This window comes from Chryseobacterium sp. CS2K3 (assembly GCF_059515185.1).
Genome location: NZ_JCAKRW010000001.1, coordinates 229,188 through 286,858 on the forward strand (window position 1 = coordinate 229,188; position 57,671 = coordinate 286,858).

The following is a 57,671-nucleotide window of genomic DNA, read 5'->3' on the forward strand; positions in this document are numbered from 1 at the left end:
AATGGAAGATCTTCTGGGTGGAAAAGTAGATATTATCCAGACATTTCCGGCTTCTGAAGGTTTTTTTGCCTTTCAGGATGATTATACGAAAGAGGGATTATTACTTTTGACCAATCATGGAATTTTCTATGAGTTTATTCCATTAGAAGAATATGGAAAGCCCAATGCAAGAAGATTAACGTTAAAAGATATTGAACTCAATAAAGATTATGCTTTGATTCTTACGACCAATTCAGGTTTGTGGGCATATTCCATAGGAGATGTTGTAAGATTTATTGATAAGAATCCATACAGGGTTTTGGTAAGCGGGAGAACTAAACATTTCACTTCAGCATTCGGAGAGCATGTAATTGCTTTTGAAATAGAAGAAGCAATGAAAACCACGCTTGAGAAATATCCGGCACAGATTACAGAATTCCATCTTGCACCCCAGGTGAACCCGGAGGAAGGGCTGCCTTATCATGAATGGCTGATAGAGTTTGAAAAGGAACCATCGGATATAGAATTGTTCAGAAATGAGCTGGATCAGCAGCTAAGAAAGAGAAATACTTATTATGATGATCTGATTACAGGGAATATCTTACAGAAATTACAGATTTCGAGACTTCAGAAGAATGCTTTTCATGAATATGCAAAATCTCAGGGAAAGCTGGGTGGTCAAAACAAGATACCCAGATTAGCCAATGACAGAAATATTGCCAATCTCTTAGAAATTTATAAACTTTAAAGACATTTTTTAAATTCCAAAAACGTATATTCGAAAAAAATTATAAATTTGAAAAACTAAACGAAAATAATGAAAGCATCTGTACTGTTGAAATCATCTTTATTAACGTCTTTATTTGTTATTACATCTTGTGCTACTACAAAATACAGCGAGGATATTTCAAAAAACAATTATTCTAATCTGGAAGCCGGAAAAGTATATAAGGTTACTATGAGAGACGGATCTCCAAAGCAAAAAATATTATTCAGAAACATTGTTGGTGATGATCTTGTAGGTATAGCTGGAAAAAAAGACAGTACAGAAGTGATTATCCCTAAATCCAATGTAGCTGCGGTAAAAGATACAAGAAAGGCAAGAATTGGTGTGGGGGCTACCATTATTGGAGCGGCAGGTGTTGCGGCTATTGTAATCAGTTCTTCAAGAGCCAACTAAAATAGATTTTATCTTTTGATATATATTTAATATATCTTTTAAAAAACAAGATATGAATAGTCCTAAATAAATTTTTAGGGCTATTTTTGTTCATGATTTCCTTTACCCCCTTACAAACTTTACAAAATACCGAGTTCAGGAATCTTCTTACAGGGAGATTTTTTATTGTTTTAGCTTTCAGAATGCTTGCCACATTATTGGGATGGTGGGTATATCAATTAACAAAAGATCCTTTTTCCATTGGGCTTATCGGACTTTCTGAAGTGATTCCGGCGGTAAGCTGTGCATTATATGCGGGTCATGTTATTGACATGAATGAAAAAAAGAGATTATTGCTGATCTGCAACTATGCTTATATTTTTCTGATCGGGCTGTTATTAATTCCGGCATTCTTTAATGTAAATATGCATTTTACGGGTCATCAGATCACCTATTATATTTATGGTGTTATTTTCTTTACGGGAATTGCAAGAGCTTTCATTGGTCCTATTGTTCCCTCTATGATTCCAAAGATTGTAAAAAAAGAGAATCTTCCGAATGCTGTTACTTTGAATCAGGCTACGTTTCTTATTTCATCAGTGTGCGGACATGCCATAGGAGGAATTTTGATTGGATATTTTGGGGTAAAATGGACATTGGTCGTTATATTATCACTGATATTTATAGCTTCATTATTTTTCTGGCAGCTGAAAAAACAGTTTTCTGAGTATAAAAAAGAAGAAGTAAATGTAGTGGAAAGTATGCGTGAAGGAATTTCTTATATTTTTAAAACTAAGGAAATTCTAGGAGCATTATGCCTTGACATGTTTGCAGTACTTTTCGGCGGTGCAGTAGCAATGATCCCTGTATTTGCGACAGATATTTTAGATTCAGGAGCGGAAGGTTTCGGCTTGCTGAATGCGGCGTCTGACATTGGTTCCATGTGTATTATTACCCTTTTATCCATTGTTCCTTTAAGAAAAAATCAAGGAAAAATTCTTCTTGCGGTAGTGACAGGATTTGGACTTTGCATCATCGGATTCGGTTTATCTAAACTATACTGGCTATCTTTCATGTTCCTTGTAATGAGCGGAATGCTGGATGGGATTTCTGTTGTCATCAGAGGGACCATTGTGCAATTAAAAACACCTGATCATATCAGAGGACGTGTTTTGAGTGTAAATTCAATATTCATAATGTCAAGTAATGAAATGGGACAGTTTGAAAGCGGTCTGATGGCAAAATTATTAGGAGTTGTACGATCTGTTGTTTTTGGCGGTACTATGACTGTTTTGATCGCTTTACTTGTTGGAAGTACCAATCCTAAATTAAGAAAAATGCAGTATTAATCTATACAAAGACCTAAAAAAACAAGATTTTTAAGATATTGTGTGGCAGCTTCATCATTTAAGCATTAATTAAAACAATTTTTCTTCAGTATTTTTTATCAATATTTATCAAATTACCGATAATAAATTCATTTAAATTAGTAAATATTCAAAATAAATACTTATTAAATAAGTATTTATCAATTAAATTGTATTTTTTATATATTTGGATATAAAAAATTATTTCGTTGTGAATATCATTTTAATCTTAATAATCCCAATCATTTTTGGGACAGGTTTTTTGTTCCCCTACTCGTTTTATTGTCTATACTAGGGTTCTACATTATTTTAATATTAATTAATATGAACAGCTTGGGATTTATTACAATGATATTTACCGCTTTTAAAACAATAATAACATGAAAAAAACACTACTTTTTTTTATCTTCCTTTTATCACAGACATTCTACTCACAATCTGACTGTGTGGATGCTATCGCGGTTTGTGGCAACTCAAGTATATCTTATACTCCTAATGGATTTGGAACCCAGGAATTACCGGAAGGCAATTGTGGAGATTACGAGGAAAGGTTTTCCGTATGGTATAAATTTACAGTAGCAACAGCAGGGACTTTAACGTTTGCCATTACTCCAAATACCCCTTCAGATTACGACTGGTATCTTTGGGGACCTAATGCAACGTGTGCTAACAAAGGAAATACCATCAGATGCTCTACTCCCGGAGGAAGCGGACCGACAGGTCTTAATATGACCGCAACAGATCAATATGATTATGGTTTTACTGCAGACGGTTGGGCAAAATATCTTGATGTATTACCCGGGGAAACTTATTATCTCTTAATCAATAATTACACTCCAGGCAATATTGATGGGTTTTCCATGATATGGGGAGGTACAGCCACATTGGCTTCACCATTTAATGATCCGGCACTTACACCTAATCCATTCATTACACCAGGACAACCTAATGCTGACCCTGCAGAACCTAATGAAGTCGTTGTTTGTAATGATCCAACGATTTTTGATTTCAGCAGTCTGACTTCCGGGATTGTAAACGGGAACAACAATTTTATAGTCACTTATCATAATAATCAGAATGATGCAATTTCTGGCGCCAATGAAATCGCGACACCTGTAAATGTTAACGCTACTACAAGTTACTTCTACAGAATCCGATATCAGGATCCCATCAATCCTAACAATCCCATCAACTCCTGCACACAAACTGGAAAATTTAAATTTAAAAAAGGGAATATAAAAGGAAAGAACGTTACATTGACTATGTGTAATAACAACAATGCCAATACGGCGGTCTTTGATTTAACAACTGCCAATGTATTTGACGATCCTGCATATACCGTCACCAAGAAATACTATCCCTCGATAAATGACCTGAACGCAGGCACCAATGAAATTACGAATCCTTATGCCTATTTATCATCAACTAATCTGGTCTATGTATTGATAGAAACAGCAGACGGATGCTCTGCTACAGCAGAAATAAAACTAGATCTCTATACTCCGGTACCGGTAAAAGATGCAGAAATTAAAGCTTGTTTTATTGAAACCAATCCTTCAACAGGTCTTTTCGATCTTAATCTAGCGGCTGTAACATCTCAAGGAAGCGGAACATTTACAAAGAAATATTTTCCTTCTTTAGCGGATGCTATAAGCTCTACCAACGAAATTTTAAATGCACAGAATTACATTGCTCCCAATGGAATCGTATATGCAAGGGTTTCCGACAGCCGCCAATGTTATACAATTGCCAAAATCACTTTAATAGTACTACCTCCGGTAAAATCCAATGTTCTGGTTGATAAGATTATCTGTATGGAAGACAGAACGACACTGGACGCAGGACCAGGATTCGATGGTTATGAATGGAGTACAGGTGAAACAACCCAATCTATAAGAGATGTCGGAGTTGGGGCTTATTGGGTCAAATTAAAAACCGGAAACTGTATTACGCTCCAAACGGTAAAAGTATATGCTTCTGAGCAGCCTGTCATTACAAATGTTGATATTTCAAATAACACTTTGAATATAAATGTCATCGGAGGTACACCGGAATATCAGTATTCAATAGATGCTATCAACTGGCAGGCTTCAAATACTTTCACTAACATCCCAAGAGGGACACATAAAATATATGTAAAAGATTCTTATGATTGTGAGCCTATAGCAATTTCGGTATTGGTTCCTAACCTCATCAACATTATCACGCCTAACGGGGATGGAATAAATGATGTGATAGATTATTCTGCACTGGCAGATAAACGAGATCTTGTATTCAGTATTTATGACAGATATGGTAATAAGATTCATCATGCTGATAAATTCAACGGCTATACATGGGACGGAACCATTGCGGGTAAAAAGGTTCCAACGGCTACTTATTGGTATTCTTTAACATGGAATGAAAACAATAAAAAAAATACCTCTTTCAAGTTTTCCGGATGGATTGCCGTGAAAAACAGAGAATAAAATAAATTTATCATCATACTAAAAGCTCAGGATAGAATATTCTATCCTGAGCTTTTGTTTTTTGTATTTTATCAACACTTGGAAAGATATAATATTCAATAGAAAAAAAAATCAGATAAAAATTAAATCCATTGTAAAAAAAACAGATACAATATTATACGACAATCCTTCGTTTTATTTAAATATATTTTAAAATCATTAATTTAACATTAATAATTTTCTATATTTGCTATAAAATATCCGTCTATGAATGAACCTTTACAAATTTTACTCTTTTCAACAATCCATATTTGGACAGAAAAACAGCTTATCTCAACCGGATAAAGCTCTATAAAGTATTGTTTTAAGACCTTTCTTAGAGCACTTAACGAAAATCTCCGGAGAAACCAGAGAAAGACCTGAACATTGATTCAGAGTATACTCCAAAAGGATGAAAACTTTTACCACATTTTCCGTATTAGATTGATTATCCTAAAATTAATTAGCAGAATGCTGTATGTACAGCCTTCATAGGATTTTATTAATCCTGGAGCTGATTGTTACATGAACTAGTTATAAAACAAAAAACAATTTACTAGGATTGAAAATTTTAAATTGATTAAAATGAAAAAAGCATTACTCTTTTTTATCTTATTTTTATCACAAACATTCTATTCGCAATCAGATTGTGTTGATGCTCTTTCCGTTTGTGGTAATTCTAATATATCTTATACACCTGACGGATTTGGAACTCAAGAACTACCTGAAAGTAACTGTGGTAGCTATCAGGAAAGATATTCTGTATGGTACAAATTTACCGTGGCAACGGCAGGAACTTTAACATTTGCTATTACCCCCAATTCACCTTCAGATTACGATTGGTACGTGTGGGGACCCAACATAACCTGTGCCAATAAAGGCAATACGATCCGATGCTCTACTCCTGGAGGAAGCGGACCTACAGGTCTTAATATGACTTCAACGGATCTTTATGATTATTTTGGACAGCCAGGTTCAAACGCTGACGGATGGGCAAAATACCTTGATGTACTGCCGGGAGAAACTTATTATCTATTGATTAATAATTACTCCATAAATATTGCAGGATTTTCTATGATATGGGGAGGTACAGCAACATTAGCATCTCCTTTTAATGATCCTGCACTTACTCCTAATCCATTCATTCCACCAGGAGCACCTAATGCCAATCCTGCAGATCCGAATGAAGTAGTTATCTGTACAGACCCTGCAGTTTTTGACTTCAGCAGCTTAACTTCTGGAATTGTAAACGGAAATAACAATTTTATCGTTAGTTATCATTACAGTCAAAACGAAGCTCTTTCTGGTAACAACGCTATCGTTACACCTCAAACTGTAAATACTACAACGACTTATTTCTACAGCATCCGTTATGAAGACCCTACCAATCCGAATAACCCAATGAACTCCTGTAGGGAAATCGGAAAATTTAAATTCAAACAAGGAAATATCAAAGGAAAGGATGCAACATTAACAATGTGTAATAACAATAATGCTAACACTGCATTATTTGATTTAACAACAGCTGATGTTTTTGATGACCCGGCATGGACTGTAACAAAGAAGTATTATCCTTCAATGCAGGACCTGAATGCTGGTACTAATGAAATCACGAATCCATACTCATATTTATCTTCAACAAATGTTATTTATGTATCATTAACAACACCTCAAGGATGTTCTGATATTGTAAAAATCAATTTGCAACTTTATGCTCCGGTACAGGTAAAAGATTTTGAACTTAAAGCTTGTTTCATCGAAACAAATCCATCAACAGGACTTTTTGATCTTGATAAGGCAGTGGTAACCACTCCGGGAACAGGAATCGTTACCAAAAGATACTTCCCGTCTTTAACAGATGCTATTGATGCAACAAATGAAATTTTAAATTTTACAAATTACATTGCTCCAAACGGTTTTGTATATGTAAGAGTTTCTGATAACCGCCAGTGCTACACTATTGCAAAAGTTACTCTGAAAGTATTACCTCCTGTAAAGTCTACTGTTTTGGCAGATAAAATAATCTGCATGGAAGACAAGACTACATTGGACGCAGGACCTGGGTTTAACGGCTATGAATGGAGTACCGGTGCTACCACTCAGGCAATCCGAGATGTTGGAGTAGGATCATATTGGGTAAAACTAAAAACCGGAGATTGCGTGACTCTTCAAACGGTTAAGGTATATGCTTCTGAACAGCCTGTCATTACAAACATTGACATTTCAAACAACACTTTGAGTGTAAATGTTATTGGAGGAACACCGGAATATCAATATTCTATGGATAATATTTTGTGGCAGACTTCTAATACATTCAACAATGTTGCAAGAGGAACGCACAAGGTATATGTAAAAGATTCATATGATTGTGAGCCTATCGTAGTTTCTGTTCTGGTACCTAATCTTATCAACCTTATCACTCCGAACGGAGACGGTATAAACGATGTGATAGATTATTCTGCAATGGCAGATAAACAAGATCTTGTACTAAGCATCTATGACAGATACGGCGTTAAAATTCACCAGGCTGACAAATCTAACGGATATAAGTGGGACGGAACCTTAGCAGGTAAAAAAATCCCAACAGGTACTTATTGGTATTCATTAACATGGAATGAAAACAATAAGAAAAATACAGCGTTCAAATTTTCAGGATGGATTGCCGTAAAAAACAGAGAATAATTCATCAAATATATAAAGCCGCGTAAGGCGGCTTTTTCTATTCTGCAATAATAAAACTAGTTAACCTCAGATTGTTTCATAAAAATCATTTTAAACAATGAAAAAAATACTATTTCTTTTAATTTTATTTATCACACAAGCAGTCTATTCACAATCAGACTGCGTTTCAGCGATTCCCATCTGTGGAAACTCGGATATCTCCTACACCCCTTCTGGTCCCGGGCAGATCATAGAGCTACTGAATAAAAACGGAGGATGTCTTTCAAGTAATGAACATTATTCTGTTTGGTATACTTTTACGGTTTCAACACCAGGAACTTTAGCTTTCAAAATTAAATCAAACGTTCTTACTGATGATTATGACTTTGCCGTTTATGGTCCTACTACAAACGGATGTGCATCTTTACAGAATGCGGCTCACGAATTTATTCAGCCTATAAGATGTAATTATTATGGTGAAGTAGCTTCCGGAGAAACAGGATTAAGCTTAACACTGAATCCTCCAGCGACCATGCCACCTAGTACATCTACAATGAACAACCAGGAATGGAGTCCTTATATGAACGTATTACCAGGTGAAACTTACTACTTGGTTGTGGACAACTTTGACCACACTGATGATGGTTTCTCTATGACATGGACGGGAACTGCAAGCTTAAGCTCCGCATTTAATGATCCTGTTTTAGCACCTTTCCCTTTCATCACTCCTGGAATCCCTTCAACACCAGAAACAGATCCAAGTAAGGTGATGGTATGTGGACTTCCTACTACTTTTGATTTCTCAACTCTTTCAGCAGGAATCCTTAACGGAAACAGCCAGGATTTCAAAGTAAGTTATTATAAGGATACTAACGATGTAATTACCGGAGACAATGCTCTTACAATTGAAACGGTAAATGCTACGACCACATATTATTATAAGGTTTTATATAAAGATCCAAACAACCCGAACAACCCTAGAAACGGATGTTTTATTTCCGGGAAGTTTAAATTTGTAAATGCAAGTATTACCGCAAATACAGCAACCCTACTTTCTTGTAATAATAACAATGAAGGCACTGCTAAATTTGATTTAACCACAGCAAATGTATTTACCGGAGCAGGGGCTATTAAGAAGTATTACCCTACTCTTGCGGACATGAATGCTGAGACTAATGAGATTTTGGATCCTGCAAATTATGTTTCTCCTGAAGGAACAGTACATGTAAAAGTTATCTCTGCCTTTGGATGTAAAGCTACCACTACGATCACATTAAAATTCCATCCGGTTGTAAGAGTAACTGACGCTCTTATTGAAAACTGTTACATTGAAACAGATATCACCCGTTCAACTTTTGATCTAACTAAAGCATCGATTGGAGTTCCATTCCCAATTCCGGCTGGAACACAGGTAAGCTATTATAAAACAGTGGCTGATGCTAAAACTCAGACAAACCCTATCATCAACGCTACAATATTCCTGTCTGAAAGCACAACAGTATATGCAAGAGTAAGCAACGCGACACAATGTTACACCATTGCAAACATTGTATTAAAAGTACTTCCTCCAGTAAAGTCTGATGTTTTAAAAAACAAAATCATTTGTGCTGAAGCAAAAACAACTTTAGATGCAGGAACTGGTTTTGACAGCTACGAATGGAGCACCGGAGAAAAAACTCAGGTTATCAACAATGTAGGTATCGGAACATATTGGGTAAAACTTCAGACTGGAAAATGTTTCACAGTTCAGGAAGTACGTATAGACCCTAGCACACAGCCAACTGTTACAAATATTGAAATCACAAATAACAATATCGTTGTATCAGTAGCTGGTGGAAATCCTCCGTATAAATATTCTATAGATGGTGTTACATGGCAGGATTCTAATGCTTTCACAGGACTTCCTAGAGGTCAGAACTTTGTATATGTAAAAGACACCTACAACTGTACGCCTATTCAAGTGGAAATTACAGTGCCTAATCTGATCAATGCAATTACTCCAAATGGAGATAATGTAAACGATGTTATAGACTATTCAGCATTGGCATATAAGAAGAACCTTGTCTTTACAGTATATGACAGATACGGAAACCAATTGTATAAAGCAGATAAAATAAGAAACTATACTTGGGACGGAACTGCATCAGGCAAGAAAATCTCAACAGGAACTTATTGGTACACTATTTCTTGGAACGAAAACAACAAGGATAATACCGAAACAAAATACTCAGGATGGGTATTGGTAAAAAATAAATAAGAAGCTTTCTCTTATAGAAAAAAATCACCTCGGATGAGGTGATTTTTTTTATTAACAAACTTAATCTCCTATTGACCGTATTTTCCGAAAGACTACTAATAATTTGTTGAATACTATTTTCTTAATATTTTTTAAATAAGCTATCTTTGCACCATGGCGCAGAAAGAAACATTATCATCCCTTACACACGGAAACTTTGCAAAAGAATTGTCTATTGCGGATGGAAAAATGCCTCCTAATGCAGTGGATTTTGAAAGACTTGTTATCGGAACCTTTTTGATTGACAAAAAAGGTCTTGATCACTCCATTGACCTTCTTACCCCAGAGGTATTTTACGATCCCAGACATCAAGTTATTTTTTCTACCATTTTAAAGCTTTATGAAGGCAACCATCCGGTAGACTTAATGACGATTATTCAGGATTTAAAAAAAGAAGACAAATTAAGTCAGGCAGGTGGTGATCATTACATCATTGATCTGACTATGGGAGTAAGTTCATCTGCCCATATTGAATACCATGTACGTGTTATTCTCGAAAAATATATCTTAAGAAGCCTTATTAATGTTTCTGCTAATGTAATTGATTCTTCTTACAAAGAATCAACTGATGTTTTTGAACTTCTGGACAAAGCGGAACAGTCTTTCTTCGAGATTACAAACGGAACCATTAAGAAAGGTTTTGATACAGCAAACTCATTAGTAAAGCAGGCAATCGATACCATTAAATCCTTAAAGGACAAACAAGGACTTTCCGGAGTTCCTTCAGGATTCAGAGATGTGGATAAAGAAACTGGTGGATGGCAGAATTCCGACCTTATCATCATTGCAGCTCGTCCCGCGATGGGGAAAACAGCATTTCTTCTTTCAATGGCAAGAAATATTGCAGTAGGTCATAAAATCCCGATGGCTCTATTCTCTCTCGAGATGGCATCAGTACAGCTTATCACAAGGATGATTGCTTCTGAGACCAGAATTTCTTCTGAAAAACTGAGAAAAGGAACTCTTGATGATGAAGAATGGCAAAGACTATTCTCCAATGTATCCGAATTGGAAAATGCCCCGCTATATATTGATGAAACTCCATCACTTTCCATATTCGACTTCCGTGCAAAATGTCGAAGACTTGTAATGCAACATGATGTAAGATTAATCATGGTGGATTACCTTCAGCTGATGACAGCCGGTGGTGGCGGAAAAGGAGTAGGAAACCGTGAACAGGAGATTTCCATGATCTCACGTTCATTAAAGGCTATCGCAAAAGAATTAAATGTTCCTGTAATTGCACTTTCCCAGCTTTCCCGTAGTGTGGAAACCCGCCCGGGTAAGAGACCTCAACTTTCAGATCTAAGGGAATCCGGAGCTATTGAGCAGGATGCCGATATTGTATCCTTCATCTTCAGACCGGAATATTACAAAATTACCGTTTGGGATAATGATGAGGAAGGGCAGGAAACTTCTACTGAAAATCAAGCAGAACTTATTATTGCAAAGCACAGAAATGGTGCTACAGCCGATGTAAGATTGTCTTTCTTAAAACATTTTGCAAAATTCGGAGATATTGAAGCAGCTTTCGATGGTGGTGCAGGAGGAGGATATCCTTCTAATTTCGGCGAGCCAAGTGGCTTTGATAAAATAAAAACGACTATCCAACCGGGAGCAGCATTTGATCTTCCGGACAGCTCGAAACTTTCCGGATCATCCATGAATGATTTTGATGACGATGATGATTTTCCATTCTAAGTTTTGATGATTAGGATTAATACTTACGAATAAATTACTCTTAAGACATTTATATCATTTTGTGATCAGAAATTTAGCATAATTCAATTTTATAAGGCAGGTTTGAAAATCGAAATTTATACAGATGGTGCATGCAGCGGAAACCCCGGAAAAGGAGGTTATGGAATTCTCATGCGTGTTCCTGAAAAAAATTATCAGAAAACATTTTCTAAAGGCTTCAGGAAAACAACCAACAACAGAATGGAGCTCCTTGCGGTAATCACTGCTCTGGAAAAACTGAAATCTACAGAAAATGAAATTCACGTGTATACAGACAGTAAATATGTTTCTGATGCGATTAATCAAAACTGGATAGCCGGATGGATTAAAAGAGGCTGGAAAAATGTAAAAAATCCTGATCTCTGGAAAAAATTCGTTGAATTATACAACAGGCACACTCCTAAAATGCATTGGATAAAGGGGCACGCGGGACATTTCGAAAACGAGCTCTGTGACAAGTTAGCTGTTGCAGCTGCCGCATCTCCTGATTTGGAAATTGATACTTATTTCGAAGGATTAGACAACAACACATTGTTTTAATTCGATTAATAAAATTCTACAAATACACGGATAACATTCATTATTTTATCATAAGAAATATTATTTTTTGAATAATAATTAATTTTTTTAACAAAATTAACATTAAATACATATTTATTAATTGGGATTTAATATCTTTACAAGATGCTAAATCCCAATTAAATGAATAAAAATATATCATCTTATCTTTCTATTCTTTTATTTTTAATGTCTGGAATTTTTTTCGCCCAGACTTATCAACTGACCGGCAACCCGATAAACGCAACCGGATGGACAACGGTTTCACCCGCACAGGTAAGTGGAGATTTTGTTCAACTCACCCCGGATGCTACCAGCCAATCAGGATCTATCAGACTGAATGAGCCCATTAATCTGAAATATTGTGATAAATGGAAAGTAGAATTCGACTTCAGAATGGATTCCAGCCAAAGTTTCAATGGAGACGGGCTTGCATTTTGGTATCTTGCCAATCCGCCGGTAGCAAGTGTACTAGGCTCAGGATTAGGAGTTTCGCAAAATGCAGTCGGGTTTATAGTAGGATTTGACACTTACAACAACACAACAACCGCTACAATGAGCAAGGTACACGTTGCTTACGGACAGGTTACCAATACAACAGATACTAACAATGTAGAATTCTTCAATGTTCCTGGAAGTTCTTTTCATTCTCCGGATCTGAATTCTACACAACCATTTCAGGGGACTACCTTTAAGCACGTTGAAGTAACAGCAGAAGTAGATCCAGCCAACCCAACGAACTGGATTATTAAAATCACCATTGACGGAAATCAGATTTGCAATCAATCGTTCGCCCCGTCCGGTACAGCTGCAGCAATGACAGTAGGATATTTCGGATTTTCTGCTTCTACAGGATCAGCAAGATCAAGACACTCCATTAAAAATGTAAAAATCTATACCGATAAGGTTTCTATTTTACATGATTCGGCAACCCAGTCTTTTTGCCCCAATCCTACCACGGGCTTTGGAAATGTAAATTTAACCAGTTTTAATTCTCAGTTTGTAAACAATCCTTCAAATTATACTTTTATTTATTATCCTTTAGGCAGCTCAACAGCTATAAGCAATCCTGCCAATTATCAATTCAATGCCAATACAACTGTAACGGTAGTTATAAAAGATAATGCAGGCGTTCTTTGTGATAATCCGGATGGGAAAATTCTATTAACACTCGCCCCTTTGAAGGCAGATGACAAAACGATCATCGGATGTAATAATAACAAAACCGGAACGGCTATTTTTAATCTTAATTCAGCTAACGTAACAGATATTCAAGGAGTTGTCAAAAAATATTACAGAACATTAAGCGATCTGAATGCAGGAACTAATGAAATTTTATTCCCGGAAACGTATTCATCTGCTCCAGGAAGCGTATATGTAAAAGTAACGACTCCGCAAGGGTGTGTAGGGACAGCAAAAATCACCCTTACCTTTTATCCTGAAACACCGGTAAAGGAGGCAACCCTGCAATCTTGTTTTATTGAAGGCAACGTATTTAATGCAGTCTTCGACCTTACTTCAGCTGATGTAACTACCTTAACAACGGGGTTCAGTAAAAAATACTATACATCTGTTGCCAATGCGCTCAACAATACAAATGAGATTATCAATCCTCAGCAATATCTATCCGTAAGCACAGCTGTCTATGCAAAAGTAACGGATGCAAACGGATGCTTCTCTCTCGCTAAAATCAACCTTTTTGTTATACCGCCAGTAAAATCTTCAATATTAAAGGATAAAACGATTTGTATAGAAGAGAAAACCGATCTGGATGCAGGTCCCGGCTTTAGCGAATATCTATGGAGCACCGGAGAAACTTCTTCATCCATTAAAAATATAGGTGTAGGGGAATATTGGGTAAAATTAAAAACCGGAAACTGTTTTACTACTCAAATCGTAAGAGTAATGCCATCTCCTAATCCTGTCATTTCAAGTATTGATATTCATAATAACAGCATCACAATGAATGTAGCAGGAGGAACTCCTCCTTACCAATATTCTCTGAACGGAGCGGACTGGCAGTCTTCAAATATCTTCACAGGATTATCCAGAGGCGAAGTAAAGCTTTTTGTAAAGGATTTCTACAATTGTGAACCGGTTCATATTCAGATCACAGTTCCTAATCTCATCAATGCTATTACTCCCAATGGTGACAATGTAAATGATTATATAGATTATTCAGCACTGGCTTACAAGAAAAATTTAGCATTCATAGTATATGACAGATATGGAAACAAAATCCACGAAGCCAATAAAATAAGAAATTTCACTTGGGACGGTACTGCTTCAGGAAAAAAAGTTCCTACTGGGACTTATTGGTATACTGTTTCATGGAACGAAAGCAATAAGGCGAATACAGAAACTAAATACTCAGGCTGGGTATTGGTAAAAAACAGAGAATAGACAATCAGAACAATAACTTAATAATTATCAAACATCTATAATATTTCAAATTAATACATGATTACAATTTAACCATTAAAAACAACTAACCTCTCATAACTTTTCCTCTATGAAAAAAAATATACCCTTTTTTTTATTGGCTATTTTATTATGCCTGTCCGGAAAATCATTTTCGCAAACCTATCAACTCACAGGAAACCCTGTCAACACAACTGGCTGGGATCTTGTTTCAGATGCTGTTGTGGACAATGATTTCATCAGACTTACTACTGATCAGACGAGTAGATATGGAGCGATTAAATTATCCACTCCCATTACTTTGAGCTATTGTGATAAATGGAAAGTAGAATTCGACTTTAGAATTGACGGAAACGGGACCACTCAATTTGGAAGAGGAGACGGCTTTACATTCTGGTACCTTGCTAATCCTCCTACAGGATTTGTTTCAGGAGGTGGTTTGGGAATTCCGGCGAATGCTTCCGGGCTTATGGTAGGTTTTGACATCTTCAACAATACCACTGAAGGTCAGATGAGTAAAGTACATCTTTTATATGGTACAAATAATACAGCAGGGAATAATATTGAATTTAATAATACCGCAGGAAGCACATTTCATTCGCCAGATCTCAATGCTACGATTCCATTTGTAGGAAGTACCTACAGACATGTAGAAGTAAATGGTGAAACAGATCTGAGCAATCCTGCCAACTGGATTATTAAAATCAGAATAGATGGCACCCTTATCGTTGACCAATCATTCGCTCCTTCTGGAAATGCAGCAGGAATGACACAGGGGTATTTTGGTTTTTCAGCAGCAACCGGAGGTGCCAGCGCAAGACATTCGATTAAAAATGCCAAGGTATTTGTGGACAAAGTTCCTATTTTAAACAATACCATCAGCCCTTTTGTATGTACAAATCCTGCAACAGGACATGGTACCGTAGATCTTACCTCTTATAATTCTCAATTTGTAAATAATCCTGGAAATTATATTTTCACATATTATATATTAGGTGATCCTGTTCCTATTGCTAACCCGTCAAGTTTCCAATACACAGGAAACACAACCATTAAAGTGGTCATCAAAGACCCTACTTCTACTCTTTGTGATAATGGTGATGGAGTTATACAACTCACTCCTACCGCATTTGCCGCAACGGATGCAACCCTTACCGGATGTAATAACAATAATGCAGGAACAGCAACCTTTGACCTGGATGCCGCCAATGTAACCACATTAACCGGAGTAACCAAAGAATTCTATCCTACATTATATGATCTGAATGCCGGAACCAATCAGATTACGAATCCTTTTGCCTATGCATCAGGTCCGGCGACGATATACGTAAAAGTTACAACAGCCCAAGGATGCGTAAGCACAGCAAAAATTACACTTAAACTTCATCCAGAAGTCATTGTAACTCATCCAGAAATAAAATCTTGCTTTATAGAAACCAATCCGTCTACTGCACTCTTTAACCTTTCTTCAGTAAGTGTTACTTTAATGAATGGAACTACAAAAAAATATTATCCATCTTTAACTGATGCTATTGACGGGACTAATGAAATATCAAATTTTACAACTTATATTGCACCTAGTGGTGTAGCATATGTAAAAGTAATCAGCAATTCCACAGGCTGCTACTCTATTGCCAAGCTTACTTTAACCGTAATTCCTCCAACGTATTCTCAAGTTCTAAAGGATCAAATCATCTGTATGGAAAGCAAAACCACGCTAGATGCCGGACCTGGATTTAATGCCTATGAATGGAGCACTGGCGCCACAACCCAGAAAATTACCAATGTTGGCGTGGGAACTTATTGGGTAAAATTAAAGACCAGAGAATGCTCTGTTGTACAAACCGTGACTGTTTATGCATCTGAAAACCCTGTAGTTTCAAGTATTGATATTTCCGGAAGCACTGTTACAGTATATGTAAAAGGAGGAACACCCCCTTACCGATACTCAATAGATAATGTTCTTTGGCAGGATTCCAATACCTTTACCAATGTAGTAAGAGGTGAAGCCAAAATATATGTAAAAGACAATTACAACTGTCAGCCTATTGAAGTCAATATTACAGTCCCTAATCTTGTCAATGTAATTACACCTAATGATGATGGCATCAATGATTCAGTTGATTATTCCGCATTAGCTGTCAAGAAGGGGCTTGAGGTAAATATCTATGACAGATACGGTGTTCAGATCTATCAGGCAAATAGAGACAACAAGTACAGATGGGACGGAACTGCAAATGGAAGAAGAGTTCCTACCGGAAATTACTGGTATTCCGTTTCATGGAATGAAAATAACAAAAACAGTACTCCTGTAAAATTCTCAGGCTGGATAATTGTTAAAAACAGAGATTAATTACACACTCACTTATATAATCAAGATCACTCCGTTATTCGGGGTGATTTTTTGCATTTATTGGGTGGATATATTTCATTTAAAAGACGCTTTATTCATATTCAATTCTTAAATTTGTCCTATGAACTATTTGGAGGCTTTAAGCAGAAGATACTCTGTAAAAAAATTTAACAATCAGATCATTCCTCAGGAAACACTTCACAACATTCTTGAGTCAGGAAAGTTGTCTGCAAGCTCATTAGGACTTCAACCTTATAAAATCACAGTTGTAGAAAGTGAGGAAATGAAACAGAAATTAATTCCTGCCTTTTATAATCCATCACAAATTTCCACCTGTTCTCATCTTGTTGTTATTATCTCAAAGAAAACTATTGAAGAAAGCTATATTCGTGGTTATTTTAATCATATTTCCGAGGTAAGAGAGACTCCTCTTGAGCAGCTTAACCCATTCAAAAATAGTATCAGTCAACATATTAATCAGAAAACACAGGATGAAATTTTCAACTGGGCAGAAAAGCAGTCTTATATCGTATTGGCAAATCTTATGTATGCCGCTGCTATTGAAAATATAGACTCATGCCCTATGGAAGGCTTCCGGCAGGATATTATAGAAGAGATTCTGAATATAAATCCCGAAACAGAAAAAGTAACCGTTACCCTCGCTTTAGGCTACCGTTCTGAGGAAGACCACTTCCAACACATGAAAAAAGTAAGAAAACCAAACGAAAAATTGTTTAAATTTATTTAATATTTAAATGATTGTACCTAAAGCCAGCATATGATAAAAGCGGATGTATTAGTAATTGGTTCCGGCATCTCCGGACTTTCCTATGCCATTAAAGTTTCTGAACAGCTCCCTGATGCCAAAATCATTATTGTAACCAAATCTGATGAGGATGAAAGCAACACCAAGTATGCACAAGGCGGGCTTGCTGTAGTGACAGACTTCCAGAAAGATAACTTTGAAAAGCACATTGACGACACCATGCGTGCCGGAGATGGGGAGAACAAACGCGATGTGGTGGAAATGGTAGTAAAAGAAGCCCCTGCAAGATTCAATGAAATTGTAGAATGGGGTGCTCAATTCGACATGAAGAATGGCAAATTTGCCCTAGGAAGAGAAGGAGGTCATACCGAAAACAGAATCGTTCATCATAAAGACATCACAGGTTTTGAAATCGAAAGAGCCTTACTTGAGACTGCCAACAGCAGCCCGAATATTGAAATCCTGGATCATCATTATGTAATTGACATCATTACTCAGCACCATGTTCCCGGAAAAGAACTTAATGAAGGAGACATACATTGCTACGGCGCTTATATACTGGATGAAAAATCCAAAACAATCAAAAAAATCACCTCAAAAATAACACTGGCAGCTACAGGAGGAGCCGGACATGTTTATAAAAACACCACCAACCCCACTATCGCTACAGGAGACGGAATTGCTTTCGTAGCACGGGCAAAAGGTAAGGTTTCCAATATGCAGTATTACCAGTTCCACCCTACCGCTTTATACAATAAGATTGACGGAATGCTTTTCCTTATTTCTGAAGCTGTACGAGGTGACGGAGCAAAACTGAAAACAAAAAGAGGCGAAAAATTCATGCAGAAATATGATGAGCGTGAAGAGCTTGCTTCCAGAGATATTGTAGCCAGAGCTATTGACAATGAAATGAAAATTTCGGGAGATGAATATGTAGGTCTGGATTGCCGCGAAATGAGCCAAGAAAGATTTTTAGAACATTTCCCAAATATCTATAAAAAATGCAAGGATGAAGGAATTGATCCTTTCACTCAATTAATCCCTGTAGTTCCGGCGTGCCACTACCTTATGGGCGGAATTGAAGTAGACAGAGACGGACAGTCGTCCATCAGGAATCTTTTTGCTGTAGGAGAATGTACCAATTCCGGTCTGCATGGAGCCAACAGACTTGCTTCCAACTCTCTTCTTGAAGGATTGGTATTCGGACACAATGCCGCTATGAAAACCGTAGCTCTGCTCAATGAAAATAATTTCAACTTTGATGATCTTAAAGCCGTTCCGGAATGGAATGAAGAAGGGATGAAAATCATGGACGAAATGGTAATCATCAGCTATCTTAGAAAACAGCTTCAGGAAATGATGAGTGACCTTGTCGGTATTGTAAGAAGCAACAGGCGTCTCAACATGGCATTACAGAAGCACCAGGAAATTGCAGCAGCAGTAAATGAAATTTATCACTACTCTATTCTTTCACCACAATTATCAGAATTAAGAAACTTAACCACCGTTGCTCATCTTATCATTACCCAATCCATGGAAATGACAGAAAATAAAGGAGCATTTTACAATAAAGATCTAGCCTAGGAATTTTCAACTGATGAAGATCTCAAATTTAAAAATAACAACGGTAGTAGATCTATTATCCTATTCAGGAAAGATTCTTATTGCCTTTTTTATATTAAGTTCGATATTAATCTGTTCAGCTTTCAGAAAGGATATTGATGGATCCGTATTCTTTATAGCACCTGTTTCAGCAATTATCTTAGGCTATTTAGGGAATATCGCATTGAGGAATTATATTATTTCCCGCTATAAATATCCCTTAGTTTTAAGTATAATATGCAATGTGTTAAGAATTTCGAGAAAAAAAATTTCTACTCAGCCTATTGATATAGATCTTGAGCAATTCATCAGAGACAACAATTTATCTTTAACTTATTATTATATCAACAAGCCAACCTATCCCATTTTAGTTTTTAATAAAAATAAAATCCGTTATTTTACACAGGAATATGACTGGGAAAATTTTAAATGGGATTTCTATATAAAAAAAGAAGGGAGAACCAGTATAGAAATTCTTGAGTTCCGGGGAATAAACCAAGATCATAATTCTATAAAAGAGCGTATTGAATTTGAAAAAATAGAAGCAAAAAATCACGAAATCGTTATTCTATTTATCATTCACGATTTACTATTCGGAAAAGGCTTATCCAGATACTATTAAAATATAACAAATGAAAAGACCCAACTACGTTACCGATAAAGCATTAAAAACTTTTATAAATAATGCCTTAGAAGAAGATATTCAGGATGGAGATCATTCTACACTTTCCACAATTCCAAAAGAGCTGGAGCAAAGTGCAAAACTCCTGGTAAAACATGACTGTATCCTTGCTGGAGTAGAATTGGCTGAGATTATTTTTAAAACCTTTGACAAAAATCTAAAGGTTGAAACATTTATTAAAGATGGAGAAGCAGCAAAAGTTGGAGACATCGCTTTTATCGTAACAGGAAGTGCGAGATCTATTCTCTCTACAGAAAGGCTTGTTCTTAACTGCATGCAAAGAATGAGCGGCATTGCAACTCTTACCCACGAATGGGACTCAAGATTGGTAGGAACAAAAACCAAGCTTCTCGATACAAGAAAAACAACTCCGAATTTCAGAATATGTGAAAAATGGGCAGTGGCAATAGGTGGCGGAACCAATCACAGATACGGTCTCTATGACATGATCATGCTAAAAGATAATCACATAGATTACAACGGAAGCATTACCAATGCTGTAAAAATGGCAAAGGAATATGTTAAAAAGACCAAGAAAAAGTTAAAAATAGAAGTTGAAACAAGAAATCTGGAGGAAGTACAGGAAGCAATCAATGCAAAAGTTGACAGAATTATGCTTGATAACATGGATGTTAAAACAATGAAGCAGGCAGTTGAGATGATCAACGGTTCATGTGAGTCTGAAGCATCAGGCGGAATTACCCGTGATATGATTAAAGAAATTGCGACCACAGGGGTTACATACATCTCTGTAGGAGCCCTTACACACTCGGCTGAGAATATTGATTTGAGTCTCAAAGCAGTGAAATAGCGTTGTATTTTTAACAAAAACACTCCTATTTTATTAAAAATTCAGTAACATGACTTTTTTCATACAAAAATTCAATTTTTATTTACAATACTGAGAATCAAATACTTGATATTATTAAGACTCATTAAAAATTAACATTGAGTTAATAATAGTTAAATTTAATTTTGCGAATTTTGCAGAAAATTAAATCTAATTATTACTAACGATTATGAAATTAATCAACAAATCGATGCTAACTGCAGTAATTACTTTATCTACAGCTAGTGTCTATTATGCTCAACAAGTTCAGGACTCTACAAAAATTAAGTCCAATGATATTGAACAGGTTGTATTAACTGGTGTTGCAGATATCGCTAAAGATAGAAAGACTCCGGTAGCAGTTTCAACGATTAAAGAAGCACAAATTGTTGAAAGATTAGGTAACCAGGAATTCCCTGAGATCCTAAACACAACACCATCCGTTTATGCTACTAAAAGTGGAGGTGGTTTTGGTGACTCTAAATTAAACATTAGAGGATTTAGCCAAAACAATATTGCCGTAATGGTAAACGGTATGCCTGTAAACGATATGGAAGGGGGATCAGTTTACTGGTCAAACTGGGCAGGACTATCTGATGTAACTTCTGCGTTACAAGTACAGAGAGGTCTTGGTTCTTCTAAATTAGCTATTGCTTCTGTAGGAGGAACTGTAAACGTTCTTACAAGAGCTGCAGATAAAAAGCAAGGAGGTATTGTATCTTTAGGAGTTGGTAACAATGACTATGTAAAATCTCTTTTTGCATACAATACAGGAAAATCTGAAAAAGGATGGGCATCTTCATTCTTAATGTCTAGAACTGCTGGATCTATGTATGCTGACGGAACTAAATTTGAAGGATACAACTACTATTTCGCAGTAGGATACAAAAAGCCAGGAGGTAACCATGATTTTCAGTTTACAATTACTGGAGCACCACAATGGCACAACCAAAGATCATACGCAATCGCTATTTCCGATTATATAAAATTCAATCCTGATCATGATGGAACTCCAGACAGAAAATATAACTCAGACTGGGGTTATCTGAACGGAAGACAATACTCTGCAAGAGTAAACTATTACCACAAGCCAGTAATGTCATTAAACTGGGACTGGACAATCAGTGAGAAGTCAAAACTTAACACAGTATTATATGGTTCTTTTGGTAGAGGTGGAGGAACAAACACTACCGGTTCTGCTAACGGAAAGAGCTTAAGTACTTTCAGAGATCAGACTACCGGATTATATAATTTTGATAATGTATTTGCAGCTAACCAAGCTTCTACACCAGATAAAGGAGTACTTATCAGAAATGCATCTATCAACTCACACAACTGGTTTGGTTTAATCTCAAGCTTCAACCACACTATCAATGATAAATTCAAGTTCTCTGCGGGTGTTGATGCAAGATATTACTATGGATACCACTATCAGGTAGTAACTGATTTGTTAGGAGCAAGCGGATACATTGATAAAAACAATAAAAACGTTCCACCTAACTTGGTAACAGCAGTATCTAAACCAGAAGCTAGCTGGAACCCATTTGGAGGGAAAATAGATCCTATGAACAATAGAATCGGATACAGTAATGATGGTGAAGTACTTTGGTACGGAGCTTTCGGACAGTTTGAATATACAAACGACAAAATTTCCGCATTCATTCAAGGGTCAGTATCTAACCAAGGATTCCAAAGAATTGACAACTTCATTATTGACGGAGTTTCGACTTCTAAGAGAGGTGAAATCATGAATACTAAAACTGGTTTCAAAAATCTATTCGGATACAATGTGAAAGCAGGTGTTAACTATAACATCAATGAGCAACACAATGTTTTCGGAAATGTTGGATACTATGAAAAGCAACCATTCTTCAACGCAGTATACAGAAGTAACGAGAACATCGTTTCTCCGGATCTTACGAATGAAAAAATCTTCGGTGTAGAATTAGGATATGGATTCAGATCTGCAAACTTCAATGCTAACGTTAACGTATACAGAACAACTTGGGATGATAGATACCTTAGAAAATCTAACCTAAGAGATGTTGTTGCAGGTAAGACGGCTTATGTAGAAATGAACGGATTGAATGAAGTTCACATGGGAGTAGAAGTAGATGCTAACTATACTCTTAATAAGATATTAACGATCAATGGTATGTTCTCTCTAGGAGACTGGTACTATAAAGGAAATGCGAATGCTACTCTTTTTGAAGACAGTACAAACTTACCATTAAACTTCCCAGGAAGCACAAGTAATGAAGCTACATTATACTTAGACAAAGTAAAAGTAGGTGATGCTGCACAAATGACAGCGGCTTTAGGAGTAACAGTAAAACCTGTTAAAAACCTAAGCTTCGATGCTACTTGGAGAAATACTAACAACCTATATGCTAGCTTAGATGCTTTCAACTTCAGAACTCAAGCTGCAGCTCAAAAGGGTACATTAGAATTACCAAGCTACAATCTGTTTGATCTAGGTCTTTCATATAAAATCAACCTAAACAACAAACAGTATTTCACAATCAGAGGTAACGTTTATAACTTATTTGATACAACATATATTGCTGAATCAAATACAAATACTCACGCTAACCTTTCTGCTCAGGAATATGCTGAAATCAAAGGAGGAACTGTTGCAGGTCTTGCTAAAGAATATGCAGCTTACCAAGCAGCAGGAAACTATAAAGGAGTTAGCCAGACAAACCAGGTATTCTTCGGATTCGGTAGAACTTGGACTGCTACTCTATCATTCAACTTCTAATTATCACAATATTAGATTTTATAAATATGAATCCCGGCTTTGAGCCGGGATTTTTGTTATCTTTGTCTATAAAAAAAATAGATTATGGATTTTTACAAGATTTTACTTAATGCCCACAAAGGATTCGGATATCTGGAATTACTTTTGGTTACATTATTTATCATTGCACTTTTAGCAACCATGTTTGGTTTCAGTGGAAAAGTGAACAAGTTTTTAAAGAAAACTACACTTTTCACAATGATTTTCTTTCACGTTCAATTTCTAGCAGGACTTTTCTTATTATTTGTTTCACCTGGTGTGAAGGCAGCTTTAGCTTCCGGAACATTAATGAGCGATGCCTATGCAAGATTTCAATATGTTGAACACCCATTTTCTATGCTTATTGCAGCAGTATTAATGACTATCGTTAACAAAAAGGTAAAGTCAAACGATACCATTTCCCTAGGGATTACCATTATGGGATTGATCGCAGTAGGTTTATTTGCATTTGCATTCCCTTGGACAAGGGTTTTCGGAGCTTAAAACAAACAAAGAAATTATATGCGTTATAATTTATAAATAGTTTAATCTTAAATTTTTAATTAAATCAATGAAAGTAGCTGTAGTAGGTTCAACAGGAATGGTTGGACAAGTTATGCTTAAAGTTTTGGAGGAGAGAAACTTCCCTGTAACAGAATTAATCCCGGTAGCATCCGAAAAATCTGTAGGTAAGAAGGTGAAGTATAAACAGAAGGAATTTACTATTGTAAGCATGAAGGACGCTATAGCTGCTAAACCGGATATTGCGATCTTCTCTGCCGGAGGTTCTACTTCTCTTGAATTTGCCCCTTTATTTGCAGAAGCAGGAGTAACAGTAATCGACAATTCTTCAGCATGGAGAATGGACCCTGATAAAAAATTGGTTGTTCCGGAAATCAATGCTGATGTTTTAACAAAAGAAGACAAGATTATTGCAAATCCGAACTGTTCTACCATTCAGTTGGTTATGGTTTTAGGACCGTTGAACAAAAAATTTGATTTAAAAAGAGTAATTGTTTCTACCTATCAATCTGTAACAGGAACAGGAAAAGCTGCCGTAGACCAGTTAAATGGTGAAATCAGCGGAAATGAAGACACTGCAAAAGTATACCCATATCAGATCTTCAAAAATGCATTGCCTCATTGTGATGTATTCGCTGAGGATGATTATACTAAAGAAGAAATTAAACTGATGAAAGAGCCTAAGAAAATCTTGGGTGACGACACATTCAATTTAACAGCAACAGCAGTAAGAGTTCCGGTACAGGGAGGTCACTCAGAAAGTGTAAACATTGAATTTGAAAACGAATTCGAACTGGACGAAGTAAGAAAAATCTTATCCGAAACACCGGGAGTTGTAGTAATGGATGACGTGAAAAACAACCACTACCCGATGCCGTTGTATTCTGAAGGAAAAGACGAAGTTTTCGTAGGAAGAATCAGACGAGACCTGTCGCAGCCGAAAACGCTTAATCTCTGGATTGTGGCAGACAATCTAAGGAAAGGAGCCGCAACCAACGCTGTACAAATTGCAGAATACCTTGTAGCAAACAACTTAGTATAAACTAACAAAACAAAAAAGAGTCTCAGAATTGAGATTCTTTTTTTTATCAAACATAGTATGAATACCCAGAAGAATACCCACAAAGACAAAATAGGATTCCAGAAGATCATTGCTGCTTTCGGAGTCATTCTTTTCGTTGGCAAAATCATCGCCTGGAAACTTACCAATTCTGATGCTGTATTTTCTGATGCAATGGAAAGTATTGTAAATGTTATCAGCGCATTTATGGGGCTTTATTCACTCCATCTTGCAGCTAAACCCAAAGATGAAGACCATCCGTACGGTCATGGTAAAGTAGAATTCGTTACTTCAGGTATTGAAGGAGCTCTAATTGCCATTGCAGGACTTATGATCATCTATGAAGGCGTACACAGTCTTATCGTAGGGAAAACCCTGAGCAAAATTGATCTGGGAATCTGGATCATTGCAGCAACAGCTGTTATCAATTATCTCTTAGGATATATTTCCATCAAAAAAGGTAAAAAAGAAAATTCTCTGGTACTTATTTCTTCAGGAAAACATCTTCAGTCTGATACCATTACAACACTTGGCGTAGTAGCCAGTTTAATTATTGTATACTTTACAAAAATCTATTGGCTGGATTCCGTAGTAGCATTAGTTTTTGGGCTTTATATCATCTTTGTAGGCTATAAGATCGTTCGGAAATCATTAAGCGGAATTATGGATGAACAGGACCCGGAAATTTTAAACCAGGTCATCAGAATCCTTGAAGAAAACAGACAAATAGAATGGATTGATGTGCACAACATGAAAATCCAGCAATTTGGCGCTTCACTTCATATAGATGCTCACATTACACTTCCCTGGTATTATGATCTTCGCGATGCTCACAGCGAAATGGAAAAAGTAATTATTCTTCTTGCTAAAAATATCAAACGCAGTATTGAATTCAATTTTCATATGGATGACTGTAAACCTGTCTCATGTCCTGTATGTCAGATTAAAGACTGTCCTGTTCGTGAAAAAGACTTTATAAAAAGAGTAGAATGGACTCCTGAAAATGTAACCAGTGTGGATAAACATACTATAGAATAGTCAACACCTTATTCTAACTTTTATTATTCTTAATCATCATCTGCTTTCTATAATAAAACATAGGAATGATCAACAGAATAATCAAAGGCTGAATGACAAATCTCCTCATATAAAAAGAAAAAAGGTACCCTATTCCAAATTGATCATAAATACAGTAAAAATAAATAGGCAAAGCAATAGCAAAAACGATCATCATCATCACAGCTCCCTGCATTGTCCATTCTTTATTTTTAAAAATTCCCTGAATAATCAAACAAGAAAAAAGCAGATTTAAAGCAAATCTGAAAAAATGTCCCAGGATTAATTTTCCCCATTCAAAAGATGGGAAATCAATATTCTTATTCGCTTCATGAAAATAGCCCAGAAAAGGATCATAAAAAAGACTTTCCTCCAATCCCCTTACGCCTATCAGACCACAGATTCCTAAAATAATTAAAATCCAGTTAAGCACTTTCATGTTTCAAAGCAAAAAATTTAATCCATATCAGCCAAAGTACAACAACACTTCCATAGATTACAGCAGGAAATACAAAATCATGAAACATTTTTCCGTATTCCTTGTGTTCTGCCATCACTATATTTAAACCTACAATCCGTAAAAGATTCATAATATAAAGTATAACCAAGCCTGCCCCTACAAAAACAAAGGTTTTAGCACCTTTATAAAATGCAAAAACAAAAGAAACAAACAGAATCATTACAGAAATAGCATTGCATCCTTCCACCATTCTCGTTACATATTGCTCTTTCACATAAAACCAAACCTGTTCATTCTTCACATCATCATAAAGTGCTGACGGATAATTCAACACATTCTGAACAGCATTTACCTGATTTGCTATAATCCTCGAAAAAGGGTCCAGCCCGAAATCCTTGCTTTCATTCAGATAAAATTGATAAGCAAAAAGCAACACCAAATAAATAATGATGAAACGAAGTAAAATACCTAATACCGGCTTAAAGTCCTTTAGCATACTACAAAGATAAAAATTCGATTGTAATATACTGAACACGAAGCAAGAAAGTTCAAATCCCTTTCTATCAAAGCAATTAAAGCAATAAAAAGCCACCATAAAGTGATAAATTATTGTAATTATCGCTTTACAATTGAAAAAATATATACTAAATCATCTATTTTCTTCAAATCCTTTTCACCTCTAAAACAAAATTAACTCCCTATTTACAACTCACGTTAAATTAGTATATTTGTTTTCATATTATGACTTCCGAAAACGCAAAAAGATTTTTCGAAAACAAATTGGGGGAAAAATCCACTGAATTTATCACACTGGCTCAAAGTGGTTCGGCGAGAGTAAATTTCCTGTCCGAAACAGATTCTGAAAAATACATCATCACCTACAATGAAAATATTCCGGAGAACGAAAGTTTTCTTTATTATTCTCAGGTTTTCTCAGACTTAAAACTCAATACACCTGCTATCATTGCCATTTCAGATGACAGAAAAATGTATGTACAGGAGTTTTTAGGGGCAAAAACCTTATCCGAAGTTATTACTGAAGAAAACCTATCCACTAGAGTAAAAACTTTGGTACAACAAACACTCCAAAAGCTTTTTACATTACAAACGGCAACACAAGGAAAGATTGACTTCACCAAAACCTTTGAATATGAAAGCTATGATGAACTTCCGATCATTCATGACCTTTATTATTTTAAAAATTTTGTTGCAGACGTTCTCGAGATTGAATACAACAAATCGACTCTGCTGAAAGAGTTTAAAAAAATAGCTGAGCTGGTTGAAAACATCGAACCCAAAGGAATCATGATTCGTGATTTTCAGGCAAGAAATATAATGGTAAATGAAAACAATGAAGTCTCTTTCATTGATTACCAATCTGCAATGAAAGGTCCTTTAATGTATGATGTCATCTCATTCTTATTTCAGGCAAAAGCCAATTTCCCTGAAAATTTTAAAAATGAAATGCTTAATTTCTATATACAATTATTTGAAAGCCAAGAAATCCAGACTCAACTAAGAAATTCGGTAAAACCAATTCAAATGATGAGATTCCTTCAGGTACTGGGAGCCTATGGATTCAGAGGATTGATCCAAAGAAAACAACATTTCATGGCAAGCCTGGAACAAGGGATTCAAAATATCACCCAATTTGCTTATTCCTGGGATGAAATGAAAAATTATCCGGAACTCAGAAAAGTCATAGAACAATTGACTTCTTATCAATCAGAACAGAAGATTAAAGAAATAGTAAATTTAAATCATTAAGCTGCTTAAAATACCTTAGTGGTTTAATCTCCATTAGTAAATAAAATAAATAAGAACATGCTACACATCGACATACACAGTTTTTCCTACAAGAAAGGCGGAATTCCAAAAGATGATTCAGGAAACGGAGGCGGCTTTGCTTTTGACTGCAGAGGAATTTTAAATCCGGGAAGAATTGAAGAATATAAAAGCCAGACCGGTAATGATATCGGGGTTCAGGAATATCTTGAAACAAAAACTGAAATGCCAAAGTTTTTAGAGCTGATAAAATCACTTGTATCTATAAATATTGATGATTACCTGGCAAGAGGATTTGAAAACCTTCAGATCAATTTCGGATGTACTGGCGGGCAGCACAGATCTGTATATTCTGCAATAAAAATTGCGGAATTCATCAAAGAAAAATATCCGAACGGAACAAAAATAACGATCCACCACGACGAACAACCACAACTGAACATTAGTAATCAATAATGAAACATCAGTAATACTATTATTACAATTTTCAATTATTACTCCTTACTTATCACTTATACTCATATTATATGAAGGCTCTAATTTTCGCAGCAGGAAAAGGTACCAGGCTTAAGCCATTTACAGATCATCATCCGAAAGCGCTGGCAAAAGTAAATGGTATTCCTCTTTTGGAAAGAAATATCAATTATCTTAAAAGTTTCGGTATAAAAGATTTTGTGATTAACATCCATCACTTTGGAGATCAGATTGTTGATTTTTTAAATAAAAATGATAACTTCGGATGTAACATTGAGATTTCCGATGAAACCAATGAATTGCTGGAAACCGGAGGCGGCTTAATTTTTGCTAGAAAATTTCTTGATCACGGAGAAGATTTTTTAATCATGAATGCTGATATTTTAACCAATATAAATATCAATGCATTAGTAGAATATCATAAAAAGATAAAAGATTTTGCTACTTTAGCAGTTTCGGACCGTGAAAGTTCGAGAAAACTTCTTTTCAATGATGATATGGTTTTAAGAGGTTGGCTGAACGTACAAACAGGAGAACAAAGGCTCGCGGAATTCAATAAAGGATTTAAAGCACTTGCCTTTAGCGGGGTTCACTGTATCAATCCTGTCATCTTTGAAAAAATAAAAAGAAAAGGCAAATTTTCTGTTATGGAAGAATATCTGGACTTAATGCAGACCGAGCATATTCACGGTTATGTGCATGACAGTATTCTGATAGATGTCGGAAGACCACAATCTGTAATAGAAGCCGAAAAACATTTTAAATAATTCTTGCAAATGGAAATTGATGGAACTAGGGATGAAAGTTTAGTAAATCCGGAATTTGACATTAACGAAACAAAGCTGCACAACAGCTTCAGACAAAAAACATGGGATGAAACAATCACCAAAGACAGCTGGATGGTCTTCAAGATCATGGCTGAATTTGTAGATGGGTATGAAAAACTTGCCAAGATTGGTCCATGTGTATCAATTTTCGGTTCAGCACGTCTGAAGCCGGAAAATAAGTACTACGAAATGGCTGTTGAAATTGCTGAGAAAATCACCAAATTAGGTTTCGGAATCATTACCGGAGGTGGTCCCGGAATCATGGAAGCTGGAAATAAAGGGGCTTTCAATGCTAAAGGCAAATCCATCGGACTTAATATTGATCTTCCATTTGAACAACACTTTAACCCTTATATCAATAAATCCTATTCTATGAACTTTGATTACTTTTTCGTAAGAAAAGTAATGTTTGTGAAATATTCTCAAGGTTTTGTAGTAATGCCGGGAGGTTTTGGTACTTTAGATGAATTGACTGAGGCAATGACTCTTATCCAAACCAACAAAATTGGTAAGTTTCCAATTGTATTGGTAGGAAGCGAATTTTGGGGTGGATTATTAGATTGGTTCAAGGCAACACTGTTAAAAGAGGGCATGATCGCAGAAGATGATCTTGATCTTTACAGGGTGGTAGACACTGCTGATGAGGCAGTAGCGCACATTAAGGCTTTTTATGATAAGTATTCTGTGAATGTAAATTTTTAATTGGCATATTATTTGTGACCTATAACTAACAAGTATGATTGTAAATCTATTAATTAAGATGAAAAAACTTTTATATATATCAGGAATTTTAACATTTTTTGTGTTAATGAGTTTTATGTATGTAGACTTTTTCTCTTCAATGACCAAGGTGGATTATATTGATGGAAGCAAGACATTGAAGTTTACCACAAAAATGAATACAAGCCATATCTCTGATGCAATTAAGATCAATCCGAACACAGCAGGATTTGAAGCAGAAGTGAAAAAATATGTGAATAATAACTTTGATGTATTTGTGAATGGTGCTCCCAAAACAATTACCTTCACCGGCAGTCAGATAAGCGGAGAAACTGTATGGGTATATTTTGAAACCGGAGGGGTTTCGGATATCAATACCTTAAAGATAAAAAATACGATCCTTTTAAGCGCTTTTCCGAAGCAGATCAACCTGGTTAATATTGCCTATAAAGGCAGCCAGAAAACGATGAACTTCCAAAGAGGAAAAGAAGTGAATGAAGTTTCTTTTTAATCAAATAATTTTGTAATATAAAACCACTGCTGGATGTAGTGGTTTTTTGTTTGCAATTATTTTTAACTAAGAAGTGTCTTTTGATTGCCGAAGAAACTTTATTGACCTGCATTCGTTTAGAAAAAAATCCTTACTACTACTAATAATAATAATAATAATCTCTTTATACATTCTCTAGTAAGAGATATATCAGCTAAGGATACATAAATGAAAAAACCGGTTCTACTGAACCGGTTTTGAGATTATAGAGCAATAATAATTATTGTCCTTTAATTTTGAATTCATCAATCTGCCATGTTGCAGCAGCAGATGTTGTAGAAGTATATTTAAATGCAATTCTTACGTTTTTACCCAAGAAAGCACTTAGATCAATATTTCCAGAGAACACCCAGTCTCCAAAAGCACCTGTATTAGTATCTAATGTTGCTTGTAGCGGAGTCCATGTTGTAGTATCTACATCTCCTGTATAATTATCAGTTGCAAAAATCTGAAGTGCATTTCCTGAATATCTTACATCAGAAGTAAAGGTTACAGAAGCTTTAGATTTTCCTACTAAGCTTACCGCTTTTGAAATTAGCCAGTCTTCGTTGGCAAAGTTATTATTAGCTCCACCTGCATTTCCATTCATATATGCATAGTAATTACTTCCGTTTCCTCCCTGGTTAATAGATTGCCAGAATTGGTTAGGACCTACTTTATTTACAGTAGTCCAATCTGCACCGAAACCTCCGGCACCAAAACTATCGCTGTAAATAACAGGAAGTGGTGTATAAACGCTGCCATCACATCTTGTAGGATTAGTAAAACGTACATCTGTAAGCTGAGTAATCCATAACTGGTAACTGTTATTATAAACACTTAGAATAGCATAGATATCTCCTTTTCCTCCAGAAACTTCAATTGCTCCTGCAGTTTTTATTCCGAACGTAGCTTTTCCGCTGGTCCTTAAATCTATTGTATTTCCGAAGCAGTCTTCTAATGTTCTGTTTGATGTATTTGTTCCTTCAGCATAAGTTCTTCCAAGATCGCCATTAATAAATTCAACATCTTTAATTTTGATCCATCTTCCTACATCAGCCATTGTTAATTGAGAAATAGTTTTTTCTGTAGCTACTACTGGTCTTGCTGGAGTATTGGAATCGAATAAATACTGATAAACATCTTCTTCTTTAATTCTGTACCCTATTGTTGTAGAGCTATCATTAGAACCTAGCTGAAGTTCACCGTTAACGTTTCTGATATAAAGACCTTTTAATTTGATCATCAGATCTTTTCCTAACTTAAATCTACTGTCAAGATATAGATCAGTTTTATTGATGTTTACTTTAATACCTCCAGTTGCATCTTCAATATAAAGGTATTTGAATAAGTTAGAAGACTCATCATTAGCCGTAACCTGTCCTTTTACATAGAAGTCTCCTGTAATCTGAACCAAACCACCTGAAGCTAATCCTGCAGCCAGTTGCTTCACATCAGCCACTGTTTTAGCAGTAAGACCGTTATCACTAAATCTACAAGGATTATTTGGTAGTAAATCTAAACGTGGGAAGTGGTGATCTATTCCATCCGCACTTACTCCTTCCATATCTAAATCAGCTACTTTATTAATGTAAATCTGAGTTGTACTGTTAAACTTACTGTAAATACCCGTCATTTTCCCTTTACCTGCAGGCAGGGTCTGGTTTGCAAATGAAGCATATCCACTGTTTCTTACAACTCCTGTTGTGGTATATTTCTTTGTTGTTTCATTATATTTTTCACCAATTCCTCTGTCTACAGTCTGTCCGTTAGGGGCAAATGTTGAACATAAAGATCTTGAGTCAAATTCTACTTCAGGTAACTGAACTAAACACCCGATTAAATCTTCGTTAGTTGCTAATTCCGCTAAAGTTTTAATCAATGGTTTAATTTCACCTCTTGTTGTACAAGATCTGAAAATAACATTAGGAACTGCTTTTTCCGGAATTCTGGAAACAGCATTAACACCGGATTCTCCCCCTGTTCTTACTCCTAACTGCACTACATTTCCATAAGTACCTACAGCAAGTCCGTTAAGTTTAATGTAAATTTTAGATCCTTGAGGAAATCTTGTATAAGAACTCACCAGATCAACACTAATTGTAAAACCGTGTGTAGGGTTTTCTAATGCATCCTGAATATAGATTGTTTTGTAAATATTCCCTGTTTCATCCGTAGAAGTAACATAACCCTGGATATATAAATCATCACTTGGATCGTTTGGTGTTTTGTCTTCAGGAAAAACATATGCAACTTTACCTGGGTTATTTTCAGTAAATTTCTTTTTCAATTCACCCAATGTAACATTAGCCTGAAAGTCCTGAACACATTGGTAACCTTGAAGGTTTGGCTCATCATAATTATCATCCTGCACACAACCTACAGTTAGCAATAGAGAAGCAGCAGCAATAAAAATATATTTTAAAAATGGATTATACTTTTTCATTATCGTTGTTATTAGAATCTTAAATAAACATTAGTAAAGAATGTTCTTCCTCTGTCATACCATAGTTTTGGACCGAAGTAAGGTGTTCCTCTTTGGTATTCTGCTAGTGCATCCGGGAAGTTGGCATATCTTCCTTGCTCAAATCCACCAGTTACATAATTTCTGTTATTTAAAATATTATTTACTGAAACACTCACCCCTACTCTATATTTTCCGAATTGGAAAGATTTACCGGCATTGGCGTTCAGCATAAACTGATCATCAAATTTCGTTTGTGCGGTTAACATCTGAACAAGTTCCGGTGTAACGCCGTCATATAGCATGCCTCCTGTATTTGGAATCGTGTACATTGCAGCTGTTTTGTTGATTGCAGAGAAATCCAGATACTGATCCATCAGATAGTTAGCTGATGCTCCCACCCACCAGTATTTAGGTGAATTGTATTTTAATCCTAATGAGAATGCTTTCTGAGGTGTTCCTGCTACTTTATAATTCTTGATATTAGCTGTACCGTAGCTTCTGAATGAATTAAGGTCATCAAATGTATATACGTTAGGAGTATTTGTAAATTTATATTCACCAATACTTGCTACCCCTACCGCATTAATCGTAGGTGTAACTTTTACATCGAAGCCTAATTCTGCACCAAGATATCTCTTATCAGCACCACTCATAGCTTCATTTACCAACGTATTATATGAACCTGTATTATTGGAAGAAACGGCTAAGTAATATCTGGAAATTTCCGTAGAGTTACTGATCGTAGTATAATATCCTGAAACTCTAAGTTTCAAAATCTGCCCCCTCATGATATAGCTGATATCATTTGAATTAATCACCTGATTTTTAACTCCAGGGGTTAAGAAGTCTCCTGCTCTTGGATTAATATAGATTTCATTAAATGTAGGTGCTAAACTGAATAAAGCCCCGTTATAAACGATGAAATTTTTACCGTTGATCTTGTAAGTGATTTTCCCTTTAATTCCGGCATCTAATGCACTATATACAGCACTCTTTCCTTTTGAGTTATCCATAAACAATGCATTTCTGAACTTCCCATCTCTGTAGGATTCAGAATAAGAAGAGAATACTGAAGCCACAATATTCCATTTGCTGAAATCAACCTCAGTAGAAATATTTAATGAGTAATGATTTTTAGTCAATTCATAAGAATATTGAGTTCTGTCTCCTACCCTAACCTCTGTGTTAGGATCATCAACATTATATTGAACATCATTATTAAAAGCATTAAGGTTATTTGCATAATTAGCTCCTAATAAATCTTTAATTCTTCTGAAATTATCAGATTTAAGATTCTGATAATTGAAGTTAATATTCAATTTCCAGTTATCCTTTAGCCTTGTATCAAAGTGTGATGCAAAATTGAATGTTTTATCTTTATTTACATCCTCTACCAATGTATAAGAAGCTCCCCTCTTAGACTTATCCATATTCAAAAGATTCAAACGATTGGAATTATACATATAATTCCAGTCGATCTGAGCCTGTTCTCTGAATTCATCAGCCGTCAAAAGCCCAAAGCTTGGTAATTTTCTGTAATATGTTGGGTTCGGATCTGCAGCGTGATACCAGTCTAGTCGGCTTCTTGCATCGCTACCGAACTGATAAGATACTGTATTGATCCAGTTTGAATTTTTACCCACTTTTAGATAATCGGTCAACATGAATACCGGCTCATAAACATTTCTGATTCTGGAGTTTCTTTTTTCTCCATCCTGCCATCCCCAGTAAGAGTTGTAATTTTTTCCCATAAGGTCATAAACCTCTTGGGTGTTTGGAGAATTTGAAGCTCTGTAAGTAGGAGATCCGAAAGCTGTTAAGTTAATAGAGTGTCTGTCACTAAACTTTTTTTCAATAGAAGCAAAATATCCATAAGCATCCTGATATACACCATCAAGGATTGCTCTGTCTCCCCATCTTCTGCTTGCTGAGAATGTAAATGCCCATCCATTTTTAGTAAGTCCTGAAGAATAGGTTGCGATTGCTCTGTGAAGGTAACTTCTGTTAGTAAATGAATATGCTAATGAAGTCTGTTTTCTATAGCTGGAAGCTCTTGTATTATAATAAACAGCACCTCCTAAATTACCAAAAGTATATTCTGAGGGAGTGATGTTATCTACATTTTCATAAGGGTATCTTGTCACATCATTCAGACCTCCCCAGTTATTAAAGTCTATTTTTCCATCATCGTTTTTAGACATGGAAACTCCATTAAATAATACATCCTCAAATCTATTGTCTACCCCTCTAGGTCTGAACCAGTAAGCACCCAGTTCAAAAGCGGAAACATTTTGGAAAGCATCTCTTCCTGAGCTTAAAAGCCCTACTGTAGGCTGCATTGATGAACCTCCATCTTCGGTATCATTTGCTGAATCATCAATAACTATTACTCCTGCATCTGATCCTAAGTTGTAATTAAGTGTAATAACACCTAAGTCTTTTCTCTTCTCATCACCAGTCACGTCAAACTCTACAATCTTAGACTCAAAGTTTGGTTTTGTTACTGTGATAAGATAATGGCCAGGTTTTAAATCCACAAACTGGAAGTACCCAATTTTATCCGCTGCAATATCATTGCTGGATTCTGCTAGATCTACTTCTGCTTTCTCTAAAGGCTTACCTTCCTGATCTTTAACATACGCATAAACAGTAGTTTGCGCAAAGTAAAAAGATGCAGGCATTAAAGTAAACAAAGAGATTAGGGATAGTTTTTTAATCATAATAAACTTATTTTTAACTCCTTCTTTATTTAAAGGGCAACAAATTTAGGACTATTTTCATTAACTCAAACATTTTTAGCTATTTATTCTATTAATTTTTCTTAACCTCTCATAATTATCCTAAAAAAAACGCCCTATTTTAATGGATCACAAAAAATGAAAATCATTTTCTCTAAAAAAACTTTAACAATCATGTATTATCATTATTAATTTCAAAACAAATAATTTATTTCGGGAAAAATCAACTAATTATCAATATAGCTTTCAACACATATCTTTTCGTCATTCAATCTGATACTTAATCTTTTCTTAAACTAAACTCAGAGCATTTTACTCTTTATTGTTATATAAAATTAGTAATTTTACCCCCTCAATTTTTTGAATATACTAAGAATATGAAAAAATATTTAATCATTGCTGCCTTGTTTTGCTTTGGTTCTGCTTTCTCACAACAGAAACAGGTACGAAGAGCAGCTGTCGCATTCCTAAACGTAGAAAACCTTTGGGATACCATTCCTTCTGCAGATTATATTGACGGAACATTGCCTCGTTCCAATCCCAAGTTTCACAGAAGTGTACCCGTAGACTCTCTTAAATTTCTTGAAACGACAGAAGACTATAAAGGAGAATGGAGTGATGATCTTTTGATTGGAAAAAAAGTAATCAGAAAACAATTCTTATCTGAAGATTTTACAGCAAACAGCCCAAAAAGATGGGGAACAAAGTACTATAATCAAAAACTGGCAAACGAAGCTAAGGTTATTTCTGAACTGGGAAGACAATATACCAATGACAATCCGGCAATCTGTGGATTAATCGAGGTTGAAAACAGACAGGTTATTGAAGATCTTATCAAGCAACCTGCGTTGGCAAAAAGCAACTATGGTATTGTACATTTTAATTCTTACGACTCCAGAGGTATTGATGTAGCGATTATCTATCAGAAAGGAAGATTTACCGTGCTTGATTCGTATAAAAAAGAGATTAAAATCTATGATGAAAACGGAAAAAGAGAATATACCAGAGATATTGTAATCGCAATAGGATTACTGGACGGTGAAAAAGTAGGTATCTTTATGAATCACTGGCCTTCCAGAAGAGGTGGTGAAGCCATCTCTCTTGCCAAAAGAAATACTGCTGCCACTGTTCTAAAAACAGAAATGGATAAAGTAACTGCAGAGAATCCTGGCATCAAATTATTCGCAATGGGTGACTATAACGATGATCCTGTAAGCCCAAGTTTGAAAAAACACCTTGCAGCTGTAGGTGATCCAAGTGAATTATCAGATAAGACTCCTTATTACAACTTAATGTATAAACTATATAAGGCTGGTGTAGCTTCTTTAGCCTATAGAGATGCTCCAAACTTATTTGATCAGATTATTGTTTCAAGAAACCTTTATTCTCCGGAAAAACTTACTCCTACTTATAGTATTTACAAAGCAGAGATTTATGCTCCGGCTTACTTAGTAAATAAAGAAGGACAGTGGAAAGGATATCCATTACGTTCTTGGGATGGAGACAGATTTACAGGAGGATACAGTGACCACTTCCCGGCGGTTTCTGTAGTTCAGAAAGAATTTGTTAAAAAATAATATAGAAAGGCACTCTTATTGGAGTGCTTTTTTTATATAAATAGTAAGAAGTCATGAAAAATTTAATCCTTCTATTGTGTATTGCTCTTATACCCTATGGCTGCTATTCTCAGAATACTCCGAAAAAAGATAAAGAGCAGTATGAAATGAAACCTTCAAAAAATGAAGACGGAGAATGGGACCTTACTGTAATTGACACTCAATTCGATTACTTTCTGAATGCTGTAGCTAAACCTATCAACCAGTATTCTGAGTCTTACCTGAAAACAAAAAATACATTTCTGGTCAATGAATGGAACAGTTATTATAACTCAGGAAGATATCCAAACATTATAGAATCCGGGATAGATTATGATCCTAAAGAAAATTACGGGATCAAATTTGAATATAAGCTATATCAGGTTTTTGTATATGTAAACTGGAAATACAAATTAAGAATGAACGGATTATCCGGAAGTGATGCTGTAAGGTGGTAATCGTCATTCACAATAAAAAAGGTTCAGAAAATTCTGAACCTTTTTTATTTTATAATAGTGAAAATTATTTGTTGAATAACTCCTCTACTTTATCCCAGTTTACAACTTCAAAGAAAGCAGAAACATAATCAGGTCTTCTGTTTTGGTAATTTAAGTAATAAGCGTGCTCCCAAACGTCTAATCCTAATACCGGAGTTCCTTTAACGTCTGCAACAGGCATTAATGGGTTATCCTGGTTTGGAGTAGAAGAAACAGATACAGAACCATCAGCATTTTTTACTAACCATGCCCATCCAGAACCAAATCTTGTTTTAGCAGCATCAGAAAAATCAGTTTTGAACTTATCAAGACCACCATAGTTTTCGATAGCAGCTTTTACGTTTCCTACTGGCTCTTTGCTTCCTCCAGGAGTTAAGATTTCCCAGAATAAAGAGTGGTTGAAATGTCCACCACCATTATTTCTTACTGCTGGCTTATCAGTTCCTGTCTGGCAGATCTCTTCGATAGTTTTTCCAGCTAGATCAGTTCCTTCGATTGCTTTATTTAAATTGTCAATATACGCCTGGTGGTGTTTCGTATAGTGGATTTCCATAGTTCTTGCATCGATAGTAGGCTCTAATGCATCGTATGCATATCCTAGTTTTGGTAATTCAAATGACATAATCTTTATTTTTAATGTTATACTTCAAAATTAGCCAATATTTAAGGTATTATCAAAGATTGGGGATTACTTTAATAAATCTTTAACATTGATACATTGATTTAGAATGAATTAAGTTTTAAAATATTTTTTTATTCAGTAGTTAGCTTAAAAATAAAAAGCACGGATCCTAGGGATTCGTGCTTTCTAATTAACAATAATTAAATTTATTTATTCATAGACATTAAGAATTCCTCATTGTTAAGGGTTCCTTTAATGTTCTTATCTACAAATTCCATTGCTTCTACAGGATTCATTTCAGAAAGATATTTTCTTAAAATCCACATTCTCTGTGAAGTCACTTCATCTAAAAGAAGATCATCTCTACGGGTACTGGACGAAACCAGATCAATTGCAGGATAAATTCTTCTGTTAGCAATTTTTCTATCCAACTGAAGCTCCATGTTACCTGTACCTTTGAATTCTTCAAAGATTACTTCATCCATTTTAGAACCAGTATCGATAAGCGCAGTAGCAATAATCGTTAAAGAACCACCGCCTTCAATCTTTCTTGCAGCTCCGAAGAATCTTTTCGGTTTGTGAAGTGCATTAGCATCTACCCCTCCGGAAAGAACCTTACCTGATGCAGGCGTTACGGTGTTGTAAGCTCTTGCCAATCTGGTAATAGAGTCTAATAGAATAACAACATCGTGTCCGCATTCTACCATTCTCTGTGCTTTTGCAAGAACCAGGTTAGCTACTTTTACGTGCTTTTCTGCTGCTTCGTCAAATGTAGAGGCAATAACTTCTGCATTTACACTTCTTTCCATATCAGTTACCTCTTCCGGACGTTCGTCAATCAGAAGAACCATCATATATACTTCCGGGTGGTTAGCCGCAATAGAATTAGCAATATCTTTAAGCAACATTGTCTTACCTGTTTTAGGCTGTGCAACAATCATTGCTCTTTGTCCTTTACCAATAGGTGCGAATAAATCAACAATTCTTGTAGAAACAGTAGATCCGCTTCCTGCAAGATTGAATTTTTCTTCAGGGAAAAGTGGGGTAAGGTATTCAAACGCTACTCTGTCTTTAATAAACGCAAGATCGCGTCCGTTAACTTCTGTAGGTCTTAATAATGAAAAATACTTTTCGCCTTCTTTAGGTAATCTTACAATTCCTTTTACTGTATCTCCGGTTTTTAAACCAAAGTTTCTGATTTGTGCTGTAGAAACATACACATCATCGGGAGAAGAGATATAGCTAAAATCTGATGAACGTAAGAATCCGTAGTTATCCGGTAAAATTTCCAACACCCCTTCAATGCTTACCATACCGTCAAAGTTGAACTCTTTCTTGTGGTCTGCATGTTCCTCAGCCTTTTCAGAATGTCTGTTTTGATTCTGATTAGGGTTTTGGTTTTGATGCTGATGTTGATTTTTATGTTGGTTTCCGCCGTTTTGCGGATGGTTATTTCCTCTTGGAGATTTATTAGCCTGTTGCTGTTGAGGATGGTTGGGCTTTTCGTCAGCCTGAGCAGGCTCTTGAGGTTCTGTGTTTTTAGGAGCTTCTGGTTTCTCCTGAGAGATTTCCGTATTACCTGTATTGGTAGGAACTCTTTTTCTTTTCTTTTTAGCGGCATTCGCTGTAGAGGCTTCTTCAGTTGCGATTACTGTTTCAGCTTTAGGCTCTTCAACTTTTACTTCTTCAGCAACCGGCAAACTTTCTTCTACTTTTTCCTCTACTATTGGTTCTGCCTGTGCTTTTGCATTCACTTTTGGCTTAGCTGGAGCTTTCTTTGGTGCAGCTTTTTTTGCCGGAGCCTTCACAGGTTTTTCTGCTGGGGCTTCTTCAGTATTTGCGCTGGTTTCGGTGGCGTTGAAATAATCTTTTGAGACTTTAGGGTTGGAAGCCTGAAAGTCAAGAATTGCAAAGATCTTGTCATTTTCATTGCTGTTTCTTGCAACTTTAACGCCCAAATCCTTTAAGATTTTAGTCAGTTCCGTTACGGATTTTGACCTTAACGTTTCTATGTTAAACATATTTAATGTAAAAATGTAATTAATTGTGAGTAAGAAAAGTAAGTCCGGTGACTTTTGTTTTCAAGTACATTGTATAATGCAAATCTACACTTATTTTTGAATTGTGCAAAATTTATGTTATTTTTGCCAAGAATTTAATATTCAATGCTACAGAGAATACAAACTATATGGACCCTATTAGCAGTTTTAGCTGCTGTTTTCCTTTTTATAACGGGACAGGATGTTGTTTTATCAGACACTATCCCGGTAATTAATATTGGAGCTATAGTACTTGTCATTATAGGTGCATTAAGTATTTTTAGTTTCAAAAACAGAAAAAGACAAATTTTGCTGAATACCATCAGCATCATTATAAACGCTTTGTTGATTGGTGTATTGGCGTACTGGTTACTAAACTTATCCGGAGGAATTCAGTTTCCTGAGAAGGGTATTGAGCCGATTTTCCCATTGATTGCGGTAATATGTCTGCTTATAGCAAACGTATACATCCGTAAAGATGAGAGGCTCGTAAAATCTGTAGACAGACTTCGATAGCCTTACAACGATTTTTTGAGTGAGAACAGTTCCTTATTGGAGCTGTTTTTTTATTTTTACACGGTAAGATATTTATAATCATTAAAAATAATATCAATCATCACCATATGAAAAAAATAACCTATCTCACTTTATCTCTATTGTCAACCTTTACTTTCGCACAGGAAGTATCTCAGGAGAGAATAAAAACAGTTATCTCAACCCTTGCTTCCGATGAAATGAAAGGACGCGAAATAGGAACTCCTGAAAATGATAATGCAGCAAATTATATTGCGAATCTTTTCAAAGAAAATAAACTGGAATATTGCACAGGTAACTCCTACCTGATTCCTTTTGACTACAATGGAAAAACCGCTTACAATGTATGTGGTATGAAAAAAGGTAAATCGAATAAATTTCTAGGATTTTCAGGTCATTTCGATCATATCGGAACCAGTAACAAAAAAGGAGATAATATCTATAACGGAGCAGATGACGATGCCAGCGGAATTACAACTTTAGTAGGTATTGCAGACTATTTCAAAAATAAGAATCCTGAGTTTTCAATGGTCTTCATGGCTTTCAATGGAGAAGAAAAAGGGATGTTAGGGTCAAAAGCTATTTCTACAGATCAGAATCTTGATCCTATTTACCAAACTATGACTGCCCTTTTCAATTTTGAAATGGTGGCTACAGAATCCCAATGGGGGAAAAATGCATTGTATATGACAGGCGACGGATTTTCAGATCTTGATGAACTGTTCAATAAATATGCTGTAAACGGATTAAAAATAAATGCGGATCCATATGCCAAACAACAGCTTTTTTACCGTTCAGATAATGTAAGCTTTGTAAAAAAGAAAATTATTGCACATTCTTTTTCAACGGTTGATATGTCAAAAGCAACCCATTATCATCATGAAAATGACGATATGAATATTGTTGACGTGAACAATATGACACAGATTATCAATAATTTTGGAAAAACATTAGAAAAACTGACTCCTAAAAATTTTGATCCTCAATATAATGATAAGGTCAAATTTTAAAATCTTCTCAACATATTTTAATTGCCACGAATGCACAAATAAAAAAACAGTGCATTCGTGGCTAAAAAACGCAAGAAACATCTAAAACAGAAGGGTTTCAACATTTTTTCCCTGAGCTTTCTTCCACTTTCCTACTTCATACTTTTGCACAAAACTATTCTTCATAATAGGCATCTCACATTTCAATACAGAATGCGGATTTTGATATTATACATTTAAAATTCAGTCATTTGTAACAAATAGCTCTATTTTGAAACATATCCATTAAAGTAAAAGAAGATTAAGAACGTCTTATCTTTTAATTTTGCGTAATTTTGCTATCCAATTTTTTCATTGAATGAACGAGTATAAAAAAATTCTGAGGTTCGCGAGACCCCACCAAAAATATATTTACGGAAGTTTATTTTTCAATATTCTGTATTCCGTTTTTCAGATTGCTTCCTTAGGAACTATTCTACCGGTTTTGGGAATGCTTTTTGGCACTATACAATCTGAAAAACAAGATGCAGCACCCGTTTATTCCGGTGAAATCATAGACTTTTTCTCTTATGCAAAGCAATATTCCACTTATTATATACAGTCTTTAGTTTCTGAATACGGTTCTCTGAAAGTTCTTGCCTGGTTGTGTATCATTACAGCCTTTATGTTTCTTTTAAGAAATGTTTTCAGATATTTAGGAGCATTACTTTTGATCAATTACCGTGTAGGAGTTACCAAAGATCTGCGTGGTGCCATGTACAGAAAAATATTATCGTTACCCGTTTCTTTTTTTACTGAAAGCAGAAAGGGAGATATGATGTCCCGTATGTCTAATGATGTGGGGGAAGTTGAAGGAAGTATTCTGGGCAGTTTAGTTGAGCTAATCAACGCCCCTTTTATGTTGATCAGTACTTTGATCTCATTATTTATTGTAAGCCCGGAAATGACGCTTTTCTCTTTATTGGTACTGCCTGTAATGGGAACGATGATCGCATTAATTGGAAAAAGTCTTAAAAAGGATTCTCATGAAGCACAGCATGAATTGGGAACAATCTTCTCTATCGTAGACGAAACGTTGAAATCTTCAAAGGTTATTAAAATATTTAATGCAGAAAAGATCATGGATAGCCGTTTTATGCAATCTATGAACAGATGGATCTCAAGCTCAATGAGTTTGGGAAGAAAGAAAGAATTAGCGTCGCCAATGAGTGAATTTCTAGGTTCCATTACCTTTTTGATCATCGCATGGTATGGTGGAAAACAGATTATTGTAGACCAAAGTTTATCGCCTGCAGGTTTCTTGGTGTTCTTAGGAATGTTCTTCCAGATCTTACCACCGGCAAAGACGTTATCTTCATCTATTTCTAATGTACAAAAAGGAGAGGCTTCTCTGAAAAGAGTATTGGAAATCCTTGATGCAGATGTTAAAATCGAAGAAATTGCAGAACCGGTTTCTATTTCTACCCTTCAAAATACTATTGAATTCAAGAACATTGGATTCTACTATGATAAAGCCAATCTGATCCTTAAAAACTTCAATCTTACGATTCCAAAAGGAAAAACAGTTGCTTTAGTAGGGCAAAGTGGAAGTGGTAAAACAACTATTGCCAATCTTTTAGCCAGATTCTATGATGTTTCTGAAGGAGAAATCTTAATTGACGGAACAAATATTAAACATTTAAAACTACAGGAATACCGCCAGCTTCTGGGAATGGTTACTCAGGAATCCGTATTATTCAATGATTCTGTTTATAACAACATTCTGATGGGGAAACCTGATGCAACCAGAGAAGAAGTAATTGCAGCCGCTAAAATTGCTAATGCAGATACTTTCATCACTGGTCTTTCTGAAGGCTATGATACCAATATCGGAGACGACGGAAATAAGCTTTCCGGAGGTCAGAAGCAAAGAGTTTCCATTGCAAGAGCTGTATTGAAAAATCCACCGATCATGATTCTTGATGAAGCAACTTCAGCTTTGGATACAGAATCCGAAAGATTCGTTCAGGATGCCCTTGAAAAGATGATGGAAAACAGAACTTCTCTTGTTATCGCCCACAGACTTTCAACCATTCAAAAAGCAGACTGGATTGTAGTAATGGAAAAAGGAACCATTGTAGAACAAGGAACCCACCATGATCTTATTGCCAGAAAAGGGATGTACAACAAGCTTGTTGAATTACAGAACTTTGACTAAAACATTCTAATCAATTTCAAAATGAATCCCATACAAGAGTATTTCTACAGAATCGAAGAGCCTGATAGAAGTACTCTTCTTTTTTTAAGAGAAACCATTCTCGCTTCAGATCCTGAAAATATTACAGAAACTTTCAGCTTCGGTCTTCCCTTTATCAAGTATAAAAAGAAAATGCTGTGCTATTTTTACTATAGCAAAAAGTATAAAAAACACTACCTCAGTTTTTATCATGGTGATAAGCTTGATTATCCGGAACTTACGCAGGATGGGAGAAAGAAATTTAAGATTCTTTTAATTGATGCCGAAGATGATTTGCCGGTAGAGTTCATCCTAAACTTATTAGACGAAATAAAGCAGTATATTAAAGCTTAAATAACCATTAGAAGGGTTGATATAAAACGGAGATGATCTTCGTTTTTTATTAGTGATATTCGTTTCATCAGTATTTAAAAACAAAAAAGACCGCTCTTCTCAGAACAGTCTTTAGTATGATGATTATAATCTTAATCTTTTAATTTAGCGATCACATCCAAACCACCTTTGGTAATGTCGCCTATCTTACAGATGATTTCCGTGTCTAAAGGCAGAAAAACGTCCATTCTTGACCCGAACTTGATAAATCCGAACTCATGTCCCGCACTTGCCTTATCACCTTCATTACAATAGAATACAATCCTTCTTGCTACATACCCTGCAATCTGTCTGAATACCACCTTATGGTTTGTTCCAGTTTCTACAGCTACTGTTGTTCTTTCATTCTCTGTAGAAGATTTTTCATGCCATGCTACCAGATATTTCCCAGGATGATACTTTTTGTAAATTACTTTTCCGGTAACCGGATATCTACAAATGTGTACATTCAGAGGAGACATGAAGATAGAAACCTGAATTGCCTTTCCTTTTAGGAATTCATTTTCTTCCACTTCCTTGATCATTACTACTTTTCCGTCAACCGGAGCTATTACATTTTCTTTGTGGTCAAGAATAGTACGGTTCGGAACTCTGAAGAACCAGAATACCAGACAGTAAATTACCAACAAAGGCATGATGATCAATAATGACCATATTTTAAGGAAATAGATGGCTAAAGCTCCCAATACCAGAAACAGTATCGTTGCTACCGTAATCGTTCCTTTTGATTCTCTATGCAATTTCATGAGACTAAATAAATTTTTCTAAAATAAAGTACAAATATACGACAGGAACGCAGATAATAAAACTATCCAGCCTATCTAATACTCCTCCGTGCCCCGGAATGATGTTTCCACTGTCTTTTACACCGAAGTTTCTCTTCAATTGGCTTTCTACCAAATCCCCTAGTGGAGCAAAAGCAGCCACTAAAAAACCTACTACCATCCAGTTCGCACGAAGCTCAGGCTGGTAATGTTCTATGAAATAGGATAAAACTAATGTTAAAACAACACCTCCGGCATATCCTTCCCATGTTTTTTTAGGTGAAATTTTAGGAGCCATTTTATGTTTACCGAAGAACTTTCCTACCAAATATGCAAAAGTATCACTACTCCAAATCAGGATGAACAGGAAAAGTACTTCCAGTGAAAAAGTATGTTCATAACTTGAGAACTTGGGCAGCCCCAAAGCAAAACTAAAAGGTAGAGCCACATAAATGACCGTAAAGATCAGTTTTCCGCTGTCGTAGTATAATTCGTTCGGAAACTTAAATAAGGTCACTACGGCAATCGCAATCAATCCCAGTGCTAATATTTCGCTCAATCTGAAATCAAAAAAGAAATCGTGGTGGAAGTATCTTTTGGAAAAAATATAAAAGATGAAAATAACTAATGGGTAAACAACCCACTTTTCATATCCTTTCCCAAATTTCATTATTTTAATGCATTCCCATGTACCTACAACCAACAAAAGGCTTATCAATCCGTGGTAAAGATACTGTTGTTGAATAAGATCAGGAAAAACACTATTGATAAGTTGCGCTCCCAATGGAGTCGTACAAAGAATGATAATGGCTACATAAACGAGACCTGAAATGGTTCTTTGAATGAGGTTTTTGTCCAAAATTTAAAATTTAAATGTGGGTGCTTAATCTTCAAGCAGCAATAAAAACAGTTTTGTATTGGAATTTGAAGAACTGTCCATTTTAGACTGGCTTCCGCTGATAGAAGTAAGGTTCTTGATATTTCCGTTTCTTTTTATTTTCCCCATGGCATCATTCAGGTTGTTTACAATCTGTGAAACATTGGCTATGATGATAATTTTCTCAGGTAGCCTTGAGGAATGATAATGAAGGATATTATTGTGAGACAGCATAATTCTTCCGTCATATGCAATCAGGTATTCACATGTGATAAATGCGGCATCGTTGGATGCCTGCAGTTCTAAAGTATAAGGAGACTTCACTACATTTAAGAAATTCTGAAGTTCTTTATCCCAACAGAATAAGTTATGAATACCTTCTATTTTGATAATTTGATTTAAAGTTTGTAGAGCTTCCGCTTCATCTGCACAATAATTAAAAAATCCCCCCGAATGCGTAAATAATTGCGCAAACTTATAGTCGAGATCCGCATTTTTCAGCGAGTCCCCTAGCTTCTCCAGGCTCTGTTTTTCTTCTTCCTCAGGCTGGTTGGTAAGTTTGCTTACAATCCTCTTGAATAAATTCAACTTAATCTATTTTTAGTCAACTTTATACAAAAATAGAAAATAAATTACAATAGATTTCAAAATATCTCCTTAAATATGAAAAAACCTGACAATTTTAAAGTTGTCAGGTTTTATATATCCAATTTTTAAAGGAACTTAAAGCTGCGTTGGGCTTTCTGGAGCCTGTATTTCGCTTTCTTCCTCTTTTTCTTTGATCTGAGGTGTTTCCAATACTTCCGGTTGTTCTTTTTCAGGAATTGTATTAGTTACCGGTTTCTCTGTCAATTCAGGATCCCAAGCTCTTTTACCGAAGATTTCTTCTAAGTCTTCACGGAAGATCACTTCTTTTTCTAAAAGCTTACTTGCAAGAGCATCCAGCTTGTCTTTGTTTTCTGCAAGAATTCTGATCGCTCTCTCGTATTGGTTTTCAATAATCGATTTGATCTCTGCATCAATCTTAGTTGCCGTTTCTTCAGAATAAGGTTTACCAAAATTATATTCAGACTGTCCTGAACTGTCATAGTAAGAAATGTTACCGATATTCGGGCTTAATCCGTAGATCGTTACCATTGCCTGTGCTCTTTTCGTTACAGTTTCCAAGTCAGAAAGTGCTCCTGTTGAAATATTGTTGAAGATCACCTGCTCAGCAGCTCTACCTCCTAATGTAGCACACATTTCGTCTAACATTTGCTCAGTAGTTGTAAGCTGTCTTTCTTCCGGAAGATACCAAGCTGCTCCTAAAGAACGTCCTCTCGGAACAATTGTTACTTTTAACAGTGGTGAAGCATGTTCTACCAACCATGAAATAGTTGCGTGACCCGCTTCGTGATAAGCTACTCTTCTTTTTTCAGAAGGTTTGATCGCTTTATTCTTCTTCTCAAGACCACCGATGATTCTGTCTACAGCATCAAGGAAATCCTGTTTTGTTACTGAAGTATGATTATTTCTTGCTGCGATAAGTGCTGCTTCGTTACAAACGTTGGCAATATCTGCTCCACTGAAACCAGGAGTTTGCTTAGCAAGGAATTCTCTGTCTACATTATCATCAAGCTTGATTTTCTTCAAATGAACATCAAAGATCTGTCTTCTTTCATGAAGCTCCGGAAGGTCTACATAGATAGAACGGTCAAAACGTCCTGCTCTCATCAAAGCTTTATCAAGGATATCAGCTCTGTTCGTTGCAGCCATTACGATTACGTTTGTATCTGTTCCGAAACCATCCATTTCAGTAAGAAGCTGGTTCAATGTATTCTCTCTTTCGTCGTTTCCGCCTGAAAAATTATTTTTTCCTCTTGCACGTCCGATAGCATCAATTTCATCGATGAAGATAATCGCTGGAGATTTAGCTTTAGCCTGAGCAAAGAGATCTCTTACTCTTGAAGCTCCTACCCCAACAAACATTTCTACGAAATCTGAACCTGAAAGTGAGAAGAAAGGAACTTTAGCTTCTCCTGCAACAGCTTTTGCCAATAGGGTTTTACCTGTTCCCGGAGGACCTACCAATAATACTCCTTTAGGAATTTTACCTCCTAATTTTGTATATTTTTCAGAGTTCTTCAAAAAGTCTACGACTTCCTGAACTTCTTCTTTAGCTCCTTCTAATCCTGCCACATCTTTAAATGTCACCTGGATTCTTTCTTTTTCGTCGAAAAGCTTAGCTTTAGATTTCCCGATTGAGAAGATCTGTCCACCAGGACCTCCGCCTCCACCCATCTTTCTGAAAAGAAGGAAGTAGAATAATCCTAAAATAGCAATCCAGATCAATGCTGATATTAAAATATCTGCGAAAGGGCTTTTACCTGCTCCGTAATCTTTAGCTGTTTTAATCGCTGGATCTGTAGCTTTGATCTGTTCAAATTTCTGAAGGAAAAGTTGAAGGTCTCCGAATTTTACAGAATAATCTGCTTTAGGAGCCATTTCAAATGCGGAAAGAGGGTTGTTTTCTTTAGCTGTTTTAGAAACCATTGCTGATTTCGCTTCTTTGGTAAGGAAAACATCAGCTTTCTCTATGTCTTTGTATATAATTATATTTTGGACTTTCCCCGCCTGCATTTCTCTAAAGAAACCATCTTCATCAATAGATTTTGCTACGTCTCCTCCTAAGAAATTGGAGCCAAAATATAGCAAAAGAGCTACGATTACAATAGGAAAGAACCAGTTGAATCCTTTATTATTCATTTATACTTTTTAAAATTTTTATTATTCATTTTCAATTTTGGTAATGACTGCGTCACCCCAAAGCTCTTCTATATCATAGTACTCACGTACATCTTTTTGAAATATATGAACCACTACTGAAACGTAATCTACCAATACCCACATTGCATTTTCCGTACCTTCTACGTGCCAAGGTCTGTCTTTAAGATCGTTTCTCACTTTTTTCTCTACACTTCCAGCTAATGCCGCAACCTGTGTATTCGAGTTACCGCTACATATTACGAACGTTTCCGCCACTGAGTTTTCAATATTAGAAAGATCAAAGATCATAATATCTTCACCTTTTACATCTTGAAGTGCTTCAACGATTTTATCTATTAGTGCTTGTTTTTCTGCTGTTTTATTCATTAAAAAAATACTATAATCTGCAAATTTATTGTTTTTTCTTTACTTTAACCTTACTTTTACTCCCTTAATGTCTTAAAGTTTTCTTAAATGAGTCAACTATTCTCTCTGAAAGAATGTTCTTCTACTAATGACGAAATATCAAAGTTTTTACTTTATGAAAATTCAGATTTTATAGGATTGCATACTTTCAATCAAACAAAAGGTCGTGGTCAGTATGGAAATGTATGGATCCCGACTGCCGGAAAAAACCTGGCATATACGCTGGCAGTGAATACCCAAAACATCCTGTGCTCCGACTTTATATTCAATTATTATACCGCAATTATTGTCCGTGATTTCCTTGCCAATTTGGCTGATAATGACGTAAAGATTAAATGGCCGAATGATATCATCCTTAAAGGTAAAAAAATCGTCGGAATTTTAATTGAAAAGAAAAAAATTAATCAAAATAATTATTTCATCATTGGAACGGGAATCAATATTCTTCAGGAAAAATTCGAAGAGATATCCAACGCAGGTTCACTTCTAACGCAGACAGGTAAGGTATTTGACCTTGAAGATTTTACTTTAAGCTTTCATGAATTTCTTTCTGAAAAAATGAAAAATATTCCGAATGATCAGGAAATCCTTGACAGATTTAATGAACATCTGTTCCGAAAAGATACTATATCTGTTTTCGAGATTGACAAAGAGAGACAAAATGGCATTATCCGAAAGGCAGATGACAAAGGTGAGCTTTGGATCGAGCTGGAAGACGGAATGCATTCTTTTTATCACAAAGAAGTAAAACTTCTTTACTGATTGGCTCTTTTAAGGTAAAGGTAAAGGGTAAGTGGCAGGAATACAAGGTTCGGCAGCCACATTGCCAATGCCGGTGATAAACTTTTATTCTCTGAAACCACTTTTAAAGCCTCAAATGAGAATACGAAAAGGAATGCCAGTGAAATACCTATTGCAAGGTTAATTCCTAACCCTCCTCTCTTCTTCTGAGATGATAATGAAAGTGCCAAGAATGTAAGGATGATGATAGAAACAGGCATAGAAGTCCTCTGATGCAGTTCATTCAGATAAGAGTTCAGGTTACTGTTTCCTCTTGCTTTTTCTCTTTCGATAAACTTCAGAAGTTCCGGAGTGGTTTTATTTTGTCCTAAAAGCTCATTCGGGAAAAGTTCTTCCGGTGCGTGCCCGTAGTTTTTCCTAAGTTCTGCTCCGTTACCCAGTTTTTCTGAATTATCTTTATTAATGGTCTTTTCGTAGTAATTATTTAAGACGAATTGTTTTTTCTCCTGATCCCAGTATACATCACTTGCTTTAAGCTCGTATGTCATTTTTCTACCGTTATCAAATTTTTGATAGACAAAACCTGAGCCTCTTTTTTCCCTTTTATTCCAGGAATCTACAAAGATGTATTCGGTTTTGCTAAGCTGTGAGGATGCGGGAGCGGTTCCTAATATTTTTTCTTTATTGGCTGCATTATAGGTATAAGCTTCCAGTTCATTTTTTTTAATATTCGCCCAAGGGAGTATCATATGATATACCAAAAGCGCCACCAATGCAATTAAAATTGAAGTATATAGATAGGGTTTTGAGAATCTGTGAAAACTGGCTCCACTACTGATAATTGCAACAATTTCAGTATTATTTGCCATTCTTGAGGTGAAATAGATCACGGTAATAAATACAAGAATGGAAAGAAATGTCACTACAAGATTGATGATCCAGAAAGGATAGAAATGAATAAGAAAATACCCAAGATCAAGCTTAGAGTCAAGGGCTTTTGCATTTTCAATCCTTGGAATCTTTTGTTGCACATCGATGACAAGCACCACTATAGACAATAGTACCAGCATGAAACTGAAAGTTCCAAGGTATTTTTTGATAATATATTTGTCTACAATTTTAAGCATACTTTTATTACAGTCTTTGTCTAAGAATTGGTACTACGGAGTTCTTCCACTCATAGAAATCACCTGCAAGGATGTGTTCTCTCGCTACTTTTACCAGATCAAGATAAAAAGCAAGGTTATGGATTGAAGCAATCTGTTTTGCTAAATATTCTTTGGACACAAACAAGTGGCGAAGATACGCTTTTGAATATTCTTTATCTACAAAGCTGGTTCCGAATTCATCCAAAGGCGAGAAGTCACGCTTCCATTTTTCGTTTCTAAGGTTCATTACCCCCTGCCAAGTGAAAAGCATTGCGTTTCTGGCATTTCTGGTAGGCATTACACAATCCATCATATCAATTCCTAATCCGATAGATTCCAGGATATTCCAAGGAGTTCCTACTCCCATTAGATATCTTGGCTTTTCTTTTGGAAGGATATCGGTTACTTCATCGGTAATTCTATACATTTCTTCTTCAGGCTCTCCTACAGAAAGTCCACCAATGGCATTTCCTTCTGCTCCGGCTTCAGAAATCACTTCCGCAGAAATTTTTCTAAGGTCTGAATACGTGGATCCCTGAACGATTGGGAAAAGTCTTTGCTTATGTCCGTAAAGTTCAGGATTATCATTTGTCCATTCAATACATCTCTTCAGCCAACGGTGTGTAAGCTCCATGGATGATTTTGCCTGGTTATAATCACAAGGATAAGGTGTACATTCATCAAAAGCCATGAAAATATCTGCTCCGATCTGTCTTTGGATTTCCATAGATCTTTCGGGAGAAAACATGTGATAGCTTCCGTCGATATGAGACTTGAACCTTGCACCTTCTTCTGTCATTTTCCTGTTACTTGCCAGTGAAAAAACCTGAAAACCTCCTGAATCTGTAAGAATAGGAAGATCCCAATTCATGAATTTATGCAATCCACCGGCATCCTGCATTGTTTCCATTCCGGGACGAAGGTAAAGGTGGTAAGTATTTCCCAGAATAATCTGAGCTTTAATGTCTTCTTTTAATTCTCTCTGATGAACTGTCTTTACACTTGCAACAGTTCCTACAGGCATAAAAATAGGAGTTTGAATCTTTCCGTGATCTGTAGTAATCTCCCCTGCCCTAGCTTTTCCTTCAGAGGTTTTTTCTATATTAAAAAATTTCATCTGTATACTATTTTAATTCACCGCCATCAGCGATCTTTTCGGGAAAACCCGTTTCATCATTTATTTATTGGGCAAAAGGAGAAGCGCCTCCGCTTTGCTTCAATTTTTCCTTTACATATTTTTCTGCTTTCGGATCTTTTTTAAGTAAAATTTCCTGTGCATTATTCGTTATATCATTCATTTTCTCTTTGATAACGTAATACTTGAAACTTTCTGTAAAGTCACTTGGTTTTACGTTATGAGATTTTAAAACGAAACGTGTACCGGCTTCCATATTCTTGTCCTGATATGTAAAAACAGCCTGGTCATTAATCATAAGATCAGCAATTACTTCAGCCATCACATCCTGATCGATCAGGTTTTTAGGTTTATCGATAAAATCGCTGCATGACAACATACTCATCAAAACGAAAATAAAGATCAGTTTTTTCATAGCCTGTTGATTATTGATTTCCACTTCAGGTTTAATACTCCAAAAACAGCTTCATGAATAATTCCACCGTTCATTTTGCTTTCTCCTAAAATTCTGTTGGTAAATATAATAGGAACTTCTACAATTTTGAAGCCTTTTTTATAGGCTCTGAATTTCATTTCAATCTGAAATCCATATCCTTTCAGTTTTACATTATCTAATCCGATCTCTTCCAGTACTTTTCGTGAGAAACAGACAAAACCGGCTGTGGTATCATGGATAGGAAGTCCCAGAATAAATCTCACATATTTTGACGCGAAATAAGACAGCAATACTCTTCCCATAGGCCAGTTGACTACATTTACTCCTTTTGAATAGCGGGAACCAATCGCCATATCGGCATTCAGGCATGCTTCAAAAAGCTTAGGCAGATCATTGGGATTATGAGAAAAGTCGGCATCCATTTCAAAAATATAATCATATTTATTTTCAAGCGCCCACTTAAATCCATGAATATATGCTTTCCCCAAACCATCTTTGATATGTCTTATGGACAGGTGTAAATGATGGGGATATTTTCTTTGTAAGTCTTTTACTAATTCTGCCGTTCCATCCGGAGAAGAGTCATCCACTACTAAAACATGAAAGTCATTCTCCAATGCAAAAACCGCGGAAATAATATTTTCAATATTTTCCTTTTCGTTGTAGGTTGGGATGATGACGAGTTTTTTCATTTCAGTTTGCAAAGATAGTTTATTTAACCTTTTTATTTTATACAAAATAATCTATAATTTTGCAAAAATATTTCTCAGAGATTATATCATTATTTCAGGAAGTTTGTTTATCTGTTTTGAATAGTGTGAAAATCAATGGAGAAATATACTTTAGCATAAATTTCATAGGGAAAGCAATAAAGAAAATCTATGCCAAGTTGTGTTATTTATCGTTAAATAAAAAATTAAAAAATTAAAATTTGCCGTCATCACAAAACTTCATCAATCATGTAAGAATACCTGAGAACAACGATTGGGTAATTTTTATACTAATAGGCTGTATATTTTTATATGTTTTCATGATGAACATTATAGAAAGGGATGCCAGTCTTAAGGATTTTCTGCTTCAAAAGTATTTTGATGCGAGTAATAACCTGCCGAGCTGGATCATTACGTCCTGTGTGATCACGCTTACACTTTCTGTTTTGATTTCACAGTATATTCCTGTAGTTCCAAAATATATTGCAGATTTACAGATTGGAGGATATCAGCTTAACAAGTTTGGTTATACATTATTGGCGGTTATCTTTTTTTATTTAACAAAATCTGCATTAGGATTTTTATTTTACCAAAGTATAGGAGATGGAAAAAAATGGACGATATTTTATTTCACCTCCACAAAGTTTTATTTTATCCTGTCTTTTTTATTAATAATCTTGTGTATAACGCATTATTACTTCCCTGTAGACAGAAATAAAATGTTCCTTTACTATTTCTTCTTCTTTTCTTTTGTATTCATTTTCAAAGTTTTTTTCTATTTATTTCACAAGAACAAGATTCTTCCGGAGAAATGGTATTATAAATTTTTGTATATTTGCACGCTCCAAATCGCACCATTATTACTGCTTTGGAAGTTGTTATTTTTTTAATAAATGTCAAAGATGAGAATAAAGTCTATATTGGTTTCTCAACCAGCGCCTAGTGAGTCTTCTCCATATCTGGATATAGCGAAGAAGGAAAAAATAAAGATTGATTTCCGTCCATTTATCCACGTCGAAGGGGTTGACAATAAAGAGCTCAGAACTCAGAAAATAGATCTGACGCAATATACCGGTATCATTTTTACCAGTAAAAATGCGATTGACCATTACTTCAGGCTTGCAGAAGAGCTGCGTTTTGCAGTTCCGGATACAATGAGATATATCTGCCAGTCGGAAGCAATAGCCAACTACCTTCAAAAGCATATTGTGTACAGGAAAAGAAAAATCAGCTTTGGGGAGAAAAACTTCTCAGACCTGCTTCCTCTGTTCAAAAAGTTTCCAACTGAAAAATACCTGTTGCCATCTTCAGATGTTTTAAGCCCGGATATTGTAAAAACTTTAGATTCTGCGAACGTAGAGTGGACAAGAGCAATCATGTACCGTACCGTTTGTAGTGACCTTACAGATATCAACATTAAAGATTATGACATGTTGATTTTCTTTAGCCCACAAGGAATCAAGTCTTTGCAACAAAACTTCCCGGACTTCAAGCAGGATGAGACAAAAATCGGAGTTTTTGGAAACACCACTCTGGCTGCCGCAGAAGAAGCCGGATTAAAAGTAGATTTGATGGCTCCAACGAAGGAAACGCCTTCTATGACCATGGCTCTTGAAAAATATGTGAAAGCTTTGCATAAATAGCCTTTACAAATACAAAATAATCAACCATCTTTTCAAATGAAAGGATGGTTTTTTTATTTTAAAACACATCAAAAACTAACATTTTTATACTAAAAATCAAATAGTTAGAATATTATACCATTTCTCTTATCCACGGTGTTTTTTATATATATTTAAAAAAAAACTTTAGTATGAGAAAATTATTATTTTGTTTATTTTTATTCACCATTGTTCTGGCTAATGCTCAAAACGACAATTGCTCGGAAGCCATCCCTCTGAATGTAGGAACAGACTTCACATCAGTAGCAGCCACTTTCAATAATTCAGGTGCTACCACTGATGGAGAACCTCCTTCCTGTGCCACAAATGCCGTAAATAACGTATGGTTTACAGCAGTAGTGCCACAAAGCGGAAACATTACTATAGAAACGCGTACAGCAGCTAACTCTGCATTTGACGATTCGGTAATTACTATATATAATGGAACCTGTGGATCTTTAAATCAAGCTGGCTGTAATGATGAAAATTACAGTAATGAAAATAGTCTTTCAAAAATCAAATTAACAGGACAAACTCCAGGAGCTATTTTATATATAAGTGTATGGAAATATGATTCTGAAATAAGTGATGGCGATTTCCAAATTTCGGCTTATGATCCTCTTCCCCCCTCTAATGATAACTGCTCGGAAGCCAAATCTCTGAATGTAGGAACAGATTTTGCAACGGGAGCAATTACGGTAGACAATACCGGCGCAACAACTGATGGTCCTACTCCTTCATGTGCATCAGAAGCAATAAGTAATATTTGGTTTACTGCAGTAGTCCCTCAGAGTGGAAATCTTAAAATAAGTACATTAAGCACAACTGATTCATCACTTTACGGAATTACCCTTACTGCTTATAATGGCACCTGTGATTCTTTAACAGAGATTGATTGTAATACCAATGCGAATTCAACAATAACATTAATAGGGCAAACACCTGGTTCAGTCATCTACATAAGCGCATCAAAAGAAGATTCTTATACAGAGGATGGAGAGTTTCAAATTTCAGCTTATGATCCTATACCTCCTGTAAATGATGATTGCTCACAGGCACAACCTTTAACAGTAGGAAATGATTTCGATTCAGGAGCAATTACTACTCATAATTTTGATGCGACAAGTGACGGCATTCCACCTTCATGCAATTCTTATGCTATTAATAATATTTGGTTCACCGCAATAATCCCACAAAGTGGTCAGTTAAAAATAAAAACCCAAAATACTTCCGGATATTATTTCGACAACCCAACTATTAGCGTTTATACCGGTACTTGTGATTCTCTTGTTGAAATAGGCTGTAGTACAGATAATGACCAATCCATATTACTAACAGGGCAAGCACCAGGCACAACGATATATATCAGTGTATGGAAAAAAGATCAGGATAGTGAAGACACAGAATTTCAAATTTCTGCTTACGATCCCGTTCCTCCTTCTAATGACAACTGCTCTGGGGCACAACTTCTAACAGTAGGAACTGATTTTGATTCAGGATCAATTATTTCCACTAATGTAGATGCCAGTACTGATGGTTCTTTACCTAGTTGTAATTCAGAAGAAAAAGACAATGTTTGGTTTAAAGTTATTGTTCCAACGAGTGGAAATCTTAAAATAGAAACAATTAACCTTCCCAACTCACCATTTTATAATCCGCTAATCACCGTATATAATGGAGACTGTAATTCTTTAAATGAAATTGAATGTGTACATGACCTTTATCCTTCTATATCTTTAACATCTCAGATTCCGGGCACTACATTATATATAAGTGTGTGGAAACACAATCCCTATAGCCATAATGGAGAATTTTTAATTTCGGCATA

48 protein-coding genes (2 of these 48 cut by a window edge) are annotated in these 57,671 nt (G+C 35.7%); 33 read left to right on the forward strand and 15 right to left on the reverse strand.

Annotated features, from left to right (window positions below; translation table 11 throughout):
* The 18 genes from AC5YGG_RS01090 to AC5YGG_RS01175 form a co-directional block, all read left to right on the forward strand.
* A protein-coding gene (locus tag AC5YGG_RS01090; protein ID WP_496142575.1) for a GH3 auxin-responsive promoter family protein crosses the window boundary here: on the forward strand, positions 1-727 show its 3' end. The gene continues 773 nt to the left of window position 1, outside the view; 727 of the gene's 1,500 nt are visible here — the last part of the coding sequence; its start codon lies beyond the left edge, outside the window; its stop codon occupies positions 725-727.
* Between the two features lie 69 nt (positions 728-796).
* Positions 797-1,159: a hypothetical protein gene (locus AC5YGG_RS01095; RefSeq protein ID WP_496142576.1), complete on the forward strand. Its 363-nt coding sequence runs from the start codon at positions 797-799 to the stop codon at positions 1,157-1,159.
* Between the two features lie 92 nt (positions 1,160-1,251).
* Entirely contained in the window at positions 1,252-2,487 is a 1,236-nt protein-coding gene (locus AC5YGG_RS01100; protein WP_496142577.1) for an MFS transporter, read from the forward strand.
* Positions 2,488-2,885: 398 nt separating this feature from the next.
* Positions 2,886-4,973: an FIDD domain-containing protein gene (locus AC5YGG_RS01105; protein ID WP_496142578.1), complete on the forward strand. Its 2,088-nt coding sequence runs from the start codon at positions 2,886-2,888 to the stop codon at positions 4,971-4,973.
* A 603-nt stretch (positions 4,974-5,576) separates the two neighbouring features.
* On the forward strand, positions 5,577-7,673 hold the full coding sequence (locus AC5YGG_RS01110; protein WP_496142579.1) for an FIDD domain-containing protein: 2,097 nt from the start codon (positions 5,577-5,579) through the stop codon (positions 7,671-7,673).
* A gap of 97 nt (positions 7,674-7,770) precedes the next feature.
* A complete protein-coding gene (locus AC5YGG_RS01115) occupies positions 7,771-9,909 on the forward strand; it encodes an FIDD domain-containing protein (protein WP_496142580.1) in 2,139 nt (712 codons plus the stop codon).
* Positions 9,910-10,062: 153 nt separating this feature from the next.
* Entirely contained in the window at positions 10,063-11,649 is a 1,587-nt protein-coding gene (gene dnaB / locus AC5YGG_RS01120) for a replicative DNA helicase (protein WP_496142581.1), read from the forward strand.
* A gap of 102 nt (positions 11,650-11,751) precedes the next feature.
* Complete coding sequence (gene rnhA, locus AC5YGG_RS01125) at positions 11,752-12,228, forward strand: ribonuclease HI (RefSeq protein WP_496142582.1); 477 nt, start codon at positions 11,752-11,754, stop codon at positions 12,226-12,228.
* Positions 12,229-12,390: 162 nt separating this feature from the next.
* Positions 12,391-14,649 (forward strand): FIDD domain-containing protein, encoded by a 2,259-nt coding sequence (locus AC5YGG_RS01130; protein ID WP_496142583.1) that lies wholly within the window; start codon positions 12,391-12,393, stop codon positions 14,647-14,649.
* Between the two features lie 109 nt (positions 14,650-14,758).
* Positions 14,759-17,020, forward strand: coding sequence for an FIDD domain-containing protein (locus AC5YGG_RS01135; RefSeq protein ID WP_496142584.1), 2,262 nt, complete (start codon positions 14,759-14,761; stop codon positions 17,018-17,020).
* A gap of 121 nt (positions 17,021-17,141) precedes the next feature.
* The gene (locus AC5YGG_RS01140) at positions 17,142-17,768 is read left to right on the forward strand and encodes an NAD(P)H-dependent oxidoreductase (protein ID WP_496142585.1); all 627 of its coding nucleotides are present in this window, start codon (positions 17,142-17,144) and stop codon (positions 17,766-17,768) included.
* Between the two features lie 30 nt (positions 17,769-17,798).
* Positions 17,799-19,370 carry an L-aspartate oxidase gene (gene nadB / locus AC5YGG_RS01145; RefSeq protein ID WP_496142586.1) on the forward strand — a complete coding sequence of 524 codons (1,572 nt, stop codon included), beginning with the start codon at positions 17,799-17,801 and terminating at the stop codon, positions 19,368-19,370.
* Between the two features lie 13 nt (positions 19,371-19,383).
* The gene (locus AC5YGG_RS01150; RefSeq protein WP_496142587.1) at positions 19,384-20,010 is read left to right on the forward strand and encodes a hypothetical protein; all 627 of its coding nucleotides are present in this window, start codon (positions 19,384-19,386) and stop codon (positions 20,008-20,010) included.
* 10 nt (positions 20,011-20,020) lie between these two features.
* Positions 20,021-20,881: a carboxylating nicotinate-nucleotide diphosphorylase gene (gene nadC, locus AC5YGG_RS01155; protein WP_496142588.1), complete on the forward strand. Its 861-nt coding sequence runs from the start codon at positions 20,021-20,023 to the stop codon at positions 20,879-20,881.
* A gap of 208 nt (positions 20,882-21,089) precedes the next feature.
* Positions 21,090-23,660, forward strand: a complete 2,571-nt coding sequence (locus AC5YGG_RS01160) for a TonB-dependent receptor (protein WP_496142589.1) — start codon at positions 21,090-21,092, stop codon at positions 23,658-23,660.
* A gap of 84 nt (positions 23,661-23,744) precedes the next feature.
* A complete protein-coding gene (locus AC5YGG_RS01165; protein WP_496142590.1) occupies positions 23,745-24,182 on the forward strand; it encodes a hypothetical protein in 438 nt (145 codons plus the stop codon).
* 67 nt (positions 24,183-24,249) lie between these two features.
* Positions 24,250-25,242: an aspartate-semialdehyde dehydrogenase gene (locus AC5YGG_RS01170; RefSeq protein WP_496142591.1), complete on the forward strand. Its 993-nt coding sequence runs from the start codon at positions 24,250-24,252 to the stop codon at positions 25,240-25,242.
* A 57-nt stretch (positions 25,243-25,299) separates the two neighbouring features.
* Positions 25,300-26,298, forward strand: a complete 999-nt coding sequence (locus AC5YGG_RS01175; RefSeq protein WP_496142592.1) for a cation diffusion facilitator family transporter — start codon at positions 25,300-25,302, stop codon at positions 26,296-26,298.
* Between the two features lie 13 nt (positions 26,299-26,311).
* Here the strand turns inward: AC5YGG_RS01175 and AC5YGG_RS01180 are convergent, their stop codons facing one another.
* On the reverse strand, positions 26,312-26,755 hold the full coding sequence (locus tag AC5YGG_RS01180) for an exosortase F system-associated membrane protein (protein WP_496142593.1): 444 nt from the start codon (positions 26,753-26,755) through the stop codon (positions 26,312-26,314).
* Entirely contained in the window at positions 26,742-27,272 is a 531-nt protein-coding gene (gene xrtF, locus AC5YGG_RS01185) for an exosortase family protein XrtF (protein ID WP_496142594.1), read from the reverse strand. The genes AC5YGG_RS01180 and xrtF overlap by 14 nt, the downstream gene beginning before the upstream one ends.
* A 245-nt stretch (positions 27,273-27,517) precedes the next feature.
* Between xrtF and AC5YGG_RS01190 the strand changes: the two genes are divergently transcribed.
* The 5 genes from AC5YGG_RS01190 to AC5YGG_RS01210 all read left to right on the forward strand — a co-directional run bounded on the left by AC5YGG_RS01190 (position 27,518) and on the right by AC5YGG_RS01210 (position 31,093).
* Entirely contained in the window at positions 27,518-28,543 is a 1,026-nt protein-coding gene (locus AC5YGG_RS01190) for an aminoglycoside phosphotransferase family protein (protein WP_496142595.1), read from the forward strand.
* A gap of 57 nt (positions 28,544-28,600) precedes the next feature.
* Positions 28,601-29,017: a RapZ C-terminal domain-containing protein gene (locus AC5YGG_RS01195; protein WP_496142596.1), complete on the forward strand. Its 417-nt coding sequence runs from the start codon at positions 28,601-28,603 to the stop codon at positions 29,015-29,017.
* A gap of 71 nt (positions 29,018-29,088) precedes the next feature.
* Complete coding sequence (locus tag AC5YGG_RS01200) at positions 29,089-29,802, forward strand: nucleotidyltransferase family protein (RefSeq protein WP_496142597.1); 714 nt, start codon at positions 29,089-29,091, stop codon at positions 29,800-29,802.
* A 9-nt stretch (positions 29,803-29,811) separates the two neighbouring features.
* The gene (locus AC5YGG_RS01205) at positions 29,812-30,564 is read left to right on the forward strand and encodes an LOG family protein (protein WP_076552105.1); all 753 of its coding nucleotides are present in this window, start codon (positions 29,812-29,814) and stop codon (positions 30,562-30,564) included.
* 58 nt (positions 30,565-30,622) lie between these two features.
* Positions 30,623-31,093, forward strand: coding sequence for a DUF6702 family protein (locus AC5YGG_RS01210; RefSeq protein WP_228394029.1), 471 nt, complete (start codon positions 30,623-30,625; stop codon positions 31,091-31,093).
* A gap of 259 nt (positions 31,094-31,352) precedes the next feature.
* Here AC5YGG_RS01210 and AC5YGG_RS01215 read toward each other — a convergent pair whose 3' ends face one another.
* On the reverse strand, positions 31,353-33,557 hold the full coding sequence (locus AC5YGG_RS01215) for a DUF5689 domain-containing protein (protein WP_496142598.1): 2,205 nt from the start codon (positions 33,555-33,557) through the stop codon (positions 31,353-31,355).
* A gap of 11 nt (positions 33,558-33,568) precedes the next feature.
* Entirely contained in the window at positions 33,569-36,298 is a 2,730-nt protein-coding gene (locus AC5YGG_RS01220; protein ID WP_496142599.1) for a carboxypeptidase regulatory-like domain-containing protein, read from the reverse strand.
* Positions 36,299-36,693: 395 nt separating this feature from the next.
* Between AC5YGG_RS01220 and AC5YGG_RS01225 the strand changes: the two genes are divergently transcribed.
* Together AC5YGG_RS01225 and AC5YGG_RS01230 are read left to right on the forward strand one after the other, a co-directional pair.
* Complete coding sequence (locus AC5YGG_RS01225; protein WP_496142600.1) at positions 36,694-37,893, forward strand: endonuclease/exonuclease/phosphatase family protein; 1,200 nt, start codon at positions 36,694-36,696, stop codon at positions 37,891-37,893.
* 53 nt (positions 37,894-37,946) lie between these two features.
* On the forward strand, positions 37,947-38,369 hold the full coding sequence (locus tag AC5YGG_RS01230) for a DUF6146 family protein (RefSeq protein ID WP_496142601.1): 423 nt from the start codon (positions 37,947-37,949) through the stop codon (positions 38,367-38,369).
* A gap of 64 nt (positions 38,370-38,433) precedes the next feature.
* On the opposite strand, the gene AC5YGG_RS01235 is transcribed toward AC5YGG_RS01230, so the two are convergent.
* Together AC5YGG_RS01235 and rho are read right to left on the reverse strand one after the other, a co-directional pair.
* Entirely contained in the window at positions 38,434-39,030 is a 597-nt protein-coding gene (locus tag AC5YGG_RS01235) for a superoxide dismutase (RefSeq protein ID WP_496142602.1), read from the reverse strand.
* A gap of 206 nt (positions 39,031-39,236) precedes the next feature.
* Entirely contained in the window at positions 39,237-41,051 is a 1,815-nt protein-coding gene (gene rho, locus AC5YGG_RS01240) for a transcription termination factor Rho (protein ID WP_496142603.1), read from the reverse strand.
* A 144-nt stretch (positions 41,052-41,195) separates the two neighbouring features.
* Between rho and AC5YGG_RS01245 the strand changes: the two genes are divergently transcribed.
* From AC5YGG_RS01245 to AC5YGG_RS01260, 4 genes are all read left to right on the forward strand, one after another.
* Positions 41,196-41,585, forward strand: a complete 390-nt coding sequence (locus AC5YGG_RS01245; protein ID WP_496142604.1) for a DUF4293 family protein — start codon at positions 41,196-41,198, stop codon at positions 41,583-41,585.
* A 107-nt stretch (positions 41,586-41,692) separates the two neighbouring features.
* Positions 41,693-42,613: a M28 family peptidase gene (locus AC5YGG_RS01250; RefSeq protein WP_496142605.1), complete on the forward strand. Its 921-nt coding sequence runs from the start codon at positions 41,693-41,695 to the stop codon at positions 42,611-42,613.
* Positions 42,614-42,950: 337 nt separating this feature from the next.
* Complete coding sequence (locus AC5YGG_RS01255; RefSeq protein WP_496142606.1) at positions 42,951-44,789, forward strand: ABC transporter ATP-binding protein; 1,839 nt, start codon at positions 42,951-42,953, stop codon at positions 44,787-44,789.
* Between the two features lie 21 nt (positions 44,790-44,810).
* Positions 44,811-45,161 (forward strand): DUF1801 domain-containing protein, encoded by a 351-nt coding sequence (locus AC5YGG_RS01260; protein ID WP_496142607.1) that lies wholly within the window; start codon positions 44,811-44,813, stop codon positions 45,159-45,161.
* A gap of 131 nt (positions 45,162-45,292) precedes the next feature.
* Here the strand turns inward: AC5YGG_RS01260 and AC5YGG_RS01265 are convergent, their stop codons facing one another.
* From AC5YGG_RS01265 to rsfS, 5 genes are all read right to left on the reverse strand, one after another.
* On the reverse strand, positions 45,293-45,946 hold the full coding sequence (locus AC5YGG_RS01265) for a phosphatidylserine decarboxylase family protein (RefSeq protein WP_496142608.1): 654 nt from the start codon (positions 45,944-45,946) through the stop codon (positions 45,293-45,295).
* A 4-nt stretch (positions 45,947-45,950) separates the two neighbouring features.
* Positions 45,951-46,823: a phosphatidate cytidylyltransferase gene (locus tag AC5YGG_RS01270; protein ID WP_496142609.1), complete on the reverse strand. Its 873-nt coding sequence runs from the start codon at positions 46,821-46,823 to the stop codon at positions 45,951-45,953.
* Between the two features lie 24 nt (positions 46,824-46,847).
* Positions 46,848-47,429 (reverse strand): LUD domain-containing protein, encoded by a 582-nt coding sequence (locus tag AC5YGG_RS01275; RefSeq protein WP_496142610.1) that lies wholly within the window; start codon positions 47,427-47,429, stop codon positions 46,848-46,850.
* Between the two features lie 135 nt (positions 47,430-47,564).
* Positions 47,565-49,586, reverse strand: a complete 2,022-nt coding sequence (ftsH, locus tag AC5YGG_RS01280; RefSeq protein WP_496142611.1) for an ATP-dependent zinc metalloprotease FtsH — start codon at positions 49,584-49,586, stop codon at positions 47,565-47,567.
* Positions 49,587-49,607: 21 nt separating this feature from the next.
* On the reverse strand, positions 49,608-49,973 hold the full coding sequence (rsfS, locus tag AC5YGG_RS01285) for a ribosome silencing factor (protein ID WP_065395761.1): 366 nt from the start codon (positions 49,971-49,973) through the stop codon (positions 49,608-49,610).
* Between the two features lie 87 nt (positions 49,974-50,060).
* Here rsfS and AC5YGG_RS01290 point away from each other — a divergent pair, with 87 nt between their 5' ends.
* Positions 50,061-50,774: a biotin--[acetyl-CoA-carboxylase] ligase gene (locus tag AC5YGG_RS01290; RefSeq protein WP_496142612.1), complete on the forward strand. Its 714-nt coding sequence runs from the start codon at positions 50,061-50,063 to the stop codon at positions 50,772-50,774.
* On the opposite strand, the gene AC5YGG_RS01295 is transcribed toward AC5YGG_RS01290, so the two are convergent.
* The 4 genes from AC5YGG_RS01295 to AC5YGG_RS01310 all read right to left on the reverse strand — a co-directional run bounded on the left by AC5YGG_RS01295 (position 50,768) and on the right by AC5YGG_RS01310 (position 54,164).
* Complete coding sequence (locus AC5YGG_RS01295; protein ID WP_496142613.1) at positions 50,768-51,880, reverse strand: LptF/LptG family permease; 1,113 nt, start codon at positions 51,878-51,880, stop codon at positions 50,768-50,770. The genes AC5YGG_RS01290 and AC5YGG_RS01295 overlap by 7 nt on opposite strands.
* 7 nt (positions 51,881-51,887) lie before the next feature.
* The gene (tgt, locus tag AC5YGG_RS01300; RefSeq protein WP_065395758.1) at positions 51,888-53,018 is read right to left on the reverse strand and encodes a tRNA guanosine(34) transglycosylase Tgt; all 1,131 of its coding nucleotides are present in this window, start codon (positions 53,016-53,018) and stop codon (positions 51,888-51,890) included.
* A 64-nt stretch (positions 53,019-53,082) separates the two neighbouring features.
* The gene (locus AC5YGG_RS01305; RefSeq protein WP_496142614.1) at positions 53,083-53,451 is read right to left on the reverse strand and encodes a DUF4296 domain-containing protein; all 369 of its coding nucleotides are present in this window, start codon (positions 53,449-53,451) and stop codon (positions 53,083-53,085) included.
* Entirely contained in the window at positions 53,448-54,164 is a 717-nt protein-coding gene (locus AC5YGG_RS01310; RefSeq protein WP_496142615.1) for a polyprenol monophosphomannose synthase, read from the reverse strand. Before AC5YGG_RS01310 ends, AC5YGG_RS01305 begins: the two co-directional genes overlap by 4 nt.
* A 239-nt stretch (positions 54,165-54,403) precedes the next feature.
* Here AC5YGG_RS01310 and AC5YGG_RS01315 point away from each other — a divergent pair, with 239 nt between their 5' ends.
* The 3 genes from AC5YGG_RS01315 to AC5YGG_RS01325 form a co-directional block, all read left to right on the forward strand.
* Entirely contained in the window at positions 54,404-55,072 is a 669-nt protein-coding gene (locus AC5YGG_RS01315) for a DUF4271 domain-containing protein (RefSeq protein ID WP_496142616.1), read from the forward strand.
* Between the two features lie 12 nt (positions 55,073-55,084).
* On the forward strand, positions 55,085-55,825 hold the full coding sequence (locus AC5YGG_RS01320) for a uroporphyrinogen-III synthase (protein ID WP_065395995.1): 741 nt from the start codon (positions 55,085-55,087) through the stop codon (positions 55,823-55,825).
* A 170-nt stretch (positions 55,826-55,995) separates the two neighbouring features.
* A protein-coding gene (locus AC5YGG_RS01325) for a T9SS type A sorting domain-containing protein (RefSeq protein ID WP_496142617.1) crosses the window boundary here: on the forward strand, positions 55,996-57,671 show its 5' portion. 268 nt of this gene lie beyond the right edge of the window; 1,676 of the gene's 1,944 nt are visible here — the first part of the coding sequence; the start codon lies at positions 55,996-55,998; its stop codon lies off the right edge, out of view.

Excerpts from the sequence above, each read along its gene's own strand:
- AC5YGG_RS01095 (WP_496142576.1), top strand. The coding sequence starts at position 797 with ATGAAAGCATCTGTACTGTTGAAATCATCTTTATTAACGTCTTTATTT.
- AC5YGG_RS01100 (WP_496142577.1), top strand. The coding sequence starts at position 1,252 with ATGATTTCCTTTACCCCCTTACAAACTTTACAAAATACCGAGTTCAGG.
- AC5YGG_RS01105 (WP_496142578.1), top strand. The coding sequence starts at position 2,886 with ATGAAAAAAACACTACTTTTTTTTATCTTCCTTTTATCACAGACATTC.
- AC5YGG_RS01110 (WP_496142579.1), top strand. The coding sequence starts at position 5,577 with ATGAAAAAAGCATTACTCTTTTTTATCTTATTTTTATCACAAACATTC.
- AC5YGG_RS01115 (WP_496142580.1), top strand. The coding sequence starts at position 7,771 with ATGAAAAAAATACTATTTCTTTTAATTTTATTTATCACACAAGCAGTC.
- dnaB (WP_496142581.1), top strand. The coding sequence starts at position 10,063 with ATGGCGCAGAAAGAAACATTATCATCCCTTACACACGGAAACTTTGCA.
- AC5YGG_RS01130 (WP_496142583.1), top strand. The coding sequence starts at position 12,391 with ATGAATAAAAATATATCATCTTATCTTTCTATTCTTTTATTTTTAATG.
- AC5YGG_RS01135 (WP_496142584.1), top strand. The coding sequence starts at position 14,759 with ATGAAAAAAAATATACCCTTTTTTTTATTGGCTATTTTATTATGCCTG.
- AC5YGG_RS01140 (WP_496142585.1), top strand. The coding sequence starts at position 17,142 with ATGAACTATTTGGAGGCTTTAAGCAGAAGATACTCTGTAAAAAAATTT.
- nadB (WP_496142586.1), top strand. The coding sequence starts at position 17,799 with ATGATAAAAGCGGATGTATTAGTAATTGGTTCCGGCATCTCCGGACTT.
- AC5YGG_RS01150 (WP_496142587.1), top strand. The coding sequence starts at position 19,384 with ATGAAGATCTCAAATTTAAAAATAACAACGGTAGTAGATCTATTATCC.
- nadC (WP_496142588.1), top strand. The coding sequence starts at position 20,021 with ATGAAAAGACCCAACTACGTTACCGATAAAGCATTAAAAACTTTTATA.
- AC5YGG_RS01160 (WP_496142589.1), top strand. The coding sequence starts at position 21,090 with ATGAAATTAATCAACAAATCGATGCTAACTGCAGTAATTACTTTATCT.
- AC5YGG_RS01165 (WP_496142590.1), top strand. The coding sequence starts at position 23,745 with ATGGATTTTTACAAGATTTTACTTAATGCCCACAAAGGATTCGGATAT.
- AC5YGG_RS01170 (WP_496142591.1), top strand. The coding sequence starts at position 24,250 with ATGAAAGTAGCTGTAGTAGGTTCAACAGGAATGGTTGGACAAGTTATG.
- AC5YGG_RS01175 (WP_496142592.1), top strand. The coding sequence starts at position 25,300 with ATGAATACCCAGAAGAATACCCACAAAGACAAAATAGGATTCCAGAAG.
- AC5YGG_RS01180 (WP_496142593.1), bottom strand. The coding sequence starts at position 26,755 with ATGAAAGTGCTTAACTGGATTTTAATTATTTTAGGAATCTGTGGTCTG.
- xrtF (WP_496142594.1), bottom strand. The coding sequence starts at position 27,272 with ATGCTAAAGGACTTTAAGCCGGTATTAGGTATTTTACTTCGTTTCATC.
- AC5YGG_RS01190 (WP_496142595.1), top strand. The coding sequence starts at position 27,518 with ATGACTTCCGAAAACGCAAAAAGATTTTTCGAAAACAAATTGGGGGAA.
- AC5YGG_RS01195 (WP_496142596.1), top strand. The coding sequence starts at position 28,601 with ATGCTACACATCGACATACACAGTTTTTCCTACAAGAAAGGCGGAATT.
- AC5YGG_RS01200 (WP_496142597.1), top strand. The coding sequence starts at position 29,089 with ATGAAGGCTCTAATTTTCGCAGCAGGAAAAGGTACCAGGCTTAAGCCA.
- AC5YGG_RS01205 (WP_076552105.1), top strand. The coding sequence starts at position 29,812 with ATGGAAATTGATGGAACTAGGGATGAAAGTTTAGTAAATCCGGAATTT.
- AC5YGG_RS01210 (WP_228394029.1), top strand. The coding sequence starts at position 30,623 with ATGAAAAAACTTTTATATATATCAGGAATTTTAACATTTTTTGTGTTA.
- AC5YGG_RS01215 (WP_496142598.1), bottom strand. The coding sequence starts at position 33,557 with ATGAAAAAGTATAATCCATTTTTAAAATATATTTTTATTGCTGCTGCT.
- AC5YGG_RS01220 (WP_496142599.1), bottom strand. The coding sequence starts at position 36,298 with ATGATTAAAAAACTATCCCTAATCTCTTTGTTTACTTTAATGCCTGCA.
- AC5YGG_RS01225 (WP_496142600.1), top strand. The coding sequence starts at position 36,694 with ATGAAAAAATATTTAATCATTGCTGCCTTGTTTTGCTTTGGTTCTGCT.
- AC5YGG_RS01230 (WP_496142601.1), top strand. The coding sequence starts at position 37,947 with ATGAAAAATTTAATCCTTCTATTGTGTATTGCTCTTATACCCTATGGC.
- AC5YGG_RS01235 (WP_496142602.1), bottom strand. The coding sequence starts at position 39,030 with ATGTCATTTGAATTACCAAAACTAGGATATGCATACGATGCATTAGAG.
- rho (WP_496142603.1), bottom strand. The coding sequence starts at position 41,051 with ATGTTTAACATAGAAACGTTAAGGTCAAAATCCGTAACGGAACTGACT.
- AC5YGG_RS01245 (WP_496142604.1), top strand. The coding sequence starts at position 41,196 with ATGCTACAGAGAATACAAACTATATGGACCCTATTAGCAGTTTTAGCT.
- AC5YGG_RS01250 (WP_496142605.1), top strand. The coding sequence starts at position 41,693 with ATGAAAAAAATAACCTATCTCACTTTATCTCTATTGTCAACCTTTACT.
- AC5YGG_RS01255 (WP_496142606.1), top strand. The coding sequence starts at position 42,951 with ATGAACGAGTATAAAAAAATTCTGAGGTTCGCGAGACCCCACCAAAAA.
- AC5YGG_RS01260 (WP_496142607.1), top strand. The coding sequence starts at position 44,811 with ATGAATCCCATACAAGAGTATTTCTACAGAATCGAAGAGCCTGATAGA.
- AC5YGG_RS01265 (WP_496142608.1), bottom strand. The coding sequence starts at position 45,946 with ATGAAATTGCATAGAGAATCAAAAGGAACGATTACGGTAGCAACGATA.
- ftsH (WP_496142611.1), bottom strand. The coding sequence starts at position 49,586 with ATGAATAATAAAGGATTCAACTGGTTCTTTCCTATTGTAATCGTAGCT.
- rsfS (WP_065395761.1), bottom strand. The coding sequence starts at position 49,973 with ATGAATAAAACAGCAGAAAAACAAGCACTAATAGATAAAATCGTTGAA.
- AC5YGG_RS01290 (WP_496142612.1), top strand. The coding sequence starts at position 50,061 with ATGAGTCAACTATTCTCTCTGAAAGAATGTTCTTCTACTAATGACGAA.
- AC5YGG_RS01295 (WP_496142613.1), bottom strand. The coding sequence starts at position 51,880 with ATGCTTAAAATTGTAGACAAATATATTATCAAAAAATACCTTGGAACT.
- tgt (WP_065395758.1), bottom strand. The coding sequence starts at position 53,018 with ATGAAATTTTTTAATATAGAAAAAACCTCTGAAGGAAAAGCTAGGGCA.
- AC5YGG_RS01305 (WP_496142614.1), bottom strand. The coding sequence starts at position 53,451 with ATGAAAAAACTGATCTTTATTTTCGTTTTGATGAGTATGTTGTCATGC.
- AC5YGG_RS01310 (WP_496142615.1), bottom strand. The coding sequence starts at position 54,164 with ATGAAAAAACTCGTCATCATCCCAACCTACAACGAAAAGGAAAATATT.
- AC5YGG_RS01320 (WP_065395995.1), top strand. The coding sequence starts at position 55,085 with ATGAGAATAAAGTCTATATTGGTTTCTCAACCAGCGCCTAGTGAGTCT.